Annotated in this window: 49 protein-coding genes and 2 pseudogenes; 33 read left to right on the forward strand and 18 right to left on the reverse strand. The window is 66.0% G+C overall.

All coding sequences use genetic code 11. The annotated features are described in order from the left end of the window. From QK291_RS17460 to QK291_RS17470, 3 genes are all read right to left on the reverse strand, one after another. On the reverse strand, positions 1–248 hold a 248-nt coding region (locus QK291_RS17460; protein ID WP_282384038.1), incomplete at its 3' end, for a helix-turn-helix domain-containing protein. Positions 249–621: 373 nt separating this feature from the next. Further along, entirely contained in the window at positions 622–2,127 is a 1,506-nt protein-coding gene (locus QK291_RS17465) for a polysaccharide biosynthesis tyrosine autokinase (RefSeq protein WP_282384039.1), read from the reverse strand. A 320-nt stretch (positions 2,128–2,447) separates the two neighbouring features. Continuing rightward, positions 2,448–2,912 carry an Lrp/AsnC family transcriptional regulator gene (locus QK291_RS17470; protein ID WP_282384040.1) on the reverse strand — a complete coding sequence of 155 codons (465 nt, stop codon included), beginning with the start codon at positions 2,910–2,912 and terminating at the stop codon, positions 2,448–2,450. Between the two features lie 159 nt (positions 2,913–3,071). Between QK291_RS17470 and pdhA the strand changes: the two genes are divergently transcribed. The 3 genes from pdhA to QK291_RS17485 are packed head-to-tail and all read left to right on the forward strand — an operon-like array spanning position 3,072 to position 6,885. After that, positions 3,072–4,322 carry a pyruvate dehydrogenase (acetyl-transferring) E1 component subunit alpha gene (pdhA, locus tag QK291_RS17475; RefSeq protein ID WP_282384041.1) on the forward strand — a complete coding sequence of 417 codons (1,251 nt, stop codon included), beginning with the start codon at positions 3,072–3,074 and terminating at the stop codon, positions 4,320–4,322. Beyond that, entirely contained in the window at positions 4,319–5,431 is a 1,113-nt protein-coding gene (locus tag QK291_RS17480) for an alpha-ketoacid dehydrogenase subunit beta (RefSeq protein ID WP_282384042.1), read from the forward strand. Before pdhA ends, QK291_RS17480 begins: the two co-directional genes overlap by 4 nt. 2 nt (positions 5,432–5,433) lie before the next feature. Beyond that, positions 5,434–6,885, forward strand: a complete 1,452-nt coding sequence (locus QK291_RS17485) for a dihydrolipoamide acetyltransferase family protein (protein WP_282384044.1) — start codon at positions 5,434–5,436, stop codon at positions 6,883–6,885. 961 nt (positions 6,886–7,846) lie between these two features. On the opposite strand, the gene QK291_RS17490 is transcribed toward QK291_RS17485, so the two are convergent. Beyond that, the gene (locus tag QK291_RS17490) at positions 7,847–8,467 is read right to left on the reverse strand and encodes a hypothetical protein (RefSeq protein WP_282384045.1); all 621 of its coding nucleotides are present in this window, start codon (positions 8,465–8,467) and stop codon (positions 7,847–7,849) included. A gap of 142 nt (positions 8,468–8,609) precedes the next feature. On the opposite strand from QK291_RS17490, the gene QK291_RS17495 reads away from it, so the two are divergent. Continuing rightward, a protein-coding gene (locus QK291_RS17495; protein WP_282384046.1) for an IS3 family transposase occupies positions 8,610–9,757 on the forward strand; the annotation gives its coding sequence in 2 pieces (ribosomal slippage) (positions 8,610–8,874 and positions 8,874–9,757; 1,149 coding nt in all). 310 nt (positions 9,758–10,067) lie between these two features. Continuing rightward, positions 10,068–11,360 (forward strand): acyltransferase, encoded by a 1,293-nt coding sequence (locus QK291_RS17500; protein ID WP_282384047.1) that lies wholly within the window; start codon positions 10,068–10,070, stop codon positions 11,358–11,360. On the opposite strand, the gene QK291_RS17505 is transcribed toward QK291_RS17500, so the two are convergent. Next, positions 11,339–12,355: an IS3 family transposase gene (locus QK291_RS17505; RefSeq protein WP_282384048.1), complete on the reverse strand. Its 1,017-nt coding sequence runs from the start codon at positions 12,353–12,355 to the stop codon at positions 11,339–11,341. The genes QK291_RS17500 and QK291_RS17505 overlap by 22 nt on opposite strands. Beyond that, positions 12,253–12,546 carry a transposase gene (locus QK291_RS17510; protein WP_282384049.1) on the reverse strand — a complete coding sequence of 98 codons (294 nt, stop codon included), beginning with the start codon at positions 12,544–12,546 and terminating at the stop codon, positions 12,253–12,255. The genes QK291_RS17505 and QK291_RS17510 overlap by 103 nt, the downstream gene beginning before the upstream one ends. Before the next feature lie 211 nt (positions 12,547–12,757). Between QK291_RS17510 and QK291_RS17515 the strand changes: the two genes are divergently transcribed. Both QK291_RS17515 and QK291_RS17520 read left to right on the forward strand, forming a co-directional pair. After that, positions 12,758–13,477: an SGNH hydrolase domain-containing protein gene (locus tag QK291_RS17515; protein ID WP_282384050.1), complete on the forward strand. Its 720-nt coding sequence runs from the start codon at positions 12,758–12,760 to the stop codon at positions 13,475–13,477. A gap of 135 nt (positions 13,478–13,612) precedes the next feature. Then, positions 13,613–13,789 carry a hypothetical protein gene (locus QK291_RS17520; protein ID WP_282384052.1) on the forward strand — a complete coding sequence of 59 codons (177 nt, stop codon included), beginning with the start codon at positions 13,613–13,615 and terminating at the stop codon, positions 13,787–13,789. 97 nt (positions 13,790–13,886) lie between these two features. On the opposite strand, the gene QK291_RS17525 is transcribed toward QK291_RS17520, so the two are convergent. After that, on the reverse strand, positions 13,887–15,011 hold the full coding sequence (locus QK291_RS17525; protein WP_282384054.1) for a GDSL-type esterase/lipase family protein: 1,125 nt from the start codon (positions 15,009–15,011) through the stop codon (positions 13,887–13,889). A gap of 307 nt (positions 15,012–15,318) precedes the next feature. On the opposite strand from QK291_RS17525, the gene QK291_RS17530 reads away from it, so the two are divergent. From QK291_RS17530 to QK291_RS17555, 6 genes are all read left to right on the forward strand, one after another. Beyond that, positions 15,319–16,311: an IS110 family transposase gene (locus tag QK291_RS17530; RefSeq protein ID WP_282384056.1), complete on the forward strand. Its 993-nt coding sequence runs from the start codon at positions 15,319–15,321 to the stop codon at positions 16,309–16,311. Then, positions 16,298–16,591 (forward strand): transposase, encoded by a 294-nt coding sequence (locus tag QK291_RS17535; protein WP_282384057.1) that lies wholly within the window; start codon positions 16,298–16,300, stop codon positions 16,589–16,591. Before QK291_RS17530 ends, QK291_RS17535 begins: the two co-directional genes overlap by 14 nt. A gap of 17 nt (positions 16,592–16,608) precedes the next feature. Continuing rightward, positions 16,609–17,505 (forward strand): IS3 family transposase, encoded by an 897-nt coding sequence (locus tag QK291_RS17540; RefSeq protein ID WP_282384095.1) that lies wholly within the window; start codon positions 16,609–16,611, stop codon positions 17,503–17,505. A gap of 439 nt (positions 17,506–17,944) precedes the next feature. Next, positions 17,945–18,760: an MBL fold metallo-hydrolase gene (locus QK291_RS17545; RefSeq protein WP_282384059.1), complete on the forward strand. Its 816-nt coding sequence runs from the start codon at positions 17,945–17,947 to the stop codon at positions 18,758–18,760. A gap of 685 nt (positions 18,761–19,445) precedes the next feature. Then, entirely contained in the window at positions 19,446–20,348 is a 903-nt protein-coding gene (locus QK291_RS19085; RefSeq protein WP_348994596.1) for a LysM peptidoglycan-binding domain-containing protein, read from the forward strand. A gap of 415 nt (positions 20,349–20,763) precedes the next feature. Then, entirely contained in the window at positions 20,764–21,810 is a 1,047-nt protein-coding gene (locus QK291_RS17555) for a MinD/ParA family protein (protein WP_282384061.1), read from the forward strand. A gap of 8 nt (positions 21,811–21,818) precedes the next feature. On the opposite strand, the gene QK291_RS17560 is transcribed toward QK291_RS17555, so the two are convergent. Then, positions 21,819–22,715, reverse strand: a complete 897-nt coding sequence (locus QK291_RS17560; protein ID WP_282384063.1) for a nucleotidyltransferase family protein — start codon at positions 22,713–22,715, stop codon at positions 21,819–21,821. Then, complete coding sequence (locus QK291_RS17565) at positions 22,715–23,014, reverse strand: PqqD family protein (protein ID WP_282384065.1); 300 nt, start codon at positions 23,012–23,014, stop codon at positions 22,715–22,717. The genes QK291_RS17560 and QK291_RS17565 overlap by 1 nt, the downstream gene beginning before the upstream one ends. 115 nt (positions 23,015–23,129) lie before the next feature. Between QK291_RS17565 and QK291_RS17570 the strand changes: the two genes are divergently transcribed. Further along, positions 23,130–23,864, forward strand: coding sequence for a GAF and ANTAR domain-containing protein (locus QK291_RS17570; protein WP_282384066.1), 735 nt, complete (start codon positions 23,130–23,132; stop codon positions 23,862–23,864). A gap of 38 nt (positions 23,865–23,902) precedes the next feature. On the opposite strand, the gene QK291_RS17575 is transcribed toward QK291_RS17570, so the two are convergent. After that, entirely contained in the window at positions 23,903–24,835 is a 933-nt protein-coding gene (locus QK291_RS17575; RefSeq protein WP_282384068.1) for a LysR family transcriptional regulator, read from the reverse strand. 106 nt (positions 24,836–24,941) lie between these two features. Between QK291_RS17575 and hisD the strand changes: the two genes are divergently transcribed. The 6 genes from hisD (at position 24,942) to QK291_RS17605 (ending at position 30,551) form a co-directional block, all read left to right on the forward strand. Next, positions 24,942–26,261 (forward strand): histidinol dehydrogenase, encoded by a 1,320-nt coding sequence (hisD, locus tag QK291_RS17580; RefSeq protein WP_282384069.1) that lies wholly within the window; start codon positions 24,942–24,944, stop codon positions 26,259–26,261. Positions 26,262–26,287: 26 nt separating this feature from the next. Continuing rightward, positions 26,288–27,100, forward strand: a complete 813-nt coding sequence (locus QK291_RS17585) for an ABC transporter substrate-binding protein (RefSeq protein WP_282384070.1) — start codon at positions 26,288–26,290, stop codon at positions 27,098–27,100. Between the two features lie 81 nt (positions 27,101–27,181). Beyond that, positions 27,182–27,835, forward strand: a complete 654-nt coding sequence (locus QK291_RS17590; protein WP_282384071.1) for an amino acid ABC transporter permease — start codon at positions 27,182–27,184, stop codon at positions 27,833–27,835. Next, complete coding sequence (locus QK291_RS17595; RefSeq protein WP_282384072.1) at positions 27,828–28,664, forward strand: amino acid ABC transporter ATP-binding protein; 837 nt, start codon at positions 27,828–27,830, stop codon at positions 28,662–28,664. The genes QK291_RS17590 and QK291_RS17595 overlap by 8 nt, the downstream gene beginning before the upstream one ends. A gap of 68 nt (positions 28,665–28,732) precedes the next feature. Then, positions 28,733–29,947, forward strand: a complete 1,215-nt coding sequence (locus tag QK291_RS17600) for an MFS transporter (protein WP_282384073.1) — start codon at positions 28,733–28,735, stop codon at positions 29,945–29,947. 253 nt (positions 29,948–30,200) lie between these two features. Continuing rightward, positions 30,201–30,551, forward strand: coding sequence for a cytoplasmic protein (locus QK291_RS17605; protein WP_282384075.1), 351 nt, complete (start codon positions 30,201–30,203; stop codon positions 30,549–30,551). On the opposite strand, the gene QK291_RS17610 is transcribed toward QK291_RS17605, so the two are convergent. Further along, positions 30,548–31,774: an aminotransferase class I/II-fold pyridoxal phosphate-dependent enzyme gene (locus QK291_RS17610; RefSeq protein ID WP_282384076.1), complete on the reverse strand. Its 1,227-nt coding sequence runs from the start codon at positions 31,772–31,774 to the stop codon at positions 30,548–30,550. The two genes, QK291_RS17605 and QK291_RS17610, sit on opposite strands and share 4 nt — an antisense overlap. Positions 31,775–32,046: 272 nt before the next feature. Between QK291_RS17610 and QK291_RS17615 the strand changes: the two genes are divergently transcribed. Next, positions 32,047–32,469: a DUF6855 family protein gene (locus QK291_RS17615; RefSeq protein ID WP_282384077.1), complete on the forward strand. Its 423-nt coding sequence runs from the start codon at positions 32,047–32,049 to the stop codon at positions 32,467–32,469. Positions 32,470–32,691: 222 nt separating this feature from the next. Further along, a complete protein-coding gene (locus QK291_RS17620; RefSeq protein ID WP_282384078.1) occupies positions 32,692–33,435 on the forward strand; it encodes an SGNH/GDSL hydrolase family protein in 744 nt (247 codons plus the stop codon). Between the two features lie 11 nt (positions 33,436–33,446). Here QK291_RS17620 and QK291_RS17625 read toward each other — a convergent pair whose 3' ends face one another. Continuing rightward, the gene (locus QK291_RS17625; protein WP_282384079.1) at positions 33,447–34,427 is read right to left on the reverse strand and encodes a phosphatase PAP2 family protein; all 981 of its coding nucleotides are present in this window, start codon (positions 34,425–34,427) and stop codon (positions 33,447–33,449) included. Positions 34,428–34,635: 208 nt separating this feature from the next. On the opposite strand from QK291_RS17625, the gene QK291_RS17630 reads away from it, so the two are divergent. From QK291_RS17630 to QK291_RS17660, 7 genes are all read left to right on the forward strand, one after another. Beyond that, positions 34,636–35,988, forward strand: a complete 1,353-nt coding sequence (locus QK291_RS17630) for a glycoside hydrolase family 32 protein (protein ID WP_282384080.1) — start codon at positions 34,636–34,638, stop codon at positions 35,986–35,988. 181 nt (positions 35,989–36,169) lie between these two features. Continuing rightward, on the forward strand, positions 36,170–36,634 hold the full coding sequence (locus QK291_RS17635; RefSeq protein ID WP_282384081.1) for a type II toxin-antitoxin system Phd/YefM family antitoxin: 465 nt from the start codon (positions 36,170–36,172) through the stop codon (positions 36,632–36,634). Then, a complete protein-coding gene (locus tag QK291_RS17640) occupies positions 36,631–36,969 on the forward strand; it encodes a hypothetical protein (protein ID WP_282384082.1) in 339 nt (112 codons plus the stop codon). The genes QK291_RS17635 and QK291_RS17640 overlap by 4 nt, the downstream gene beginning before the upstream one ends. A 204-nt stretch (positions 36,970–37,173) precedes the next feature. Continuing rightward, entirely contained in the window at positions 37,174–37,683 is a 510-nt protein-coding gene (locus tag QK291_RS17645) for a hypothetical protein (RefSeq protein ID WP_282384083.1), read from the forward strand. An 86-nt stretch (positions 37,684–37,769) separates the two neighbouring features. Next, complete coding sequence (locus QK291_RS17650; protein WP_282384096.1) at positions 37,770–38,501, forward strand: class E sortase; 732 nt, start codon at positions 37,770–37,772, stop codon at positions 38,499–38,501. A gap of 3 nt (positions 38,502–38,504) precedes the next feature. Next, positions 38,505–38,660, forward strand: coding sequence for a hypothetical protein (locus tag QK291_RS17655; protein WP_282384084.1), 156 nt, complete (start codon positions 38,505–38,507; stop codon positions 38,658–38,660). A 48-nt stretch (positions 38,661–38,708) separates the two neighbouring features. Then, positions 38,709–39,713, forward strand: coding sequence for an o-succinylbenzoate synthase (locus QK291_RS17660; protein WP_282384085.1), 1,005 nt, complete (start codon positions 38,709–38,711; stop codon positions 39,711–39,713). Here QK291_RS17660 and QK291_RS17665 read toward each other — a convergent pair. Together QK291_RS17665 and QK291_RS17670 are read right to left on the reverse strand one after the other, a co-directional pair. Continuing rightward, the gene (locus QK291_RS17665) at positions 39,710–41,461 is read right to left on the reverse strand and encodes a LamG-like jellyroll fold domain-containing protein (protein WP_282384086.1); all 1,752 of its coding nucleotides are present in this window, start codon (positions 41,459–41,461) and stop codon (positions 39,710–39,712) included. The genes QK291_RS17660 and QK291_RS17665 overlap by 4 nt on opposite strands. A gap of 4 nt (positions 41,462–41,465) precedes the next feature. Continuing rightward, complete coding sequence (locus tag QK291_RS17670) at positions 41,466–42,071, reverse strand: TasA family protein (RefSeq protein WP_282384087.1); 606 nt, start codon at positions 42,069–42,071, stop codon at positions 41,466–41,468. Between the two features lie 257 nt (positions 42,072–42,328). Here QK291_RS17670 and QK291_RS17675 point away from each other — a divergent pair, with 257 nt between their 5' ends. Next, positions 42,329–42,850, forward strand: a complete 522-nt coding sequence (locus tag QK291_RS17675) for a MarR family transcriptional regulator (RefSeq protein WP_282384088.1) — start codon at positions 42,329–42,331, stop codon at positions 42,848–42,850. A 141-nt stretch (positions 42,851–42,991) separates the two neighbouring features. Here the strand turns inward: QK291_RS17675 and QK291_RS17680 are convergent. Then, positions 42,992–43,645 (reverse strand): annotated as a pseudogene (locus QK291_RS17680) (haloacid dehalogenase type II); the annotation flags it as partial. A 30-nt stretch (positions 43,646–43,675) separates the two neighbouring features. Beyond that, positions 43,676–44,992, reverse strand: a complete 1,317-nt coding sequence (locus tag QK291_RS17685; protein WP_282384089.1) for a DUF2254 domain-containing protein — start codon at positions 44,990–44,992, stop codon at positions 43,676–43,678. A 291-nt stretch (positions 44,993–45,283) separates the two neighbouring features. On the opposite strand from QK291_RS17685, the gene QK291_RS17690 reads away from it, so the two are divergent. After that, complete coding sequence (locus QK291_RS17690) at positions 45,284–47,368, forward strand: PhoX family phosphatase (RefSeq protein ID WP_282384091.1); 2,085 nt, start codon at positions 45,284–45,286, stop codon at positions 47,366–47,368. A gap of 532 nt (positions 47,369–47,900) precedes the next feature. Here QK291_RS17690 and QK291_RS17695 read toward each other — a convergent pair. After that, positions 47,901–48,497: a helix-turn-helix domain-containing protein gene (locus tag QK291_RS17695; RefSeq protein WP_282384092.1), complete on the reverse strand. Its 597-nt coding sequence runs from the start codon at positions 48,495–48,497 to the stop codon at positions 47,901–47,903. A gap of 184 nt (positions 48,498–48,681) precedes the next feature. Between QK291_RS17695 and argS the strand changes: the two genes are divergently transcribed. Continuing rightward, entirely contained in the window at positions 48,682–50,460 is a 1,779-nt protein-coding gene (gene argS / locus QK291_RS17700; RefSeq protein ID WP_282384093.1) for an arginine--tRNA ligase, read from the forward strand. Continuing rightward, entirely contained in the window at positions 50,457–52,223 is a 1,767-nt protein-coding gene (gene menD, locus QK291_RS17705; RefSeq protein WP_282384094.1) for a 2-succinyl-5-enolpyruvyl-6-hydroxy-3-cyclohexene-1-carboxylic-acid synthase, read from the forward strand. Before argS ends, menD begins: the two co-directional genes overlap by 4 nt. A 360-nt stretch (positions 52,224–52,583) precedes the next feature. Here menD and QK291_RS17710 read toward each other — a convergent pair. After that, positions 52,584–52,724 (reverse strand): annotated as a pseudogene (locus QK291_RS17710) (type I methionyl aminopeptidase); the annotation flags it as partial. Positions 52,725–52,881 lie beyond the last annotated feature (157 nt).

Genomic DNA, 52,881 nt, shown 5'->3' on the forward strand with positions numbered 1-52,881 from the left:
ATCCGGGCTTCGAGCACCGGATTCCCATCGATCTTCCGGGCCTGCGCACGAGACCGCCGCTTCTCGGCCTTCACATCAGCGGTGACCGGCCGGTATCCCCGGGTCTTCGTGGAATTACGGCCACGCTCCCGCCACACTATGGTGTGATCCCGGCCAATATCGGCACCGATCCGCCGGTCCGTCCACCCCGCCTCGATGCCTACCGCAATATCCGCCCTGTCAGACATCGTCAACGCCGTGCGTCCCACCAGCAACTCCCACCGCTCAAACCAATGTTGTTGCTACGACGCTATGACACAGCCGGGTCCTCTTTTCCAAGTACGACTTGCACTGCAATGAACCTGCCTGAGTGTGGCCCTCGTTCTTTGAATCCACGTCGCGGGTGCCGCGCCTTGGCTGATCAACCGGCCGGCTCCGCGGCCACGTGGTTGACACGGTCATACCGTCAGGCCGCGCCGTTTCGGAGACTTCGCCAGGTTAGTGCTGTCCTGGAAGAAGGTGCGCGCTGCACTCCTCCGTGGTCGTGTTGACATCGCTAATTAGCGTGCGGGACAAGAACTCTGGCGCTTTTGGTTGTTAATGTTGGTTTAATGTGGGGTGGTCAATGCAAGATCACTGCGGCTAGCTATCAAGCCGATCCTTGGGAAATGAGCTTGCCGGCCGTTGTGTATCCGGCGTCAATGCATACTCATGATCCCGAACTAGCGACGGGTTGGGTGATCCTGATCCTGCCGCATCCTCAGTTCCTGACGACTCGAGAGTCGCAGGACCGGGGGCTGGTTCACTGCTGTAATAACTGTAAGCATACGAGTCCGGCCCCTTGCTGGGAAGCCGATTCAGGACCACTCCAAGGAGTTTGGCACCCACCATTTTCAGTCCGGCCAAGGATTTCTGCAAATCTTGGTGCTTGACTTTATGGGAGCCAACCACCAGCACCACGCCCCCAACATGCTGTGACAGGACGGCCGCATCTGTGACCGGGAGCAACGGCGGCGCATCGAGGATGACAGTGTCGAATGCCTGTTCCAATCTGTCGATGAGGTGATCCATCTCGACCGAACCAAGCATTTCACTGGGATTCGGTGGGATCTGGCCTGAGGTCAAAACGAACAGGTTGTCTTCTCCCCACGGCTGAAGTAGTTCGTTTACATCAGCTTCACCGACTAGTACAGTCGTAAGCCCCGCATTTCGATCGAGTCCCAGATACTCATGAACCATGGGTCGACGGAGATCCGCGTCCACGAGGCAAACGGTGCGTCCTGCCTGGGCCAGTGCGATTGCGAGGTTTATGGCTGTTGTGCTCTTTCCTTCGCCCGGCAATGAAGACGTAATCAGCACAGTCCTTGCCTGACCGGAGACGTTGGCGAATTGCAGGTTAGTGCGCAATTGCCGAAACGATTCGGCCCGTGGGCTCTGATGGGCCGCCTGCGTCAGCAAGGGCTTTCGGACGGCATCTTGGTCGAAAGAGATCCCGCCGAGAACTGCGGCGTCAGTGACGCTCCTCAAATCGGCTTCCCCTCTGATACTGAAGTCGAGAGTCGTTCTGAGCACCGCGGATGCAAGGCCCAACGCTAGTCCCACTGCAACGCCTAGTAACAAGTTCAAGCGCGTGTTAGGGGCAGACGGTGCCAGTGGTGCTTCTGCGGGAGTAATTATCGAGAGACTGACAGGCGAGGTCCCGCCGGTCTTCGGGCGTTCAAGCGAATCGACTGCTTTGATCAGACTATTGGCGACAGCTTCAGCGGTTGCGGCCGCCTTGGCAGGCGAGTTGTCCGCAACCGAGATATTGATCAAGACCGTGTTGAGGTCCGTGCTTGCCTTCACGTTCTTGGCGAGTTGATCGGCCGTAACAGTCAGGCCGAGCGAGTCAATAGCAGGCTGCAGCACGATGGGTGTCATGGCAGTCTTCACATACGACTGGACGCGTGCTTGGCTGAACGTGTTTCCCTGCTGCAATTCCTGAACTGAGCCAGAACTTTGAATTGCAACAAACAGCTGAGTTTCGGCTGTGTATGTTGGCTGAACCAAGACCGATATGGCACCACCGCCGAGGAGCCCTGTGAGAGTTGATGCGGAAATTAGAATCCAATTGCGGCGCGCAAGTCGCAGATAGTCGCGTAGGTCCAAAACCGGATCCCCCTGTGTCGATGGCTGGAGACCTGCCGAATGGCGCGCCACCAGAACGGCCTAATTCGTGCGTTCGAACTCATTGTATCGGCTGGTAGTCAGTCGATTTCACTGTCGTCGTGTTTGTGAGCCTGATCTCCAACCCGAAGCTAGTGTGGGGCGCTTAGTCGCTACGCCCGGTTCCCTGATCTCAGCGGCCGCCGAGCCTAGCGGACGGAGTACCGGAGCTGACTCGTCGTGCGGTAAAAATCCACGATTGGTGCACTTGAGGCTCCCGGCGCTCTTTGTGTGCAGCATCAACGAGCCGCTCCGGTGCCAACTCACCGCGTATCGAGATCCTCAAACACCAGAAACGTCTGGGTGTCCAGCACCCCGGGCATCGACTGCAGCTGGTCGAAGATCACCCGGCGCAGGTCGATGTTGTCCACGGCGCGCACCAGCAGGATGACGTCGAAGTCCCCGCCCACCAGGGCGATGTGGTGTACCTCGGGGATGGCGCGCAGCAGTTCGCGCAGCTCCCGCCAAGAATGCTGCCGGACCTTGAGGGTCACGTACGCCGAAGACTTGAGGCCAGCCTTGATCGGATCCACCAGTGCCGTGAACTTGGTCAAGACGCCCTCTCCGGTCAGCCGGGCGATTCGCGTGTAGGCGTGGGCGCGCGAGATGTGGACGTTCTCCGCGACCTGCGTGACGGACATACGCCCGTCCCGGGTCAGTTCCGCAATGATGTTGCGGTCCACATCATCTAGCGGCACCTCCGCTTGGTCTGTGTCGTCCTCTGCCATTCGTCCACAACCCCCGCCGGTAATCCAGCTCACACTTACGATTCGTCTTCCAGAATAGGACAAATCTATGGGCTTCTCCACGATTCTCATGACGGCTGGATACGAAACATCGTCCCGCGCCATACTTGGAACGAATAGTGGCTACAGAAGGACGGACCAATGACGATCTCGGCAGACCACACTGCGCAGCACCCGGCTCCCGAGGCCCAGACGCCAGGTGCCGCAGCACCCGGCCCTGCGCCGGAAGACGCCGCCAGCGAGGCGGTGCGCAAGTTCGGCATCACCGTCGAGGACTACATGCTGCCCGCGCGGCACCAGATCCAGATGGTGGGCCCGGACGGCACCCTGACCCCGCACACCGAGCAGGGCGCCCAGCCCGGCCACGAATACTCCCTCCCCGGCGACGATGAACTGCTGGCCGCCTACGAGCAGCTGGTCGTCGGGCGCCGCGTTAACGACCAGAACTCGGCCCTGGTCCGGCAGGGCCGCATGGCGGTCTACCCGTCCAGCCATGGCCAGGAGGCCTGCCAGGTCGCCGCCGCCCTCTGCCTGTCCGAGGGCGACTGGATGTTTCCCACCTACCGTGACTCCGTGGCCGTGATGGCCCGCGGCGTGGATCCCGTCCAGACCATGACGCTCTTCCGCGGCGACTGGCACGGCGGCTACGACCCTTCCCGACACAAGGTCGGCATCCAGTGCACCCCGCTGACCACCCAGCTGCTGCACGGCGTCGGCGTGGCCCACGCCGCCAAGCTGCGCGGCGAGGACACCGTCGTCCTGGCCATGTGCGGCGACGGCGCCACCAGCGAGGGCGACTTCCACGAGGCCCTGAACTTCGCGGCTGTGTTCCACCTGCCGGTCGTGTTCTTTGTCCAGAACAACCAGTACGCCATCTCCGTGCCGCTGGCTCACCAGTCCGTCGCGCCGTCGCTCGCCCACAAGGCCGTGGGCTACGGTATGGCCGGCGAACGCGTGGACGGCAACGACATCGTCGCTCTCCTCGCCGTGCTCGGACGTGCCGTTCGGCTCGCCCGGGAAGGCTCAGGCCCGCTGCTGGTGGAGGCCCACACCTACCGCATGCAGGCCCACACCAACGCCGACGACGCCACCCGGTACCGCCAGGACAGCGAAGTCGCCGAATGGGTGGCCAAGGACCCGCTGAGCCGGATGAAGACCTACATGACGGACCGCGGACTGCTCGACGACGACCGCGCCGCCGGGATCGCCGAGAAGGCCGAAGCCGTGGCGACGCAGCTCCGCGAAGGCCTGAGTGAAGAGGTCCCGGTGGAACCGCAGGACCTCTTCAAATACGTTTTCTCCACCCCTACACCCCAGCTGAAGGAACAGTCCGCCATGCTCGCCGACGAACTCGCCCGCGACGCTACTTCGAAGTCGGAGGTAGCTAAATGAGCCCCACCCTCACAACCTCGTCCGAGGCGAACGGCAACGTCAGCGCCGCCACCGCCCGCGCCGCAGCAACCGCTGCCGCCAAGGCCGAGCAAACCGGCCCGCAGACCATCACCCTCGCCAAAGCACTCAACACCGCCATGGCCGACGCCATGCACGCGGACCCCTCGGTCCTGGTCTTCGGCGAGGACGTGGGCATGCTTGGCGGCGTCTTCCGGATCACGGACGGGCTCACCAAGACCTTCGGCAAGAGCCGCTGCTTCGACACCCCGCTGGCCGAATCCGGCATCGTCGGCATGGCCGTGGGCATGGCCATGAACGGCATGCGCCCGGTCATCGAGATGCAGTTCGACGCCTTCGCTTACCCGGCCTTCGAACAAATCGTTAGCCACGTCGCCAAGATGCACAACCGCACCAAGGGCACCGTGAAACTGCCCATGGTTATCCGGGTGCCCTACGCCGGCGGGATCGGGGGAGTGGAGCACCACTGCGACTCCTCCGAGGCCTACTACGCCCACACCGCCGGGCTGAAGGTCTTCACCCCGGCCACCGTCGCCGACGGCTACCGGATGCTCCGCGAGGCCATCGACTCCGATGACCCCGTGATGTTCATGGAGCCCAAGAAGCTTTACTGGTCCAAGGACCAGGTGGACCTGGACGCGCTCCGCGCCGAACACGCCGAGAACACCGAACGCGGGACTTCCTCCGAGGGCCGGGCCGCCGTCGCCCGGCCCGGCACCGACGCGACGCTGATCGCCTACGGACCGTCCGTCCCGACGGCACTTGCCGCCGCTGCCGCGGCCGCCGAGGAGGGGCGCTCCCTTGAAGTGATCGACGTCCGCTCGCTCGTGCCGTTCGACGACGAGACCATCTGCGCCTCGGTCCGCAAGACCGGCCGCGCCGTGGTCATCGCCGAGGCCCACGGCTTCGCCTCCGTGGCCTCCGAGATCGTGGCCCGGGTCCAGGAACGCTGTTTCCACCACCTGGCCGCGCCGATCCGCCGCGTCACGGGATTCGATGTCCCGTACCCGGCGCCGAAGCTTGAGCACTACTACTTGCCCGGCGTGGACCGCATTCTCGACGCCGTTGACGACCTCCAGTGGGAAGACTGACCATGAGCGAACCCAAAGTATTCCTCCTCCCGGACCTCGGCGAGGGCCTCACCGAAGCCGAACTCGTGAACTGGCTCGTGGCCGTGGGCGATGAAATCCGCGTCGACCAGCCGATCGCCGAGGTCGAGACGGCCAAGTCCATGGTCGAGGTGCCCTCCCCGTACGCCGGCACCGTCGCCGTGCTGCACGGCGAGCCAGGCCAGACCCTCGACGTCGGCAAGCCGCTGATCTCGGTCACGCCTGTCGGTGCGGCGGCTGCGTCTGCCGCTGCCCCGGCGGCGGAGCCGGCTGGATCTGCTGAGATTGCCGCCGAGGTCTACCGCGAGGAAGAAAAGGCCGGGTCGGGGAACGTCCTGATCGGCTATGGCACGCCTGGTGGGCGCGGGGTTGCACGCAGGACCCGGCCCCGGAAATCTTCGGCCGGAACTGCCGTGGCCGAGCCGGTGGCCCAGGTGCCCGCAGCAGAGAAGGCTGCCGATGACCTGCTGCTGATGCGGACCCGGGTGCCCGGGAAGCTGGGAGCCGTTATTTCCCCGCTCGTCCGGCGGATGGCGCGCGACCATGGGGTTGATTTGGGCGAACTCCAGGGCTCCGGGACCAGCGGTCTCATCATGCGCCGCGATGTCGAGGCGGTTATCAAGCCCTCAACTGTCGAGCGCCCGGCGGTTTCGCCGGTCGAAGCTACTCCGGCATCAGTGGCTGCGACCACGGGAGACACCGACGTCCGCACCGGGCTGGGCATTACCGGGCGAACCGCCGTCCGGGGCGTCCGGAAGGCCGTCGCGGCGAACATGACGCGCAGCCGCTCGGAGATCCCGGAAGCTACCGTGTGGGTGGATGTGGACGCCACCGCCCTCGTGGAGATGCGTGCCGCCCTGAAGAAAGCGGACCCGGACCACACCCCGGGCCTGCTGGCGTTCATCGCGCGCTTCGTCACCGCCGGGCTCAAGAAGTTCCCGGAACTGAACACCCGGATCGTCACCACTGAGGACACCACCGGCGGCGCGTCCCAGGAGATCGTCGCCTTCGACGGCGTCAACCTCGGCTTCGCGGCCCAGACCGAGCGCGGCCTGATGGTGCCGTCGGTTCGCAACGCCGACAAACTCAGCGCCCGCGAACTAGACGCCGAAATCCGGCGGCTCACCACCGTGGTCCGGGAGGGCAAGGCCAGCCCCGCCGAACTCGGCAGCGGCACCTTCACGCTGAACAACTACGGCGTCTTCGGAGTGGACGGCTCCGCCGCGATCATCAACCACCCAGAGGTCGGAATCCTCGGCGTCGGACGCATCATCGACAAGCCTTGGGTAGTCAATGGCGAGCTCGCCGTCCGCAAGGTCACCGAGCTGACGCTGACCTTCGACCACCGCGTCTGCGACGGAGGAACCGCCGGCGGCTTCCTGCGCTACGTGGCCGACGCGATCGAGAACCCGGGGACGGCGCTGGCTGACATGTGAAAAGCGAGAAGTCGGCCTCGCGCCGAGCCGAATCACATTTGGCCTAATGATGATTGACGGGGGAGCCATTCTTGCCAAGCAGTCCATGGTGGCTCGTACGTCATTTGAATACGAATGTCGATGGGATTGGCGGACGTCGCGCCCCACGAGACCTGTCTCGGCCGCGCCGGGGCACTTAACCGGTCTTATTGGACGTATTCATTGCCGACCCGCATGAGTTCGGATTGAAGGACCCTCCCAGCCATGTGCTGCACTTCCGAGATCCAAAGGTCGTAGGGTTGCCCCTCGGGCGGGACCGTCAGTTGCGCATCGGCGTGCCAGGATTTAGTCCTTTGGATCTCATCGGACGGAACGAACCGTCCGTAGTGCGCTGTGGCATTACGCCTGGCGTACCAAGCGCGCACAAATTCGTAAAGGCTTTCTGCCGGCCGCACCGATGACCCTTCGTCGTAGTGACCGGGCGCGGAGAAGATTCTGTCTACTATCAACTGGTACACGCGAGGTGCGGCGCGGTCTGTGCGTTGTCCATGCGGCCAAACGCTTCCATCCAAGAGCGTAACCACTTGATCCGGGGCAACTCGCGCAATTGCGAGAGTCTCCATGGCGGACCAGAGCCTGAAGTACTTTGCGTCCTTCGACTGCTCGGCCACAGCTTCACCGAACAGATCGACACATAGCTTCAGGACTGGGTCGTTCTGCACAGCAGCGTGCTGGCTTAGAAGATCAGCCTGGTTTTCCCCCGATATGAACCCGCCCAGTAGGTTGCCACGGTAAGGCGGATGATCGAATCTGAACTTTGTTGTCACGGTGCCATCGGCTTGACGTTGAGCAATCCACGTGACTGTAGGCCGACCCCTAGCGCCTCGGTTGATCGCCATGACAGAGAGCAGGTCATCACGGGCCCTGGAGCTTGTTGCGTCCGCTTCTTCGATGTCAGCCGCGTAGACGGAGCCGCAGACGACTACCGCAACTGGGTGATCATGGGCGAACCGCTGCACCCAAATGGCGCCGCGTCAGACAAACCAAGCGCATCCAGTGTTTCCAGCATCAAACTACGCGCATCGAGGCCGCCAGGGCGGGTTTCTGTGCCGTAGATTCTGACGCCAGGAAGCTTCATCTCACTCTTAATCAAGAGGCCTTCCACCAGATGCACTATCTTGTGCTCTTTTGCGTTAGGCGCTTCGGGGTCACCCAGCGATACCTCGTATCGGCGCCTCAGCTTTTCTGTGACCTCGTCATACCGGAGATTGATCTCTGCAGACGACATCGGGACTGGATGCTCAGGATCCACGATGCTGATCATTGCTCGCTCGAGAACTTCCCTGTTCCCCGAATATTGCACAGCTCCCACGTAAATCAGGGTCTCTCCCACCACGGTGGGCATTGGAAAAGTTCCTCGAGCGGTTCCATCAGGGTCCATGACGAGCGGGTAGCTCCCCATCCAACGTTCTTCCACGGAGTCAAGGCCGTGTATCTCTGCGACTATTTCCGCTGCCGAAGCGGGCAGGTTCATCACAGTAAGTGTGAGCTCGTCGCCCGGGGAGAAGATCAAGGGATGAATGGTGCCGTGCGCTGTTGCCATCCCCAGATCCTATAAGGCACAGCGACTTCAGAAGCTAGCGGGTAGATCGCTTAGAGTCAGGGTGGTTGGGTCCCCAGATAGAAGTCCAGTGTCTGTGTGAGTTTCGTGTCCGAGAATGGACACAGGAGGAAATTCACGAATCATGGCACGCAGACACACCCCCGAGCAGGTCATCGCTAAGGTCCGGCAGGGACAGAAGATGCTCAACGACGGACGCCCGATGGTCGAGGTCATCAAGGAGCTTCAGGTCACCGAGGCGACCTGGTACCGGTGGCTGAATCAGTACGGGTCCGAGAAGACCGCCGAGTCATCCAAACGGACCAAGGAGTTGGAGAAGGAAAACGCCCGGCTCAAGCGGCTGCTGGCGGAGAAGGAACTCGCCATCGACATCCTGAACGAGGTCGCGCGGGGAAAATTCTGAGCCCCGAACCCCGCCGCCGCGCCGTGCGCATGGCGGTGGAGAAGTTCGGGGCATCTGAACGCTTCGCCTGCGCGCTTCTGGGCCAGAACCGGTCAGCGTTCCGCAAGAAGAAACCCGACATGGGCTTCGAGGAAGCGCAACTCCGAACGGAGCTGCGCGCCGTGGCGGTGAAGCATCCGGCGTGGGGCTGGCGGAAGGCCCGCTGGCACCTGCTGGCACAGCCCGAGTGGGACGGCGTGGCACTGAACAGGAAGCGGGTGCGCCGGCTCTGGCGCGACGAGGGGCTGACCTGCAAACCCAAGGCGCGGAAGAAGCGCCGCACCGGGCCCGGCGCCGGGGAGCAGAAGCGGCTCACAGCCGAGTACCCGATGCACGTGGTCAGTTTCGACTTCCAGTCCGACGTGACCTCCTGCGGCCGGCACATCCGGTTCTTCAACGTCATCGACGAATACACCCGCACCGCGCTGGCCATCATCCCCCGCCGGTCATTCAAAGCCGCCGACGTGGTCGCGGTGCTGGAGAACATCATCGCCGAAACCGGCACCGCCCCGGCCTACGTCCGGTGCGACAACGGGCCCGAGTTCACTGCTGAGGCACTGGTCAGCTGGTGCGACACCGCCGGGGTCGACACCGCATTCATCGACCCGGGATCACCCTGGCAGAACGGCTTCATCGAATCCTTCAACGCCCAATTCAGAAGGGAACAACTCTCCGGAGAAATCATGGACAGCATGGCCGAAGCCAAGTATTTGGCGGAGGAATGGAAAGCTATCTACAATCATGAACGGCCCCACGGATCCCTGGACGGTATGACGCCGAAGCGCTACTGGGAAAACTGGACGCAAGAGAACAAATTAGCTATCGCATAGACGCTGGACTGCTAACGGGGGCCCAACCAAGGGCACGACTTATGGGGAATCACTGAGCGCGTGCGCTCATTTCATTTCGGCTGCGTTCTTGGTTGCCGCGATCTTCGTCGCCTTGATGCGGCGTAACCTTGTGCCGCGGGCTATCACTTTTGCTGGCGTTCGGCATAATCATCGCCGCCGGGTCCTGGTTCTCCGGGCTTCCTCAGAGCGAGGACGACGACGACGAGCGGTGAAGCCATCAAGTAGTTGGGGGAGTGTCATCGCGCGCCGGTAGGATGTGCCTAGTCTTGAGTCTAAATATGGGGGAAGTATGGCCACGTCCACGCTCAAAAAAAGAAGCTCGATGGCGGTAGGCCTCAAGAAGCCCAACCTTCGGCGCGACATCCAAGGCTTGCGTGCCCTGGCTGTTCTGGCCGTTATTGCAGATCACCTATTCCACTGGCCCACAGGCGGCTTTGTTGGAGTTGATGTCTTCTTCGTGATCTCGGGCTTCCTGATTACTGGACTACTCCTGCGCGAGCATGAGAAGACCGGAACAATTTCTTTCAGGAGTTTCTACGAGCGGCGTATTAAGCGCATAATGCCGGCGGCGCTCCTTGTCCTTGTAGTCACCATGGCGGCGTCATACTTCCTCATCGGTCGTGGCAGGATCATGGATACCTTGTGGGACTCCGTGTGGGCGTTGTTCTTTGCAGCCAATTGGCGCTTCGCTGCCCAAGGAACCGACTATTTCCAGGAAGGTTTACCTCCGTCGCCAGTGCAACACTTCTGGTCGCTCGCAGTAGAAGAACAGTTTTACGTGGTCTGGCCGTGGCTGATGCTGGGCATCCTGGCGCTGGGGGTGCGTCGTTTCGGTTGGGGACCGGGCCAGAGGAGGGCTGCAGTAGCAGTTGCAATCGCCATCATCACGGTGCTTTCGTTCGCTTGGGCGATGTATGAAACCCTCGAAAATCCCACGGTCGCCTACTTCTCGACCGCTTCCAGGGCTTGGGAGCTGGGCATCGGTGCCCTGATCGCGGTTGTTCAACGGGGGCTTCACTTCCGGCACGCCGCCGTCCGCACTTCGCTGGGCTGGGTCGGGTTCTTGGGGATCCTGTATTCGCTGTTCGTGGTCCCCGCATCTGCCGGGTTCCCGGCTCCGTGGGCATTACTCCCCGTGCTTGCGACCGCGCTGGTGATCGTGGCCGGCGTCGGCGGGGATCAGGCCCGGCTGTGGCCCCTGACGAATCGCGGCAGTGCGTATGTAGGCGAGATTTCCTATTCGCTGTACCTCTGGCACTTCCCGGTGCTCGTTCTACTGGTCGCCGTGCTGCCTACGGACAATGTGCTCTACTACTTGGCTGCGCTTATCTTGACGGCGGCGTGCGCGTCCGCGTCCTACCATTGGCTTGAGAAGCCGGCGCGGAAGGCGCAGTGGTTCCCGGCAAAGAATCGACCCCTCCCCACAGACTCCCGCCTCGGCTGGCAGTATGTTGGTTTGGGGGCGCTTACGCTTGCGGCGGTCGTCGCCGTTGGGGCCGCGTTGACACCCGTGAAGTGCGCACGTCAAGTTTCTGAGACAGTTTCATCGTTGTTTTTCGGTTACGCGGCCAGGGGTTCCTGATCGCGGGTCTGGTGGGCGGTGAGGGCTGCGGCCGGGGTCCGGTGGCCCGCTCGGGCGTTGGGCCTTTTGCGGTTGTACCAGGACTCGATATAGTCCATGACCGAGGTTCGGGCGGCGAGCCGGCTGGTGAAGCTGTGGTGGTGGTAGAACTCGGTCTTCAGATGTGAGAAGAAATTCTCGGCGACGGCGTTATCCCAGCACACGCCGACCTTGCCCATGGATTGGGTGACGTTGTTCCCGGCGCACCAGCCCTGGAATTCGGCAGAGGTGTACTGGGTGCCGCGGTCCGAATGGAAGACCGCCCCGTCCACGTGCAGGTAGCCGTGATCGCGGGCCATGGCCAGCGCCCCGGTGCACAGCTCGGTGCGCATGTGCCGGTCCATGTTCCAGCCGATCACCATGCCGGTGCAGAGGTCGATCACGGTGGCCAGATACAGCCAGCCCTCGCCGGTCTTCAGGTACGTGATGTCCCCGCACAGCCGGGTGCCGGGCACATCCGAGGAGAAATCCCGCTTGCCGTTCTCATCGAGCATATGGTTCTCGATATGGGCGGTCTTCGCCTGCGGATCCTGCTCGGTGGTCTTCTTCCACGCCCGGGTCCGTACGGCCCGCAGGCCCTGCTCGCGCATGATGGCCCCGACGGTGGGTTGGGAAACGCTGATCCCGTCCTTCTTGAGCATCCGGGTCAGCTGATCCCTGCCGGCCTTGCCGGCGGCGTCCTTGAACTTCCCGGCCACAGCTTCCACCAGCGCCTGGTGCCGCACGGCCCGCGGGGACGGGCCCGCAGGGTTGCGCCACCGGTAGAACGAGGCCCGGGAGACCTTCAGGGCCCGGCATAGCCAGGCGACGGGATGGTTCGCCTTCTCCGCTTCGATGAACTCGTAGAAATCCTCTACCGTTGCTTCGCTGCAAAGAAGGCGCTGACTTTTCCCAGGAACTCGATTTCCTGCTTCAGCCTCGCGTTCTCGGCCAGCGCTCTCTGATGCTCTTCCCAAGGAACGGCTGCCTTCTCCCCGGCCGCGAACCGGTCAGGATGATCCTCCCGGTACTTGCGCACCCAGGTCCCCAAAGTGCCCTCGTTCACCCCGATATCCGTCGCCACCTGGGCGATCGGACGACCCGAGGAAATCACGAGCTCCACGGCGTCGTCCTTGTACTTCTGGCTATACCTCTTACGGTCGGTCATGCGAAGAAGGGCTCCTAACAAGCTGTCTCACAAAACCATACGGCCGCAGAAGCTTCCTGCCGAGGCTATTGCATTTACGCCCCTGCCCATTACTGGCACCACTGCGGCGGCTGTTCCCGCTGCGCAGAAATGCCTGGGTGCCGCGGCCATGGACGAGGCTCTGAAATGTCCACCGGCTGCTGGCGAAGCTGTATCTCCCGACCCGGGGAGCATGGCCAAAGATACCGCCGGCGCATTTGACTGCTGGATCGATCAGGGTAAACCGATGAAGGTCTGCTCCTATGGGGAAGCCAAAGAAGGAACCAAATCTGTCGCCCTCTTGGGCGATAGCCACGCGGCAATGCTCTTGCCCGGACTCCAGACGCAGTTGGCTGCCAACAACTGGAAGCTGGACAGCTACGTCGGGTGGGGCTGTCAGTGGATGGCGACTGGGACCGGAAGCGAATGCGACGGCGCCATGCAATCCATTCAAAATCGCCTCACAACTGGTCCGAAATACGACGTCGTTATTGTCAGCGGTGCCCGGCACAAAACAGCAACAGACAAGGCCTGGGTGTCAGAGATGTATGCCAAGGCATGGGCTCCGGTGGCCGAGCGCGGGACCAAGATCGTGGTCGTAGCGGACAACCCAAGCGTGACTGACGCGGCGCTTCAATGCGTAAGCCGCGTTGGGTTCTCAGTCAAGGACAATGATTGTGCCACATCGACCAGGGACGCTTTTGCTGTGGTCGACCCTCTTGTCAAGGCCGTGGACCAGGTCCCGGGTGCTGCTCTCGTTGATCTTCGTTCGTTCTTCTGCAATGACACAGAGTGCCCGGTAGTCATTGGAAACGTGATCGCCTACCGAGACACCGTTGGTCACATCACGGGGACCTTCAGTAAGACACTTGCTCCATACCTGGTCAGCTCAATCGTCGCTGCCACCGGCTGAGCGGATGTTGTTCCGGTCTTATGCTCTCGGCTGCGTACCTGGCGCTAGCATCTCACCTCGCGGCGCTTGGGAAGCACCTACAATTAGGGCAACTACTTCACTGGGGGAACCATTAACGCTAAGCAAAAGTTCGCTATGTACTCGGCCGTCATTCTGTTCGCCGCCGCGATGTTCTGCGCAGTCGAGTCCTGGGTGGGCCTCGCCGTGGCGTTCTTCGCCCTCGGCATCATCAGCGGCGTCGCAACCTGGGCGCTCGGCTTTGCTGTCCGGTCGGACGCCGCTGAGGAAGAGTGGATGAACGCTATCCGCTAGGCCGGTACGTCGCGGGTGAGGTTCCAGGCCGCGAGCTGCCCGACGTCGATAGTGCCGGCGCCCGACTGTGCCGTTACCTGCACGGTCAGCGAGGTCGTCAGCGGCGGGACGACACCTTCGATGTAGAACTGCCCGTTGGTGTGGTCGGAGCGCCAGCCGTACAGCGGGCACAGGCGGCGCAGTGTGGTCGATCCGTCGAACAGCAATTGGAGTTCGACGACGCCGGTTCCTGCTTCGAGGTTGAAGTTGAAGCGGCCCGTAAACGCGATGCGGTCCCCGACGCTGAACTTGGCAATTGCCACGCCGGTCTGGAGCCAGCGGGTAGATGCCCCGGTGAACGCGAGACGCTGAACTGAGCCCAGCCAGTTCGGTCCGTGACGATGGACGCGGTGGAGGTCGTCGCCGTACCGGAGAGGGTCCATGCGTCCGCTACGCCGTCCGCGTTGGTGTCCCCAATGAACATGCCGTTGGTCAGCAGGTTCGGTGTGGCGGCGTGCTGGGAGCTGGCGAAGGGGAGCGTGTAGGCGGGGAGTACCTTGTCCAGGACGGACGCGGCAAGCTCCGCCATTTTCTTAGCCCCGAGCGCCGACGTGTGGATACCGTCATCCTGCAAAGCCGCCTGATAGAAACCGGTAGTGGGGCTTACCAGGACGGAGTGGTAGTCGATCAGGTGCGCGCCGGTCTTGGATGCCAGCCGCTTGATGGCGACGTTCATCTTGTCGATCTGTGCCAGCAGCGTCGTGTCGTTGCGGGGCGGGATGGTGCCGATCAGGGCGATAGCGCCGATCTGGTGCGCCCGGTCGATCATGGTCGTGAGGTTGGCGACGGTCGTTGCCAGCGGCATTCCGACGTTGGTGGTGTCGTTGGTGCCGCCGAGAATGTGCACAATGCGGGGGTTGTAGGCGGTCACGTCCGTCTCGAACCGGGCGAGCATCTGCGTGGTCGTCTGCCCGCCGATACCGGAGTTCTGCGCGTACTGAAGCTTCCCGAGCCGGGAGCAAAGCTGGTTGAAGAACGAGCTTCCCCCGAGCCGGATACCGCCGACAGACTCAGGCAGCGGCGCCGATGTGCGTTCCGTGTGCGAGTCGCCGATTCCGACGATTGCCGCGCCGCCCAACCGTGACCGCCCATAGGTCGTGACGGCCTCGGCCTTGTCCAGCTTCGGCGTACCAAAGGTGGCAGAAAGTGCCGCAAGGACCGGTTGCCGCAAAATTACCACCATCCCGCTTTCGTCGGGTGAGTTTAATCGGATCTGAGATAGAGATTATCGAGGATAGCCACTGACCGCTGGTGGCACGCCGGCGCCGGATTGTTGACCCCGAAATCAGGGGCATGGCCGTACGCAACAGCACCAAGCTTACGCTCCCATCTAATAACTAGACGATATGAAGTGCGGTGGGCCGGTCCTGACGTAGGACTGGAACCTCGGGTTCAAAGAGTTTCGTGGGTTGCCGGTCCGGGTCTTTCCGCACGTAGGTGCGGGGGTGTGGACTGGCAGAGCCACATTTGAACGTTTGGAGGTTCCAGCCATGAATAAGCGTACTTACGTCGGTTTGGATGTCCATGCACGCAGCGTGAAGGGCTGCGCGATCGACCACGATACGGGTGAGATCCTCAGGCAGAGCCTGGCCGCCAACGATGCCGGGATCGCCGAATGGGTTTCCGGATTGCCGGGGCCGGTTCTCGTTGTCTATGAGGCAGGCCCAACCGGCTTCGGATTGGCCCGGCTACTGGCCAGTGCAGGGATCGAGTGCCTGGTTGCGGCACCCTCGAAGCTTCAGCGGCCGCCCGGAGACAGGGTGAAGACCGATGCCCGCGACGCCGAGCATCTGGCCCGGCTGGCTCTGCTCGGACAGATAACATCCGTGCGGGTTCCTGGCCATGCCGATGAAGCGGCCCGTGATCTGGTGCGTGCCCGCGAGGACGTCCGCGGGGACCTGATGAGGGCCAGGCATAGGATCTCGAAACTCCTGTTGCGCCATGGTCAGGTCTACTCCGGCGGTCATGCCTGGACCAACGCCCACCACACCTGGCTGCACCGGCAACACTTCGAAGACCCTGCCCTGCAGGCCGCCTGCGAGGCAGGACTGGAGACCGCGGAACTAACCCTGGACCTCAGGAACCGTTTGGATGCGAAGATCACGGCCCTGGCGGCAACCGATCGTTATGCGCCGGTGGTGCGGGCTCTGATGTGTCTGCGCGGAATCTCGGTGCTCACCGCCGTCGGCTTGGCAGTGGAAATCGGCGACTGGACCCGCTTCACCGGCAGCACCATCGGCGCCTATCTGGGGCTGGTCCCCTCCGAACATTCCTCCGGTGCTTCCCGGTCCCAAGGAGGCATCACCAAAACCGGGAACACCCACGCCCGCCGGCTGCTCGTCGAGGCCGCCTGGCACCACTGCCGCCCCTACAACAACGCCAGCCGCGACTTGCGCGCCCGTTGGGACGCAGCCGACGCGGTGCGGCCGTATGGTTTTGTGAGACAGCTTGATAGGAGCCCTTCTTCGCATGACCGACGGTAAGAGGTATAGCCAGAACTACAAGGACGACGCCGTGGAGCTCGTGATTTCCTCGGGCCGTCCGATCGCCCAGGTGGCACCGGATATCGGTGTGAACGAGGGCACTTTGGGGGCTTGGGTGCGCAAGTACCGTGAGGATCATCCTGATCGCTTCCTCACCGAAGAGAAGGCAGCGGTGCCTTGGGAAGAGCATCAGAGAGCGTTGGCGGAGAACGCGAAGCTGAAGCAGGAAATTGAGTTCCTGGGAAAAGTCAGCGCCTTCTTTGCAGCGAAGCAACGGTAGAGGATTTCTACGAGTTCATCGAAGCGGAGAAGGCGAACCATCCCGTCGCCTGGCTATGCCGGATCATGAGGGTCTCCAGGGCCTCGTTCTACCGATGGCGCACCCCGACGGGCCCGTCCCCGAGGGCCGTGCGGCACCAGGCGTTGGTGGAAGCTGTGGCCGGGATGTTTAAGGCCGCCGCCGGCAAGGCCGGCATGGACCAGTTGACCCGGATGCTCAACGAGGACGGGATCAGCGTTTCCCAACCCACCGTCGGGGCCATCATGCGCGAGCAGGGCCTGCGCGCCGTACGGACCCGGGCGTGGAAGAAGACCACCGAACAGGATCCGCAGGCGAAGACCGCCCATATCGAGAACCACATGCTCGACGAGAACGGCAAGCGCGACTTCTCCTCCGAGGTGCCAGGCACCCGGCTGTGCGGGGACATCACCTACCTCAAGACCGGCGAGGGCTGGCTGTATCTGGCCACCGTGATCGACCTGTGCACCGGCATGGTGATCGGATGGAACATGGACCGGCACATGCGCACCGAGCTCTGCACCGGCGCGCTGGCCATGGCCCGCGACCACGGCTACCTCCACGCGGACGGGGCGGTCTTCCATTCGGACCGCGGCACCCAGTACACCTCTGCCGAATTCCAGGGCTGGTGCGCCGGGAACAACGTCACCCAATCCATGGGCAAGGTCGGCGTGTGCTGGGATAACGCCGTCGCCGAGAATTTCTTCTCACATCTGAAGACCGAGTTCTACCACCACCACAGCTTCACCAGCCGGCTCGCCGCCCGCACCTCGGTCATGGACTATATCGAGTCCTGGTACAACCGCAAACGGCCCAACGCCCGAGCGGGCCACCGAACCCCGGCGGCAGCCCTCACCGCCCACCAGATCCGCGATCAGGAATCCCTGGCCGCGTAACCGAAATACAACGATGAAACTGTCTCAGAAACTTGACGTGCGCACTCGTCCTGCGGTAACCAACCCGCGCATATCAGTCTGACAGCGCACTCCGTCGATCACGACGCGCCAGCCCACCGGACCAAGCAGGGAACGGACACAAAAGAGCGGTCCAAGACAAGCCAGCCCTGGACCGCTCACCCCTGCCCTCTTGACAAGGAACGCCTACATATCAGGTGTGGGATGTGAGCCACCGGTGGCTTGCTGCGCTACGGCCCACACGTTCCAGACACGTAGGACGGTGTACTGGAGAAGACCAGAATGCGGCGAGCAACGCGCGGGAGGAAGACCTCCCCCGCGGGGCCAGCTTCCAGCATCCGGCCAGCTCCGGTGAGTACAATCGAGGGCAGAACATCGCACCAACAACACCGGAACAACACCGGAATACGGGAGATATTTCATGTCACGATGGCTCGAAGTTGGCCCGGACAACTACGTCCTGACCACCCAAGGTTCCCTGCTCAACACCGGCCTGGTCGTCGGCTCCGAACGCGCCCTGGTGATCGACACGGGCGGCGGGCCGAGGCAGGGACGCGAGATCCTCGACGCCGTGCGAGAAAAGACGCAGTTGCCCCTCGTCGTGGTCAACACCCATGCCCACTACGACCACTGCTTCGGCAACGCGGTGTTCGCCGCCGCGGGCGTCACCGAGTTCTGGGCGCACGAGAACTCCGCCGCCGAAATCGAAGAGAATGGCGACAGTCAACGCCGCGCCGTCGTCACCGATGAACCGGAAATGGGTGCAGGCGAGGGCGACAATGTGGAATTGGTGGTCCCGAACGCCATCGTGAAGGACCAGCCCGTCCTGATGGATCTCGGCGGCCAGTCCGTCACGCTCTTCTACCTCGGGCTCGGACACACCGACGGCGATCTATTGGTGGGCACGGCCACCACCCTCTTCGCCGGGGACCTGGTGGAGCAGGGCGCACACCCGTCCTTCGAGGATTCGTACCCCGAAGAATGGGCGGACGTCCTCCGGCATGTCTCGGCCCTCCGCCACCGGTATGAATTCTTGATTCCCGGGCACGGCGAGCCCTGCAGCGACCAGTTCGTCAAGACCATGGCCAACACGATGACCACGGCGGTGCGGCAGGCAACCCAGGCGACACGGGAGACCCCGGACGACGCCACCAAAGCCATCCCGATCCTGCCCTATGGGCCGGAGCAGTCCCGCTGGTTCATCAAGCGTCTGCAGGAGACCCGCGCGCACCACTGAGTCGCGGAGAGCTTGGGCGCGTCGGTGGACAACTTAGGTAACCCGTAAGTAACCTCGTGGTGGATCCGCAACCTAGGGTCCAATCCCGCTAGCGCTCAGCTCGCCCGGAGGATGGGGATCCCAAGGCGCGTCAATGATGACGCTGTTCCCAGGAGGTCTCACCTGTGACTCTGCCCGGTTATGTCTTAGCCCTGTGCATTCTGACGGGAAGCCTTGCGCTTCTCGCCACCATTTCGTACCTGATCCTTCGCCTCAAACGCAGACGGCAACTGTCCGTCCTTGAACGACAGGATTCCTAAGTCGTGCCATACATCGACATCAACCCCCACCGCAAACGGCCCAAATCGTGGGCCTACATAGGGCTTCTGCTCCTCGCTCTCGTGACGGTCGTCGTCGTCGTTCTGGCCCTGACACCCCGCTAGCAGCAGTGCCGCCAAGCCCGGCACATCAACCGCGTAGCCCGCTGAGCACCCACGTGGCCCGACCAAGAAACCCGGGTAGCGGGTACGCGTGTGAAAAGCGTTTCCGCTTCATACGCTCAGGCTAAGTCCGGAACTGCCCGGGATCTCATGCCGGGTTCGGGCGGCTGCCACCGCACCTTGACGTGTTTGCAGTCACCTTGAAGTCTTGAGCTCGGCTCAAGTCCAGGCCCGGTGGGCGCTGGTCATGAAGCGGGCTGATGCAGATGGTTCCGAACAAGTACGGTCTCCCGGGCAACCGCAGGACGACACACGCCTTCAAATCACTGATCACCGCGGGGCCTTTGCTGCTCGCCTGCGTTCTGGCGGCCTCCCTTGCGCTTCAACCGCCTGCAGGCGTTTCTCCGGCAACCAGCCCGAGCACTGCGCCACCGGGGACGTCGTCGCCGGGGACGTCGTCGCCGGGGACGTCGTCGCCGGCGGCGCAGGAGCCACCGTCCGAGCCCCCGGCTGTTCAAGTTGTAGCTTCTGAGCCTCCACCGGCGGCTCCCCTGGAGACGGGCGTCGGTGTAGCTTCTGAGCCTCCGCCGGCAGCTCCACCGGAGGCGCCCGGAGCCGATGCAGATTCCAACCAGTACCTCGTCGTTGCCGGAGACACGGTCGGTGCCATCGCGTCACGCTTCGGCATCAACGTCTACGACATGCTGGCAGCCAACGGGCTGGGCGTCTACACCCTTATCTACCCGGGCCAAACACTGAAGCTGTCAGGTCCCCCCGTTCCCGGGGTTGCCCCTGCGCCGACTCCAGCAGCCCCGGCGCTGACAGCGCCTGTCGCTCCCGTTGTGCGCACCATCTTCGTGGCGGGCGCGGGCGGCCAGGCCATGGTGGACCGGTGCATCGGCCCCATCCACTTCACGCCCACGGATGCCTATTCGCTGTTCATCACCGAACACGACTTCTGCGGAGGATGGGCGCGATTCTCGGGGGTCGGCGTCGGCGAAACCGTGGTCATCGCCGGCTACGGCACTTACACCGCAACCGGCCGCGGTCAGGTTGCCCAGGGGGCTACAACCGACGCCGTCTCTGCCGTCTTTGGGGGCTTCCCCCGGGCGATCCTGCAGACCTGCATTCCCGGCACGAACCGGATGCTGCTGATAGCGCTGAACTAGCCGGATCGATAAGTGCGGAGGCTTGCTTGTCCGCGTGCCCATGCGTCTGCGCCTAGAATTGCGGTTGAACTAATTCAAACGAGCACCGCAGCGGTATGCGCTGTGAGTCCCAGGGGGGACCAACATGCCCGATCCGGTGGACAACAACACAGCCAATGCTGCCGCGGAGGCAGAACAGCCCGAACTCCGGCGCCGGCGTGACCGCCGCCGCGGCGATGACTCCGACCCCCGGACAGGAACCATGCCTACCATCACGCCCGACGATGTCGACAGCCCGCCGGCGCGGACAGTACGCAGCGGCTCCTGGGCCGAGGCAGCAGCCGCGGCCGACGCACCTGCAGCGCCTAGCCGTGCTCCGCAGGACAGTTCTCCCATCACGTCGGTTCCACTGGATGCATCTACCGACAACTCGGGCGTGCTTTCTCCCTCGAGGGCGGCGGTGCCCGCCGCGCCCGACACCGCACCGTCCGTGCCGCCAATGCCGGTCCGGTCCAGCCGGTCCGGCAGCCGCGCAGCAGCCCTCGCCGCCCCCGCCCCGGATTTCATCAGCTCGCCCGGGCTCTTTGTCCGCGAGCAGAAGCCCCGCCCCGTCGGCGGTTTCCGCGGCGCCCTCTACAACATGACCGGCGGCGGGCTGAACCTGGGTCCGAGCGCCCGGCAGCGCGAAGAGGACGAACTGGCCCGGCGGATCTCCCGCCAGCTGCAGGGCAGCTACAACACCGCCGTGCTGAGCCTCAAGGGCGGCATCGGCAAGACCTCCACGACGGTGGGCGTCGGCCTGACCCTGGCGGAGTACCGCGGCGACCCGCCCTGTGCGATCGATGCGAACCCGGACTCCGGCGACCTCGTGGAGCGCGCCCTCGGCGAGGGCATCTATCAGCAGCAGAGCCCCCGCACCATCACGGACCTGCTCAGGAACGTCGACTCCATCGATTCGCTCACCGCCCTGGCCCGGTACATGCACCACGCCGGCCGGCTGCACCTGATCGCCGGCGAACAGGACCCCGAGGTCTCGGACTCGCTGACTGCCGAGGAATACCTGCGGATCCGCAAGCTCATCTCCGGCTATTACTCGGTGGCCCTGACCGACTGCGGGACCGGGGTCACGCACAACGCCATGAGCGGCATCCTGCAGTCCGCGGACAACCTCATCATCGCTGCGGGATACGCCGTCAGCGGCGCCAAGCGGGCCCGGAGTACCCTGCACTGGCTGGCCAGCCACGGTTACGAGGAGCTCGCCCGCAACGCGATCGTGGTCATCACGGACAAGGACGAGGTCTCCTCGCGGGTGGACAAGGACGCAATTGAGGACCACCTCTCCGGCATCTGCCGCCAGCTCATTGCTGTGCCGCACGACCGGGGTGTGGCGGACGGCGACCTGGTCACCCTGGACGTGCTCCGCCCGGAGACCCGTCGTGCCTACAAGGAAATAGCCGCTGCAATCGTGGACGGCTACGCCTAAACGGATCGCTAGCCCCGGCGTGAATCCCTGATCTTCCGGGCTGCTCCTGGAAGACCAGCAAGTCCGCGGTGCCAGCGCGAAACGTGGGCTCCAAGCAGCCCCGCGACAGAGTCGTCAATATCCGGGTCGCGCTGCCGCAAATACTGCCGTGAAGGAAATATCCCTCGAGCGAAGACCCGCGGCTTGGATCGCCAGGGACTTTCCATCAGTGCGATCAGTAAGGCAGTTCCGGGAACATGCGCGGACGTCCGGTAACGCCACTCGGCGCTAACTTCCTCATCCCTGGTTGGCAGACCGTCTGCGCCCAATTCTTCCAAGAGGGGCTGCAATGCGGATGTCGCTTTCAGCTCCACGCTGAGCTCCACGATGTCCCGGTGTAGGGTGGTATCCACCCGCTGAAGCAGCCCTGTGTACTCGCGCTGATGACGGGGATCGTCCATGGCCCGAAGGCTGTGCAGTGCCTGGAAAATTACAGCTGCGGGGACGGAAGGTACGGCAATGTTCCTTGCCGCCATGACTAAGTATTGCCGGTCGCGCCAGAGAGTGTCGAAGGCAATGTCGGGTGGGGCCTCCATCCCGGGGAACCTGCTGTGCACGTCGATGTCGCAGTTCCATTGTGGATGGTAAAGAGTGCGGGAGTGTAAGTACTGGCTAACAATTGCAAAGCCGGTTGGTCTTTCCTGCCAGCCTCTTCCGTGCAGGAGATTTAGCATTCTTTCGAGCTGTTCCGGACGGATCAGGACATCTACGTCCGCCGAGACATGGTTTTCGCGCAGCCCCATCAGGGTGGCGCCGGGGCCTTTGATGAACAGCACCGGGAGTCCGGCTGATGCTGCTACGAAGTCTACGAGGGCGGTGGCCAGGAGGACGGCTTCATTCTGGTGCAAAGTCTCTGCGACGTCCATTAACTTGCAGCTTCGCTGTCACGGGAAGCCAGCGCGATCATTCCGCTGCTGCTCAAATCATGGATCAACCCCATCACATCCCCGTGGATCACCCCGGCATCAGTGCCGTAGTCACGGGCAAGCTTTTCGATGAGCTCCGTCTCGGTCCTGATCCCATCCAAAGCGTTCCAGACGGACGCAGCCGTTCCCACGAGGAGGACCGGCACATCCTGCTCGAGGTGCAGCACGGCGACGCGGCCGCCGTCGGAACTGCGGACACAGGCAACGTTGGCACTGACGCGCCACACCTTTTCCGTCATGAGACCTCCCCCGACAACTAGAGACGCCGCACAGCATCACGCGGGGCCCGGAAAACTTCATGCTACCGCGCGGCAGGCAAGTTGTTTCGCGGCGGGGACCGACTTAGATTTAGGCATGACCAACAACGCCGGGGATGAAGCCGCCCTGCAACTGCAGGACCTCCTGATGGGAACTGAAAACGTCGAGGACTTCCTCGGCCAGCTCGCGGAATTCTCGGCGGCCACGCTCAGCTCCGCCGCCGGGGCCGAGATCGAATGCGGCGTGACGCTGCAGCGCCGGCGGAAGACCATGACCGTGGCGGGTAGCAGTCCCCGGGCCGTCATCCTGGACCGAATCGAGCAAAGCCTCGGCGAGGGCCCGTGTATCGAGGCCCTGCGGACACGCTCCGTGGTCCTGCTGGCCGACGTTCACACCGATCCGCGCTGGCCGGCCTACCAGCAGCAGCTCGCGGCCCAGAGCGTCCGCAGCACCCTGGGTGTGCCGCTGGCAATCGGCCCGGATGCGACCGCCGCCCTGAACTTCTTCGGCGCCGAGACCGATATGTTCACCGAGGAAATCATTGCCGAAGCCTCCGGATTTGCCGACCTCGCGGAACGTTCCCTCCGCCTGGCTGTCCGGATCGGCACGGCGCAGTCCCGGGCCGAGGACCTTCAGGCCGCCATGGAGCACCGCACCTCGATCGACCTGGCCTGCGGCGTCATCATGGCGCAGAACCGTTGCTCCCAGGAGGAAGCCATGGGCATCCTCACCAAGGTCTCCAGCAACCGGAACCAGAAGCTCCGCGACGTCGCCGCCGACGTGCTCCGGAACCTCACCGGCGGGGAAGTCCGCACGCACTTCGAGGCCTGAGTGCCCGGTCGGCGTCTAACGCCTCCCGCTGACGGGGTCTAGTGCAGAGTTGTGCGCCCGATGGCTTGTCCCGGGGCCACTTTAGACAGCAGGGTACGAGCGGCCATTTGGGCCATCTTCCGTGTCGCGGGTGACAGGTAGGAGCCCTCGCGCTGAATCAGCGCGATTGTGTCGTACAGAGGTTCCGCAAAGGGGACGGCGTGGATATTTCTCGGAAAGCCCGGCCCGCTCACGATCGCCTGCGGCACGAACGCACCAGCCGCCCCGGTGGCTACCAACCCCAGGGCGGTATCGACATGTTCCACCTCGATGGCCGCTTCGATTTTCAGCCCCTTGAGGCGGGCACGCTCCAAAATCTGCCGGCGGGTGGGGTCATGCCAGCCAGCGAACGCGTCGTAGAGCACAAGCTTTGACCCGGCAAGTTCCTCGATTGTCATGGGGCCCCGCGAAGGATCCCGGGTAGCGGACACGAAAAAGACCTCGTCCCGAAAAAGCGGCCTGACCTGAAGACCAGCTTCCGCCACCGGCAGCACAATCAGTCCGGCCTCAATTTCACCGGACGCCACTGACTCGGCCACGGTCACGGAGTTCAATCCCACCAGGCGCACCTTGACCTGGGGATACCGGCGGTGGAAGCGCTGCACCAGGTCGGCAAGGTCGTAGTGGGCTCCGTAGCGCAGAACGCCGAAGGTGCAGACGCCGCCTTCCAGCGACGACATGGACTTCAACGCTTCCACGCCGTTGTTGAACGAGTTAACGGACTGCAGTGCATGCACGTGCAGCTCAACAGCCGCCGTGGTGGGAATGAGCCGCCGCCCGCCGCGGGTGAAAAGGCTGTGCTTCAGTTCGTGTTCGAGCCGGCTGATGAGTTCAGAGACGGAGGCCTGGCTCGTTTCCAACTTTCGTGCCGCGGCCGTGAATGAACCGAGCTCGTAGGCCGCCAGGAAGGCGCGGAGTTGTGCGAGCGTCATCGTTTCTCCTAGAGATCAGAGGCCCCCTATGCACAGGGTAACCCTATATCTCACACTTGCTTAGGTCCCGTTGTGCGATGAGTCGGCGACCAGTAACCATTGGTCCATGCACCTCACCGAACGTGACATGGCTCACATCCCGGGAAAAGTCCTCACCCTGAAAAGCCCCGCCATTGAGGAAGTCCCGGCCCAGCGCCTTCCCGCAGTTGTGGCGGCGGTGTCCGCAATGCTCGGTGAGATCGAGACCAACGGAATGGACGCCGTCGTCAAGTACGCCCAGGAGCTGGACGGCTGGCAGGGCGGGAGCCTGGAGATCAGCCAGAAGGAACTGGCAAAGACCGGCGAAACCCTCTCCCCGGAACTGCGGGAGGCATTGATGGCCAGTGCCGAGCGGACCAGGCTGTTCGCCGTCGAGCAGCGCGAACACCTCACTGATTTCGAAGTTGAACTCATCCCGGGCGTCTTTACGGGACAAAAGTATGTTCCCGTGGCACGCGTCGGAGCTTATCTTCCATCCGGCCGTTTTCCGATTCTTGCCAGCGCTTTCATGACGGTGGGGGTCGCCAAGACCGCGGGCGTCCGCAACGTCCTGGCCTGCACTCCGCCAACCGGTTCGGGCGGTGGCAACCCCGCCGTGCTGTACGCCGCGTACCTGTCCGGCGTTGACAGGGCGTTCGCCCTCGGCGGGGTGCAGGCGATGGCCGCCATGGCCTTCGGGCTGCTGGGGGAGCAGCCGGCCGACATCCTGGTCGGGGCAGGAAACGCCTACGTCACAGAGGCCAAACGGCAACTCTTTGGACGTGCCGGCATAGACCTTCTGGCTGGCCCGTCCGAGGTCGCCGTGATCGCCGACGAATCCGCCGACGCCGAACTCGTGGCCGCTGATCTCCTCGGCCAGGCCGAGCACGGCCCGCAGTCGCCGGCGTCCCTGGTAACCACCTCCCGCGAGCTGGGGGAAGAGGTCATCCGGCACATCAACAAGCAGCTGCGGACGCTGGCCACCCGGGACATCGCCGGCCCGGCCTGGCGGGACTACGGCACCGTCTACGTTGCGGAGGACCGCGAAACGGCGGTACGGATCATGGACTTGCTGGCCCCGGAACATTTGGAAATCCAGACTTCGGACGACTCCTACTTCCACGAGAATTTGCAGAACTACGGCTCCATCTTCCTGGGACCGTGGTCAACGGTGGCCTACTCCGACAAGGGCTCCTCCGGCACGAACCATGTGCTGCCCACCGGAGGGGGCGCCCGCTCATCGGCGGGGCTCTCCGTCTCCCGGTTCCTCAAACCGCTCACCTTCCAGCGCGTCGAAAAGAGTGCAACTCCGCGTCTGGCGAATTACGTCTCCACGATCTCCGAGACCGAAGGAATGGCCGCCCATAAGGCCACCGCCACCCTGCGGCTCGACCGCTTCAACCGATAGAAATCCATCCCTAGAAAAGGCACCTCATGTTGAAAACAAGAATCCTCCGCAAGCGTTTCGCTGCATTGGTGCCCATGGGCGTTGCCGTGGCCCTCGCCATGACAGCCTGTGGCTCAGGGGGCGGCGGCACCGGCACCGGTGGCGGAGAGCAAAAGACGATCACCATCGCAACTTCCAACGATGCCCCCTTCTCCTTTACCGACCAGGCCACCGGCGAGCTCAAGGGCATCGACGGGGAGATGATTAACGCCATCGCCGAGGCGAAGGGCTGGAAGGTCAAGGTCTTCACCTCCGAGTTCGCGACCCTGATCGCGGCGCTCAACGCCAAGAAGGCGGACGCGATCGTGGATGCCATGTACATCACCGATGACCGGAAGAAGCAGATCAACTTCACCGACCCCTGGTACACCGAAGGCGAAGCGATGGTGGTTCCGGCGGATTCAACGCTGGCATCGCGCGACGACGTAAAAGGCAAGGTTCTCGGCGCGCAGACCGGCACGGTGTTCAAGGATCTCGTCGACAGCCTTGGCGGCAGCGAGGTCAAGCTGTTCGACTCCCAGGCCGCCCTGCTCGCGGCCGTGGAAAACAAGCAGGTTGATGCGGTCTTCACCGACAGCGCCGTGATCGGCTACAGCCTGGTCCAAAAGCCGAACCCCAAGCTGAAGCTCGTCTCACCCTACGAGCCTTTCTACCCGGGCATCATTGGAGCCGGCGTGCGCAAGGACGATACGCAGCTGCTGCAGGACCTGAACTCCGGGCTGGCGGACCTGAAGAAGACACCCAAGTACCTCGAGATCCTGAAGAAGTACGGGCTCGGCGAAGCCAACATGGCTGAATAGGTTCCAGATTCCTGCGGGGCCGGCAGGCCGCGCGACCGCACTGCCTGCCGGCCCCGCCCGACCCTCACTTAGGGATTCTCAGTGGACTTTATCCAAAACACCCTGGCCGTGTTCCCGGCGCTCCTGCAGGCCGTACCCGTCGTCGTCCAACTGGCGCTCGGCGCCATGGCAATTGCCCTCGTGTTGGGGCTGCTGGTTGCGCTGGCGCGCATCTCCTCGATCAAAATCCTCCGGGGCATCGCCACGTTATATCTGGAGGTCATCCGCGGCACTCCGCTGCTGGTGCAGCTGGTCTACATCTTCTTCGTGCTCCCCAGCATCGGTATCAGCATCGAACCTGTCCCGGCCGGCATCCTGGGCCTGGGCCTGAACTACGCCGCCTACCTGTCCGAGGTCTTCCGCTCCGCAATCCTCTCCGTGGAGCACGGCCAGACCGAAGCCGCGTTGTCCCTGGGCTACACGCCCAGCAAGACCCTGTGGAAGGTGGTTATTCCCCAGTCCTTCGTGGTTTCCATGGGGCCGATCGGCAACTACTTCATCGCCATGATCAAGGACACGGCACTGACTTCCGTGATTGCCGTGACCGAGATCCTGAAGACTGCCAACATCCTCAACAGCCAGACATTCCAGACCACCGCGATCTATACCGCAGCGGCTATTCTCTATCTGATCATCAGCCTCCCACTCTCGCGCGTTGTGGTTGTGCTTGAACGAAAGGCACGGGCCAGTGGCTGACGAGACCATTATTGACGTCCGCGACGTACACAAAACCTTCGTCTCCGACACGAAGCCGACCCTGGGGCAGAGGCTTACCGGCAAGCCGCACGTGCAGAAGAGGGTGGAAGTGCTCAAAGGCGTGGACCTGGTGGTCCACCGCGGCGAAACCATTGCCATCCTGGGCTCCAGTGGGTCCGGCAAAAGCACCCTGCTGCGCTGCATCAACAAGCTGGAGACCATCGATGCCGGGCGCATCTACGTCAACGGCCACCTGATCGGCTACGAGGAACGCGACGGGGAACTGATCGCTGAGAAAGCGTCCGTCACTGCCCAGAAACGGACCGATATTGGCTTCGTCTTCCAGCACTTCAATCTGTTCCTGAACAAGACGGCGCTGGGGAACGTTATGGCGCCGCTGCGCGACGTCAAGAAGCTGTCCGCGGCCGAAGCCAGGGATGTCGCCTTGCCCAACCTCGAAATGGTGGGGCTGGGGGACAAAATCGACAATTACCCCAGCAAGCTCTCCGGAGGCCAGAAACAGCGGGTGGCCATCGCCAGGGCGCTGGCCATGAACCCCAGTGTCATGCTCTTCGATGAGCCGACGTCGGCATTGGATCCGGAGCTTGTGGGCGAGGTCCTCGCGGTCATCAAGAAAATTGCCCAGCAGGGAACCACCATGGTGATCGTGACCCACGAGATGCAGTTCGCCCGGGACATCGCAGACCGCATCGTCGTCATGGACCAGGGGGTGATTGTGGAAGAGGGGCCGCCCAGCCGGATTTTCACTGCACCGCAGCATCCGAAGACGCGGGCGCTGCTGAGCCGCTCGGGTATCCTGCCGGCGTAGATGTCCTGATTGGCGGGCGCTTAGAGGCCTGAGCGCCCGGGCGCCCCACCCGCCCTAGGATGAAGGGGATGAGCACCACACAGACCGCGCCGTTCAGCCTCCGCAGCATCGCCGTCCCCGCGTTCGGGCCGGCGCTGCTGTTCAGCATCGGCGAGGGCGCCATCCTGCCCGTGGTGGCATTGTCCGCCCGCGGCCTCGGCGCCTCGGTGGCCGTCGCCGCGCTGGTGGTCACGCTGATCGGCCTGGGCTCCTGGTTCTTCAACCTGCCCGCCTCGCTCATCACCCTGAAGTTCGGCGAACGCTGGGCGATCGTGGGCGCCGCGGCCGCCAGCGCCGTCGCCCTCGCCGCCGCAGCCCTGGCCCCCCTGCTGCCCAACGGGCTCTGGCTGCTCGCCGCCGCGATGCTCGTGGTCGGCATGGCCGCGAGCGTCTTTAGCCTGGCCCGGCAGAAGTACCTGACCGAGGCGGTGCCGGTGATCCTCCGGGCCCGGGCCCTGTCCACGCTCGGCGGCGTCAACCGGATCGGCATCTTCATCGGACCCTTCATCGGCGCCGCCGTGATGCAGTTCGCCGGCATCACCGGCGCCTACTGGGTGGGCGTCGTCGCCATGGCGGCCGCCGCAGCCCTGTCGGTGACCATCCCTGACCTCGTGGCCAAGCCCGCCCCGGACGACGGCGTCCCGGTCCCGCAGGCGACGCTGCGCAGCGTCGCCGTCTCCCACGCCGGGGTGTTCCTGTCCGTGGGGATGGGGGTGCTGTTGCTCAGTGCGCTGCGCGCGTCCCGGCAGGTGGTGATCCCGCTCTGGGCCGAGCACCTCGGGATGGATGCGACGCAGGCCTCGCTGATCTACGGGCTCTCCGGGGCCATCGACATGCTGGTGTTCTACCCGGCCGGCAAGCTGATGGACCGCAAGGGCCGGCAGTGGGTGGCCATCCCCTCGACCCTGATCATGGGCACGGCCATGCTGCTGATCCCGCTCAGCACCGGCTTCGTGGGGCTGCTGCTCGCGGCGCTGCTGATCGGCTTCGGCAACGGCATCAGCTCGGGCCTGAACATGACCCTGGGCGCCGACTTCTCGCCCGACAACGGCCGGGGCCAGTTCCTGGGCATCTGGCGGTTCATGGCCGACGCCGGGGCCACCGGCGGCCCGGTGCTGCTCTCCGCCGTGACCGCCGTGGCCTCCCTCGGGGCGGGCGTGGCCGCCACCGGCGTGCTCGGCTTCGCCGCCGCCCTCGTCTTCGCCATCACCATCCCGCGGCTGAAGCACCGGCGCAACTACTGAGGGGTCCGGTACCCGCCGTCCGATCCGCCTCACGACGCACGCCGCGTCCCGGTCCACGCCCCCGATCAGGCCCGGAGTGAGCGCGTACTGGAAGGGCGTGCCGTCGCAGGTGCCGCTGGCGGAACTGCCGCCGTCGAAATCCCCGCAATCGAAATCCCCGCAGTCGAAACGTTGGGTGGCCGCTCAGGCAGATCCCGGCAGGACAGAAAACTGCTCTCTGGCGCTGTGCAGCGTGGCGGCGTAGATTCCGGCCATGGCAAAGGACCCTGTTGAGACGAATCCGGAGCATTACCGGGTGGTATTTGAGAACGATCGGGTGCGTGTGCTCGAGTACACGGACAGCCCCGGTCACATGACGACGGAGCACCATCATCCCGACAGTGTGATGATCACAGCCAGCGCCTTCCGGCGCCGGCTTTCCTCAAACGGGAAGACCGTTGAGGTGGAGTTGCCGACAGGCGTGGCCCGGTGGATGCCGGAGCAGGACCATTCCGGAGAGAATATCGGAGAGACGGACACCCACACGTTTTTTGTTGAGCTTAAGGAAGACGCTCCCGGTTCGTCCCGCGAACCCGTTGTTCATTTGGGGCCCGACGAACCCTAGAACACGCCGCCCGAGCGTTCGATTGCCGCGGCGAAGACCGGCAGCGCCCGCTGGAGCATGTCCTCGGAAGCGGTGAGGGAGATCCGGAAATAGCCCGGCGTCTCGAACAGGGTGCCCGGCAGCACAAACACGTCCTGGTCCGCGAGGGCGGCGGTGAACTGCTCGTCGTCGTCGGCCGGGGTGCGGACGAACAGGTAGAACGCCCCCTCCGGCCGTGTCACCTGGTACCCCATGCCGGTCAGCGCCTCCACCATCAGGTCGCGTTTGCGCTGCAGCTGCCCGACGTCGATCGAGAACTGCTCCAGCCGCGGCAGCGCATACTGCAGCAGGGCGTTGGGGTAGATCCAGCCCAGCGCCATCTGCAGGGCGCTGATCGCCTCCCGCAGCGGGCCGCGGTCCGGCATGGTGGGCGGCAGCGCCAGGTAGCCGATCCGCTGCCCGGGCGCGAGATGGGTCTTGCCGTACGAGTAGGCCAGAAGCGTGTACGGATAGTATTCCGCGGGGCTGTGGAACCGGGCGCCGTCGTACACGATCCGGTTGTACGGCTCGTCGGAGAGCAGGTAGACCCGCCGCCCGTTGCTGCGCGAGGCACCCTCCAGCATGGCCGCCAGGTCCTTCAGCAGTGCGGGCGGGTAGATCCGGCCGGTCGGATTGTTGGGCGTGTTGACGATCACCACCCGGGTCCGCGGGGTGATGGCCGCCCCCAGTGCCGCCAGGTCGACGTCGAACGTCTCCGCGTCGCAGCGGATCTTGACCGGCACCAGCCCGGCCTCGAGCACCAGCGGCTCGTAGAAGAACCACGGCGGGAGGGTGAAGATGACCTCGTCGCCGGGGTCGGCGACGGCCTTCAGCGCCAGCGGAATCGCGGTGAAGCCGCCCGTGGTGAGGTGGATGTCCGCCGGCTCGAAGGGCATCCCGAGCAGGCGCTGCAGGGACGCCGCCGCCGCGGCCTGCGCCTCCGGTTCGTTGGTCTTGTAGGCGAACCAGCGCTCGTTCCGGGGCGTCAGCGCGTCCGCGAGGGCCTCGACGTAGGCGGCCTGGGGCATCTGGTGCGGGTTGCCCAGGGCGAGGTCGCAGATCCCCGGCACGTGCTGGCGCCGGGCGTAGACGGAGTCGCGGAGGAAGGTGTTGATCCGCTGCTGCGACGGGACGAACGCGAGGGTGGCGGCGCGCCGTGAAACGTTCGATGAAGCGCTCCGTGAAACCGGAGAATCAGTGCTCATGACAGTCCCTCGAGACGTGGCGGCGTGGCGTTCTGGACGGATGGGCCAACGCGCTGCTGGGCCAGTGGCTGGGCGGGACTAATTCTGGCCCCCGGCGGGCCGGATGTAAACGGGGTTTGGGTTGGCGTGATTTGTGCGCGGCCCTCAGGTAGCGACCGCTGAATCCGAGAAGGTCCGGGGGCGCTTTGCCCTCTGACTTTCGACTGTGGGATCCCTTCGGCTCCCTCACTATGCTGTAGACGACAGAACCGAGAGCGCGAGGAAGGCCCGACATGGCGCAAGGCACGAAGGAAGACCCCTGGAACCTGCTGACCCCTCCCGGGACGTCCGAGTACAGCGTGTACCGCGACGAGGAGGCCGACCCGCCAGCGCTCGTGTGCCAGGTCGGATCCACCACGCTGAAGTACCACCTCCGCGCCGTCGAGGACCTGCACCAGTGGCTCCTGGAACAGGGCGGCTGGGTGCCTCTTGGCGCCGCCGACGAGAAGAAGCCCGCCGCCGAGGGCACCGTGGAGGCCTGGGGGAGGGACCCCTCGAACCCGGTCCACGGCTGGTACGGGCTCCGCAGCGGCTACCGGGGCCGGTTCGGGATGTACCTGCCGCCGCTGCTGGAGGCGCTGGGCCTGGCCGAACTCACCCACGAGAAGCGGAACAACAGCATCCGCGCGATCAGCACCGCTGACGCCGCCGAGTAGCAGCGGCCGCCGTCGGGCAGCCGCTGGAGGGCGCAGCGGGTGTCGCCCAGCGGGATCGCCGCGGCGAAGGTAGCCATGGTTTACGCGAGCCCACGCCATCCAAAAGGGCTGCCGCTCCGGCGGGTGACTCTGCAGGGCACCTAGTCCGTCTTACGAACGCCATAGAATGAGCAGGTTGACTTAGGCGTAGGTGGGAGACGAATGGCTGAGAAGCGTTTCAGGATGAGTAGCAACGCCTGGCAACTTGTCGGGCTGGCGGTGCTGGCTGTCATCACTTTCGGCGTCGTCGCGTTAGCCCTCGTCCCGCAGAGTGGACCGACGGCAGATACCCGCCCCGCCGCCACAGCGGCCGTGACGCCGACCGTGACTGAGCCTCCGGCCCCGAAACCCACCGTCGCCTTCATTGGTGACTCGTATTCGGCGGGGACGGGGGCCACGTTGCCGGAGAACCGCTGGACGTCCGTGCTGAGCCGGGACCGAGGCTGGACGGAAAGTAACTTTGCCCGCGGCGGTTCGGGGTACGTCACCTCTGTAAGCCGCAACGCGCGGGCCGCGTGCGGGCTCGACTACTGCGAGAGCTACCTGGAAATGGTCCCCCAAATCATTGCGGCGAAGCCTGACATGGTGATCGTTTCCGGCGGCAGCAATGACCGGGGTTTGTCCCGCCTGGTTGCGGCGAACGTGGAGAGTGTTTTCGCTGAGTTGCGCAAGGGCCTCCCGGATGCGGAGATCATAGCTATCAATCCGATCTGGGTTGATGGGGAACGACCGTCCGGTGCGGGTGTGTTTGGCCAGGCCGTGGCTGATGCTGCGACGGCCGCGGGCTGCAAGTCCATTGACATCGGCCAGCCCTACCAGGGCAGGCCGGACCTCATTGCCGATGACGCAGCGCACCCCAATGACGCCGGTCACGCTGAACTTGCCGCCGTCACCGCCGCGGCGCTGAAAGCTGCCGGAATAAGCTAGGCCGTCTGACGTCAGCGGCGGGGCGCGTTCCGGCGTCGGGCCGCATGCCCGAACAGCCACACGCCGGCGACCGTCGCGAGGTAACCCGCGATCACGATCAGCGCCGTCCCGGCCCAGAAATAGTGCGTAGTGCTGCCCGCCAGGCCCGTGCCGGCGGCGACGCTGAGCAGCGAATAGGCGGCCACGGCGGCTGCGGCGAGCCCAGGCAGCAGCATCAGCGCCAGCCACAGCCGGGACGACGCCCAGTGCTTCCCGTAGCCGTCCCAGACGTTCCAGCGCGGGCCCCGGCGGATGATCAGCCAGCCCGCCGGGAGCATAAACACGGCCACGACGAGGAAGGCCGCAACAACGTCGGCGGGCCGGTGCCACTGGTTGATCAGCGTTGACACGCCGGTGGCGACGGCGAAGCTGCCGCCCAGGAAACCGGCGAGCGGACGCCAGCGCGGGGAGACCATCAGGAACACCGCCGCCGCGGCCGAGGCCGCCAGGGTGGTGTGGCCGGAGGGCAGTGAGTTCAGCTCGAGTGTCTCGATCCCTCGGTAGGGCCGGACCGGGACGATGTCCTTGAGGATCTGGGTGGCGATGTTGGCGCCCACGCAGGCCGCCACGGCGATCCCGGCCGCGGTCCAGCGCCGCTTCAGCACGGTGACGACCAGGACAACCACGCTGGCGATGAGCAGGGACAGCGCGGGCAGCGAGTCGAGGAGCTTGTTGGCGGCCTTGCCGGCGGTGCCGTGGATTTCGACGGCCTCCACGAGGGCCGATTCGTCGATGAACTGGCCCGTGGTGGTGCGAACGAAAAAGAAGTAGGTCCCGGCCAGCGCCGCCATGCTGACCAGGGTGGCGAGCAGGAACAGGAACCCGGTGCCCCGGCCCGGGCGTCCTTCGGGCTCCGCGGGGGCGCTGGTGCGCGTGCCCGCAGCGCGCGGGGACGGCGGCTGCGGGTACTCCGGAGCCGGCTGCATCGTGGGGTGTTCCTGCCGAAAATTCATCGATCTCAGGGTCCCACAGAACCCTGCGAACTTTCTGAAGGGCCACCTCCGGGCAGATCAGGGCGGATCAGGCCGCCTCCGGCCGCCGCCGGGCAGATCAGGGCGGATGCTGGGAGCGCATCCGCCCTGATCTGCCCGGCGGGGAGCGCATTCGCCCTGATCTGCCCGGCGGGCTGCCCTGCGCCCGGCGCGCGAGTAGTGTTTGGCCATGGACACCGCGGCGCAGCATCCGGACCCAGCCTTCCCCCGCTTCCACCCGCGCCCCGCGCAGGGCTGGATCAACGATCCCAACGGCCTGAGCTATGCGGACGGCCGCTACCACGTGTTCTTCCAGTACAACCCGGACTCGGCCCGGCACCAGGGCATCTGCTGGGGGCACCTGAGTTCCCCCGACCTGGTCCGCTGGGACGAGGAACCGGTGGCGCTCCGGCCCCAGCCCGGCGGCCCGGACGCGCTGGGCTGCTGGTCCGGTGTGGTGGCCGACGACGGCGGCGTCCCCACCGCTGTCTATTCCGGCGTCGACACCGTGGGCGGGCACTCCCGCGTGGTCCTGGCCCGGACCGATGCAGCCCTGCGCGCTTGGACCCAGGAGGGTCACGTCGCGGCCGAGATCCCCCCGGATCCGCACGTCACCGCCGTCCGCGACCCGTTCCTGTTCACCTTCCAGGGCCGCCGCTTCGCAGTGCAGGGCGCCGGGCTCGCGTCCGGCCACGCCGCCGTGCTGCTCTACAGCGTGGAGGACCTGCGCGACTGGCGTTACGAGGGGATCTGGTTCAGCTCGGAGGACCCGCTCGCGGCCCTGCACCTGCCCGCGGAGATCTGGGAGTGCCCGCAGCTGGTCCGGGTCCCGGATTCTTCCGGTGCGGAGACCTGGGTGCTGATGGCCTCGCTCTGGCTCGGTACGGACGATCACGAGCACCCCAACGGCGTCGGCTACCTGCTGGGCTCGCTGGCCGCGAACGGCAGCGGGCTGCCGGTGTTCATGCCGTCGTCGGGCGGGAAAGCGGACCTGGGGCGGGAGTTCTACGCCCCGCAGCTCCTCGCGCTGCCGGACCGGGCGCTGCTCTGGGGCTGGTCCGGTGAGGCGGAGGACTCCGAGGACCGTCCCGGGCGCAGCCAGGCCGAGATCGACGACGCCGGCTGGGCCGGGATACTGACCTTCCCGCGCCAGCTGTCCGTGCACGGCGGCGTTCTCGCCGTCGCGCCCGCCCCCGAACTGCACGCCTACCGCGGCGTCCGGCTGCACCATGGCGCCGCGGGCACGTTCGGTGTTCCGCCGGCGTCGGAGGTCCGGGTGGCCGGGGGAGAGGGCACGCTGAAGCTGGTCCTCGTCGCGGCGGGGCAGCGGCGGACCGTGTTCGCCGACACCGTGGCCGGCGGCGATGAGCTGCGGATCTTTATCGACGCCTCGATCGTGGAGGTCTACCGGCACGGCTCGGTGCCTACGACCCTGCGCGCCTATCCCGGCGCGGGCGAGGATTGGCAGCTCGAGCTGCCGCACGGCGCCGCGGCGGATGTCTGGGGGCTGCGGGAACCGGCGCGTGCGGGAAAGTTCCTGTAGGTAAACTTGCCACCCTGGCTCAGGCTCCCAGGAGGAAACCGGCCGTCTTGTGGGCGACGACGTTTGTCCTGTGAGGAAACAGAGCAGTCCTGCGGCTCAATTGCCCGACCACCTTTCCTTGGCCGGACAGACCATGCAGCCGCGTGTTGACAGTTCAGAACTTGTTCTGAACACTGGGGTTATGTCTCAGGCAACGATCTCCCGTACCGCGCAGTCGTCAGAGTTGTCCCGAAATTCGGCCGCCGTGTTCAGAGCAGCCGAAGAGGGCCCGGTCACGATTACCCGCCGGGACGGCGAGCCGCTCACTCTGCTGACGACCAGCGAGTTCGATCGTGAACATGAAGGCATGGAACTGGCCGCGCACCTTGTGACTGCCTCGCTGGGGGACCCGCAGGTTCCTTTCACTGAGAGGCTCCGCGGGCCCTTCCCGTGGATGGCCTTCCTGAGCGACGCAGACCAGGAAGCTTTCGCGCGGGAGATCGTCGCTATCATCCGCGCCTGTGCCTCAGTGTCGCGGTTTGATAAGGCCTTGATTACTCTCCACGCTTGGCGGTCCACGGCGGAGGCCATCAGTGCCGGCTACACCCCGGATGACCAGCTGGACTGGATTGAACCCACCGTGGTCGCCGACCCGCGCACTGCATGAGCCCGAAACGGTCAGGCGTTCCGCGCCCCCTCAAAAAGGCTGAGTTCGAAATCCAGTTCGGCACCAGCCAGGCCCAGAAAGGCTGGCAGGATCTGCTGGCCACCAAGCTCAACTCCGTCGTCGACGCGTGGGACTTCCTCACCAAGACACCACTGGACGAGTCGGAGAAGAATCACAGGCTCAAGGGTGAGCTGGCGAGAGTCACCCACAAGGGCGGCACGTTCGACCGCTGGCAGCTGGAGCTCCCCGGCGGCGCCCGCATTTGGTTCTACGTCGACGGCCAGTCCATCTGCCTGGTCAATGTTTACACGAACCACCCGAACGCTACGAAGTAGCCAAAGAATGCCGGACATGCCCCACCCGTGGATCCAGGAGTGGACATGCTTCCAACATGCCCACTCCTGGGCCTGCGAACCGGGCATGTGCCCCGCGTTGGCCGGGCCGCGGGAGGGCGCGCCCAGTCCTCCGGCGCCCGGGCGGGACCGGAGCGGCACGTCACCGGCGGTGGGGCGAGAGCCCCGGTATGCGAGGATGTTCCGGTGACTTCCTCTGCCCCCGCCCCGGTCCGCAGCACCCGCGGCCGCCGGCACGTGGGGCTGGTCGCCCTGGTTCTCCCCTTCGTGATCGGGATGGCGGCGTGTTCGGCCCCTGAACCCACGGTCACCCCCGGCTCGGTCTGGCCACCCGGCTCGGCTGGCAGCACTACGGCCCCGGCTGGACAGCCAACTGCCGCCGCCTCCCCGTCTGGTGCCGCTCCCTCCGCCGTGTCCCAGTCCGTAAGCGCAGCGCTGCAGGCACTGGTGGCTTCCTCGCCCCAGCCCAGCACGGCGCAGGTCCGCGAGAGCCTGGCCGCGGCGGGGTTCGCCCCGGCCGCCGTCGAAGTGTCCGCGGCCCGGACCCCCACCGGACTGGCCGCGGACGCCGTCGAGGTCGGGGTCCTGGGCGGGAACGAATGTGTGATGGCGCAGCTCCGGTCCGGAACTGTGGCAACGTCAGTCTTGCCGGTTCTTCCGAACGGGCGATGCTTCATTGGCACCGTCCAGCGGTAATCAACAGGAGTGGCATGTCGAACGTACTGAACCGCCGCGCCGCCGTCGCGCAGGAAAAACGCCGCACGCGCCCGCGGCGCTCGCTGATGGTTGTCCAGGTAATCGGCGAGCTGCTGATCACCCTCGGCGTGATTGCCGTGCTGTTCGTCGCCTGGCAGCTGTGGTGGACCAACGTTGAAGCGGACGCCGCCCAGGGGGCTGCCGTGAAGCAGTTCGTCCAGGAGCACCAGGCGCCCCTCCCTGATCCGTCTGCCGCTGATTCCCCCGCCGCCCCGGCGGACCCGGCGGACCCCGCGGCCACGCCGGTCGGCAAGGCGCCGGCCCACGGAACGGCCATCGGGGTCATCTACATTCCCCGCTTCGGCGCCGACTACAGCCGCCCGATCATCGAGGGCACCAGCAGCGACGTCATCGACACCCTGGGCCTGGGCCGCTACGCGGGCACGGCGATGCCCGGCGCCGTCGGGAACTTCGTCATGGCAGGCCACCGCCAGACCCACGGCGCGGTCCTGGACAACATCCACACCCTCGTGCCCGGGGACAAAATCTACGTCCAGACCGCCGACGGCTTCTACACCTACGTCTTCCGGAACCAGGAGATCGTCCTGCCGGACCGGACCGACGTGACTTTGCCGGTGCCGACCCAGCCCGGGGCGGTGCCGGAGCAGCGGCTCCTGACCCTGACCAGCTGCAATCCGCTCTTCGGCTCCGAGGAGCGCATCATCGCCTACTCGGCCTTCGAATCCTGGCAGCCGCTCAGCGCCGGGCCCCCGGCGCCCATCGCCCAACAGCTCGCCGCACTGCAGGGGAAAGGCTAGACCATGTACCTTTGGCTGTTTCAGCACCTCCCCGGGCCGCTCTGGCTGCGGATCCTGCTCTCGGCCGCCCTCCTGGCTGGGGCGCTGTTCCTGCTGGCCGAGTTCGTCTTCCCCTGGCTGGCCGACCTCACCCACCTGACCGACTCGACGGTCGGCTGACCGGTGCCTGCGAGCCCGCCCCTGCCGCCGTCGTCCCAGCCCGGGTCCGTGCAGCTCCCCGAGCTGGAGGTACTCCTCGCCGGCGCGCACGTGGTGAGCCTGCCGATGCGGGTGAAGTTCCGCGGCATCCTCCAGCGCGAGGCACTGCTGCTGGACGGCCCGCGGGGCTGGGGCGAGTTCTGCCCCTTCCCGGAGTACGGCGACCGGGAAGCCTCCCGCTGGCTCGCCGCCGCGGTCGAGGCCGGCTGGCAGGGCTTTCCGGCGCCGGTCCGTCAGCTGATTCCGGTCAACGCCACCATCCCCGCCGTCGCCGCGGACCGGGTCCCGGAGATCCTGGCCCGCTTCGGCCGGGTCGACGCCGTCAAAATCAAGGTCGCCGAGCCCGGGCAGTCCCTCGACGACGACGCCGCCCGGGTCGCCGCGGTCCGCGCGGCGCTCCCTGACGCCGCGATCCGGGTGGACGCGAACGGCGGCTGGGACGTCCCTACCGCCGTCGCGGCACTGACCCGGCTGGCCGGCGTCGGGCTCGAATACGCCGAACAGCCCGTGCCGGACATCGCCGGCCTCGCCGAGGTCCGCCGCCGGCTGCGCGCCGCCGGGGTCCCGGTGCTGATCGCCGCGGACGAGAGCGTGCGCAAGGAGGACGACCCGCTCAAGGTGGCCCGCGCCGGCGCGGCGGACCTGATCGTGGTGAAGGTTGCACCGCTCGGGGGAGTGCGGCGCGCCCTGGAGATCGTGGCGCAGGCCGGGCTCCCCGCCGTCGTCAGCTCCGCGCTGGACACCTCCGTGGGGATCCGCGCCGGGCTGGCGCTCGCCGCCGCGCTCCCGGACCTGCCCTACGCCTGCGGGCTGGGGACCGTGTCGCTGCTCGCCGCCGACGTCACCCGGGACTCCCTGGTGCCCGACGACGGCGCCATCCGGGTCCGCGACGTGGCCGCCGATCCGGGGCTGCTGGCCGAACACGCGGCCGCGCCGGAGCGCCGCGAGTGGTGGCTGGAGCGCCTGCGCCGGGTCCACGCGGTGCTGGCCGCCGGTCAGGAACCGCGGAACTAGGACCCGCGGATCTCGCTCTTCGTGGCGGTGAAGTGGGCTGCCACCTGGCCAGCGGTGAGCGCTGCGGGGTAGACGGCGGCGTTGTCGACGGTGCCGGCGAAGACCGGGCTGCCGGAGACGCCGGGCCAGCTGTTGGTGCCCAGGGCGTCATACCCGACGCGCCAGTAGCCGCTGATATCGGCCCCTGCTGTGACGGCGTTCTCGCTGACGAGGACGCCGTCGACGTAGAGTCTCATGCCCGCCGTGGACGTTCCATAGGGGTACATGGTCGCTGTGGCCTGGTGCCAGATGCCGTCGTTGTAGCCCGGGGCGCTGGTGATGGCAGTGGCCTTGAAGTTGGTGCTGTTGCCGGGGTTGGGGGCGGCGCCAAACGCGATTGTCCCGTTGCTGGTCATGTACAGGTGGCGGTCCGAGACGACGGAATCTCCGGTCTGCGCGTTTCCGAATCCGATCAGTCGTCCGCCGGCGGTGGACCCTGCAGGGGCCTTGAACCAGATTTCCGCGGTGAAGATGTCCGGGGCGGACACCGCCCCGGCACCGAGGCCGTTGCTCGCGCTGACGTACCCTGCGGGCGAACCGCCCAGTTTCAGCGCGGGGCTGGGGTTCGTTCGGCAGGACCCCGGCTCCCGGAGGGTCGCCCTGCTCAGGGTGCCGTAGCGCTGCGACGCGTTCTGGGCGCCGGACGCGTTCTCGGCCGTCAGCCCGGAGCTCTCGTTGAAGCGGTAGAAGAAGGTGGGGGAATCCGCCGGGGTGGTGAGTACCGGGCAGGGGTAGCTGGCCAGCGCCGAAAAGCTGCTGGCCCCGGTGGGCGCGGAAACTGAGAAGCCCGCGTGTGCCGTCGCGGTGATCATTTGTGAGGCCAGGACCGGAATCGCGGCCAGAGCCAGCAGTGCCGACACGGTCCGGGTCTTGCGGGCCGCCGCTCTGGCTGTTGCACGGGTGCGGGTGCGGGCGCGGCTCGTTCGGCGGGTGCGGGGGGCGCCAGTGCGGCCTGTGCTGCGGGCGCCGGGCCGACGGGTGCGGCTTTCATGCGGGGTCCCAGGCTGTCCCGGTGCCGAACCGGGTGTGCTGGAGCCGCCGGGGGAGGTGGGGGCGCCTGGAGCGGAGGCGGCCGCCACGAGCAGGGCTGACGCTCCGACTAACACCGCGGCCAGGTTGCCCCAGTTCTTCTCCATGAACCAGACCACGGGAAGCCCCGCGAAAGGCACCCGCAGGACCGCAACGCCGTGAACGGCCGCCGGCGTCACCGGCGAGGAATCATTGTCCGAGTTCGCGTCGCCGCGCAGGATGAGGCCGCCGTCGGAAGCGGCCTCGACGTACCGGTGCAGCCGCAGCCTGCCGGCATGGTCCGGGTCATCGACCAGGAGAATCTGGCCAAGGGCTGCCGTGCCGGTGGGGATGGGACGGGCAACGATGATGTCGCCGGCGTAGATGCGGGGCACCATGGAATTGGTGACCACCGTGGTGGTCTGCCAGCCCATGGCGAGGGGAAGAACGGCCCAGACCAGGAGGCCAAGGACGGCGAACAGGATGGCCCGGGCCAGCACTGACACGGTCAGCCGGAACAGATCCAGGCCCGCGATGACGTGGCTGCCGTCGTCCCCTGCCGTTGCGGTTCGGGGCGGGGTGGTCGTGACGGAGGGGACGCCGTCGTCGGGCAGTCCCGCGGACGCGCCCGCGGACGGGTCGCCGGCCGGGCGTCCGGGGCGATGCCCCGACGCCGCGGTTGGCAGACTCGACTCAGGCATCAAATTAGCTGTTCTGGGCTTCCCAGGTGAAGACGACGTTCGCGGTACCGCCCTGGGCGCTGTCCGGTGCGGTCGAGCTCAGGGTGTAGGCGATTTTGTATGTGCGGGCCACAGGCGCTGCAGTCGTGGCGCCGGCCGGTGCCCATGTGCCCACGCCGTTGGCGAACGTCGACTTGGTGCCGAAGCTCGCAAGGGTGAGTTCGGAAGTGTCCGCCGGGGTGACGCTCGGCTGGAAGCCCTGGCAGTCGGCTGTTCCGCCGGTGCCTTCAGTGATGACCAGATTGATGAAGGGGCTGAGGTCGTTGGTGACCGCCGTGTTGAAATCCTTGGCGTACAGCTTCACCGCGGAGGCAAGCGAGCCAGTGGAAGTGACCGTGACGCACTTAGCCCCGGTCTGCCCGGGCTTGAGGTTCTCTGCCTTGAACACCGCACTGCCGGCGTTGTTGACCAGCTTGACCGTACCGGCTGCCCAGTTGTTCCCGGCGTCGACGGTCTGGCTGCTGAAGGCGGAGTAGGACGCCTGGGATACCGCGAGGCCGCTCACCAGGAGTGCTGCGGGGACGACGGACCATTTGACCCATTTGGCCGTACGTGCGGAAATCTGTGCCATGAAATGCTCCTGGGGAGGAAGGGGACTGCGCCCCTGCTGAGACCTAACAAGCTCCCTGAGCGGAGCCTGCAGTTATGAAGTTACACATATTTATCTTGTTTAACAAGTTACTTGTTTTAAGAGTGGCTTACTTTAAGAGATATAGGGGGTGTCGAGGCATCGCCAGACGTGGCGGCCGGTCAAATGTTTGATAGTAAAGTAGATGAAAAGGCGGCGAAAAAACCCGTGGAAATCAGCTTTGGAGCGGAAGATTCGTTATGGCAACCCCTGGACCCCGGCACGTCGACGAGCTGGAGAAGACCACCCCTATGGAGGGCCCGAATGCGACCCGCCAAGCCGGGCTGGTCCGGATCGTGCAGGGCCTGCGGCGCGTTGACACCGGGACCTACGCCCTCCGCATCCGGTTGGCCGAGAAGCTGGGGATCGGGACCATCGACATCAACGCGATGGCATTCGTGGGCGAGGTGGACGGCCTCACCCCCAAGGACCTCGGCAAGGCCCTGAACATCACCACCGGCTCGGTCACGGCCATGGTGGACCGTCTGGAATCCAAGGGATTTATGGTACGCAAGCCCAACCCCACGGACCGGCGCAGCGTGCTGCTGCACCTGAGCCCGGAGGGGACCGAAGCGATGCAGTGGGCCAACGACCACTTCGCCGCGGCCGCCGGTGCCCTGCTCGAGGACTCGTCCGCGGAGAGCGTTGTCGACATCGCTGAATTCCTCGAGGGCATCGGCGAGCGGCTGATGGCTGCCGCCACGGACCCCGAAGACGGCTAAAGGGCGCTCCGATGGCGGCCTGCCAGGCTCCGGGGTACTGTCCTGGTCAGTGCGCTGCCGCCAGGGCCCGGGAAGTTCGGTCAGAGCCGTGACGGTGAATTCAGGAGCCTCAAAGTAGCCCGGGTAGCTACCCCCGACCCTGTTGAGCCACGCTGTCCGCAGCCCGGCACGAGCGGCCCCGTGGATGTCCCAGGGATGCACAGCCACCAACAGCATTTCGGCCGGCTCGGCCCCGGAAGCGGCGACGGCGTATTCATAGGCGGCCCGGGCAGGCTTCCAGATGGGCGCGTCTTCGACCGAAAGCAGCGACTCAAACGCCTCCCGGATGCCGGCCTCGCTGAACAGCTTCCCGGCGATCCGGGCCGAGCCGTTGCTGAGCGTCATCAGCCGGAACCCTGCGGCCCCGAGGGCCCTGATCCCCTCGGGGACATCCGGATGTAGACCGAGGCCGTTCATACCGTCCATGACATGGTCGACCGCCGCGTCGAGAGGGCGGTTTAGCTCCGCCCCTGTCAGAAGTCCCCGGAGCGCGTCGGCTCCGATGGCGGAGAACGATCCGTTGTCGCCACTGGCTGCCAGAGCGAAGCCGTCACGCAGCAGCGTGGAGAACCAGAGCTTGGCCAGTTCAGCGGGCGCCCCGACCTCGCTGAAGCGTTCCCCCATGGGCGACATATCTGACAGCGTTTCATTGACATCAAAGACAATGACTGAGGTGGCGGTGGTCATGGTTTCTCCTCGTGATCGTGGGTCCGTCTTCAGAGCGGGTCTGCCGCCTTCCAGGAAGGCGGCAGTCATCGAAGGGGCAAGCGTTAAGTGCGGCGCCGGCTACAACGCCTCGGTGAGATCCAGGAGGCGCTGGCGTTCGGCGCCGGTGTAGGCGCATGCCTCGATGGCTTCACGCATCCGGGCCAATTGAACCAGCACCTCGCCGCGGTGCTCCTCCCGTTCGTCCCGCCAGGAGAGCTCCCGGAGCAGGACAAGTAGTCTTTCGGCGACGGCCGGATCACCGGCCCCGTAGTGCCGAGACTGCGCCAGCGCAAGATCCAGGAAGTCCCCGAACCGGGGCTGGGCCAGAATGACTCTGACCTCGTCGGCGTTGTCCGTGAGCACTTCCGGTCCGGGGCTTCTGTCGGCAAGCCGGCACAACAGGTCGGAGAGGTGGCCGATCACGTGCACCGCGGTGGTCGGATCGTTGATGCCGGGGGAGAGGGCGCGTGCCGCGACGTCCGACAGCTGACGGAAACCGAAGCCGACGTCCTGGACCTTGGTGCGTTCAAAGCCCGTGTCGACCATCACGTTGATCTGTTCCCGCAACTGCTCCGCGGATTCCGGGCTGAAGGCGGTCCGGGGAGGCAGCGGCCACACGGTCGCAAAAGGAACTCCCTCCACCAGGGAACTTCCGGGCTCGCGGTCTATCCGGATCACGGCGTCTGCCTCCAGGGCGGCCCGCAGGAGGGCGTTCTTGTTGTACCCGGTGAGGAATCCGGAGCGCGAGCGACGGATGTCCATACTGCCGGCGCCGGTGGCTGGTACCGGCTGCCGGGCTGGCCGGCGGGCCGGGAATACGCGGTCCATCGTTGCCCGGGTTTCGGCGTTAACCTTGCGCATCATGGTCTCGACGCGGATCTCACGGGTCAAGTGGGCAAGGAAGAGAACGAGTCCCAAGATGCTGGCGATCGTCAGGGCGTAGGCCACGGTGACGGAAATTTCAGGGACGAAGGAGGGGCTCTGGCTGGTTTCTGTCCGGACGCTGCGCAGAACAGTCAAGGCGAAGGCGAAGGTGGCCAGGAACAACGCCAGGGTCGTGTGGACGAACCTGTCGCTGGCGAAGGTGCGCAGCAGCCGCGGCGAAAACTGGCTGCTGGCGAGCTGGAGGGTTACCACGGTGAGGGAAAAGGTCAGCGATGTGACCGTGATCAGGGATCCCGCGACGGTCTGCAGCACGGCCCGGGCTGCCTCTGGGCCGCCTCCAAAGAGCAGGGCGGCAACGCCCTGCGGCAGCCGGCCGTCTAAGGCGGCGTCGAGCGCCGGCAGGGCAATACCGAGGACGACTGCGAGGACCACGGACACGGCAGGCAACGGCCAAAGCTGTGTCTGCAGTGCGTCCTTGACCTGCGCTGCGCGGCCATCGATCATGAACATCCCCGTTCGTTACCGTGTGGTTCCAGCATTGCCGTTCCGCTGCCCCGTTACCCGCAGGCCGCGCGGGAGTGGTCTCCTTTCTAGCACAGGGCCGGGCGTTAGCGACGGGAGCGACCTCAGGAATGCTGCGGGCGGCCGCTACGCGGAAGTTCACGGCTGTCTTGCCCGTGGCCCCGGCGGGTTTCGGGGCGATGCCGGGAGTTCACCTCAACTTCATCTGAGAGTCGGCTCCGCGTAGTCCGCGGCTGGAACGGTGGGAAGGCCCCTACTCCACCCGTGGAAGGTCTCTTCATGTCTGTCTCCTCCGGACGCAAATTCTCCCTGCTCCCGATGCTCGGCCACACCAAAGGCAAGCGAAGCGCCGTCACCTGCGCGCTTAAGTGCGACAACGCCTGCAGCGGCGAGGTCTGCAACACCAGCTCGAACAGCTACTTCCGCGACATCGCCTCCGCGACCATGTCCCGCCGCGCCGCCCTGGGCTTCGGCGCCGCCGGTGCCCTCGCCGTCGCGTTCGGCGGCGCCCTGGCCTCGCCCGAGGCCGCAGTGGCCGGCGGCCCCGGGCTGTCCCCGGCAGCCAAGAACGGCTACGGGGCGTCCAAGCTCAAGTTCACCGCGATCGCTCCGGTGGATGCCGCCGTCGACGCCTTCACGGTTCCGGCAGGCTTCACCTGGCAGCCCGTGATCCGCTGGGGTGACCCGATCTTCGCCGACGCCCCGGAGTTCGACCTCGGCAACCAGACCGCTGCTGCCCAGGCGCGGCAGTTCGGCTACAACAACGACTACACGGACATCCTTGAGATCCCCGGCAGCAAGGGCCGCCGCGCGGTGCTCTTCGCGAACCACGAATACACCAACGAGGCCATCATGTTCCCGGCCACGATGCCCGCCGCCGACGTCCGGAAGGTCGCCGCCGCCGCGCACGGGCTCACCGTCGTCGAGCTGGAGCGCAAGAACAAGAACACGCCGTGGAACTACGTCAAGGGCGCCGGGCTGAACCGCCGTTACCTCAACAACACCGCCTACGAGCTCACCGGCCCGGTGGCCGGCTCGCCGCTGGTCCGCTCGACGGCAGACCCCACCGGCCGCACCATCCTCGGCACGCTGGGGAACTGCTCGGGCGGCACCACGCCCTGGGGCACCATCCTCTCCGGCGAGGAGAACTTCAACGGGTACTTCGTCGCCCCCGGCCTCTCGGACAAGGACAAGCGCTACGGGCTCACCAGCAAGCCCACGGCGCGGCAGTGGGAACTCGACGACCCGCGCTTCGACACCCGCACCCCGGGGTACGAGAACGAGGCCAACCGCTTCGGCTGGATCGTGGAGGTCGACCCCTTCGACCCGACGTCGACCCCGAAGAAGCACTCCGCGCTGGGCCGCTTCAAGCACGAGGGCGCCAACGTGATCGTGGCCGAGTCCGGGCACGTGGTGGCCTACTCAGGCGACGACGAGCGCTTCGACTACCTCTACAAGTTCGTCTCGAAGGACAAGTACATCGAGGGGGACCGGAAGCACAACATGACCCTGCTCTCCGCCGGCGACCTCTACGTGGCCCGCTTCACCGGCAACTCCCCGGCCGCCGAGATCACCGGCACGGGCACTGTCCCGGCCGACGGCGGCTTCGACGGCACCGGGGAATGGCTGCCGCTCGTCGTCGGCGGGAAGTCCATGGTGCCCGGGATGCCGTCCGTCGAGGAGGTGCTGGTGTACACGCGGCTGGCCGCGGACAAGGTGGGCCCGACCAAGATGGACCGCTGCGAGGACGTCCAGCCCAGCCTGCACACCGGCAAGGTCTACGTCGCCTGCACCAACAACTCGGACCGCGGCAAGATCGGCAAGGAAGGCGCCACCGAGGTCAACCCCCGCAACGCCAACCGCGACGGCCACATCGTTGAAATCACCGAGACCGGCGACCAGACCTCCACGAAGTTCACCTGGAACCTGCTGATGGTCTGCGGCGATCCCTCCACCGGGGACGTGACCTACTTCTCCGGGTTCCCGGCGGACCAGGTCTCGCCCATCTCCTGCCCGGACAACCTCGCGTTCGACTCGGTCGGCAACCTCTGGATCTCCACGGACGGCGCACCTTCCGGCATCGGCAAGGCCGACGGGCTGTTCAAGGTCACCCTCGACGGCGCCGAGCGCGGCCGGGTGGAGCAGTTCCTGGCCGTCCCGCGCGACGGCGAAACCTGCGGGCCGATCATCCGCGACGAGGAACGCACCGTGTTCGTCTCCGTGCAGCACCCGGGCGAGGACGGCACCTTCGACGCGCAGCTGTCCTTCTTCCCGGACTACGTCCCGGCAGGCACGACGCCGGCCCGGGGCAAGGCCCGTGCCCCGCGCCCCTCAGTGGTCCAGGTCTTCCGCACCGACGCCTGACCCCTTCAACCACCACACCGCACCCACCACCTCCACCTCCACTACAAAGCAACGCGGGGTCAGATCCGGCCCGTGTTGGGGCCCTTGATGGGCGCGATCTGACCCCGCGTTGCTTCAGGGCACTTCGCTCCCGCAGGCTTGGCGCGTTTCGGCCCGACGTTCCCGCTCGTTGGCGGGTTTCGGAGTTACGCTCCCGCGGTTTGTCGGGGCGACGGCCGTCCGGGGCTGCTTTGAGACCCCAATGGGCACTTTCCGGCCAGTTGACGGCGCGCCCGCGGTCAAAGTGCCCCCGGACGGTTGGGTGTCACGGGGTCACTGGCGGCAGCGCGGTGCAGGGGGAGTTTAGGGCCCACACGCAGCGGCACGAGAGGCGGGTTCGGGCTTCGCCGAACAGGTCCAAGACCGCGTCTGCCGGACGACCGTGGCAAAACCTCGTCTTCGCATTCATCGACAATGCGGCCGGGACCGCGGGAGTTTACTGCCAGCGGCCAGGCAGTGGCGCGTTTTCCTCCGAGGCCGTCTTCGACCAGGATCAGTTTCCGGTGGCGCCTTCAGGGGTTTGGTGTTCCGTAACGAAGGGCCCGAGCAAGGTCCTGAGGTGGGAGTGGACCCGGTCCAGAGATTGCCCGGGTTCGAGCATGCGGGTGCCGGCGTGGACGACGGAGTTGATCATCTCTGCCAGCAACTCCGGGTCCGCAACCCCGAGCTCGGTGAGCGTCTTGATGAGCGTTCCTGGAGCTGGCGGTGCATCCGGGTGGCTTGCCAGTCGAGTTCGGCGCCCGGGGCCAGCGCGGCCAACGCCGCCCCAACGGCGTGAGCTCCTTCGGCCACGAGGTTCACGTTGGCCGTGGCGTAGGCCAGGACGCGATCGGCTTTGGCGGGGCGGCGGCCATGGCGGATGTGACTCGGTCCAGCGCGGGAAGATGTCGCTCACCAGAGCCTGGAATAGGTCCTGTCGGGAGTCGAAGTACTGGTCGACGCTGGGCCTTGAGAGTCCGGCCCGCTCGGCCACGTCGGCCATGGTCGGCCCTTCGGAGGTCTCCTGCAGGAGTTCGTGGGCAGCGTCCAGCAGTGCGCGCTCCTGTGCGGCGCGGTGCTCCGCGACGGTGGCGGCAGTGATTCTGGGCATTGCGGGATCCTTTGACGCTGGCTGACGTACGCACCAAGCGCGCTGGCAGCGACGGGCGGTGGGCAGCGACAGGCGGATCGGCCGCCAGAGGTACGGGAGCGTTTGCTGATCCGCCACCACCGCTGAGGGAGCGTCCGGGTGCGGGGGAACTGATAATTTGAACAGTGTGAATAATCCGGCCGAAATGGTTGTCCCCAGAGTCCAGGCAGCAATTGCCAGCGCGTTCGGCGAAGAGTACCGCGAGACCGATCCGGTGGTCCGGCCCTCGCAGTTCGCGGACATCCAGATCAACGCCGCCATGGCGCTGGCCAAGAAGGTCGGCATGGCGCCGAGGGACGCCGCCGCCCGGATCGTCGAGGCCCTGGACCTGGACGGGATCTGCACCGCGGCCGAGATCTCCGGACCGGGCTTCATCAACCTCACCTTCGACGGGACCTGGATCGAGGAGCTGCTCAACGCCGCGTCTCCCGGCGCCCCGGCCGTGCCGGCAGCGGTGGCCCAGCGCGTCGTCGTCGACTATTCCTCCCCGAACGTCGCCAAGGAAATGCACGTCGGGCACCTGCGTACCACGGTGGTGGGCGACAGCCTCGTGAAGGTCTTCGAGGCGCTGGGCGACACCGTGATCCGGCAGAACCACATCGGCGACTGGGGCACCCCGTTCGGCATGCTGATCGAGCACTGGCTGGAGATCGGCGAGGATTCCCCGGCGGCGGCGCTGCTGGTCGATGACCCCAGCGCGTTCTACCAGGCGGCCCGGGCCAAGTTCGACGCCTCCGCCACCGACGCGGACGGCTCCGCCACCGACGCGGACGGCTTCGCCACCCGCGCGCGGCAGCGCGTGGTCGCGCTCCAGGGCGGCGACGCGGAGACCTTCGCCGTCTGGCAGCGGCTCGTGGCGCAGTCCAAGCGCTACTTCAACGCCATCTATTCGATGCTGGGCATCAGCCTCACCGATGACCACATCGCCGGGGAAAGCTCCTACGACGCGCATCTGGCACAGCTGTGCCAGGAACTCGAGGAACGCGGCATCGCCCGGATCAGCGACGGCGCCCTGTGCACCTTCCCGGCCGGCTTCACAGGCCGCGACGGTGAGCCGATGCCGCTGATCATCCGCAAGTCCGACGGCGGCTACGGCTACGGCACCACGGACCTCGCCACCATCCGGTACCGGGTCCGCGAGCTCGAGGCCAACCGCGTCCTCTACGTCGTGGGCGCGCCGCAGAACATGCACCTGCGCATGGTCATGGCCACGGCCCGCGACGCCGGCTGGCTGCCGGACACGGTGGAGGCCGTGCACGTGCAGATCGGCAACGTGCTGGGGGAGGACGGGAAGATCCTGAAGTCCCGCTCCGGCGCCCCGGTCAAGCTGATGGCCCTGCTGGAGGAAGCCGTGGACCGCGCCCGCACCGTGATTGACGCCAGCCGGCCCGAGCTCACAGCGGAAGAACGCGCCGTGACCGCCCGGCAGGTGGGCATCGGCGCGGTCAAGTACGCCGACCTCTCCGTGGGCCACGACACCGAGTACGTCTTTGACTTCGACCGGATGCTGGCCCTGAGCGGCAACACCGGGCCCTATGTGCAGTACGCGGCCGCCCGGATCCGCTCGATTCTGCGCAAGGCCGGTGTGCTGGAGCGGTACACCGCGCTGGACTTTGCCGACAGCGACGGCGGCAGGCCGGCGACGCCGATCGCCGTCGTCGAACCCGCCGAACGGGCCCTGGCCCTGCACCTGCTCGAGTACGGCGCGACCCTGCACAAGGTGCGCGAGGCGCTGGAGCCGCACCGGCTGTGCACCTACCTGTTCGAACTCGCCCAGCTGTTCACGTCCTTCTATGACCAGTGCCCCGTGCTGAAGTCCGAGGATTCAGTCCGGGAATCGCGGCTTGCCCTGTGCGCCCTGGTGCTGCGCCGGCTGTCCGAGGGCCTGGACCTGCTCGGCATCGAGACCCCGGAGAACATGTGAGTTCGGAGGAGCTGAGCGCACTCGATGCTGCGCGTATCGCGGTCGCGGCCCTGCTTCTTGAGGGCGTGCGGTACGTGGTGGTGGCGCCGGGCTCGCGCTCCGCGCCGATGGCCTACGCACTGGCCGAGGCCGACGCCGCCGGACGGGTCGAACTGCTGGTCCGGATTGATGAGCGCGACGCCGGCTTCACCGCCCTGGGCCTGGGCCTCGCTACGGGGGCGCCCGCGGCCGTGCTGACCACCTCCGGGACCGCCGTCGGCAATCTCCTGCCGGCGGTGATGGAGGCCAACCACGCCGCTGTCCCGCTCGTGGTAATCTCCGCCGACCGCCCCGAGGAACTCCGCGGGACCGGCGCCAACCAGACCACGGCGCAGCTGGACCTGTTCGGCGAGCATGTCCGTTTCGCCGCCGACGTGCCCGCCGGCAGTGACCCGCGACGCGCCGTGGAGACCGCGCTCAGCGCCGCCACCGGGGCCTTTGAGGACACCCCGCCCGGGCCCGTGCAGCTCAATCTGGCCTTCCGCGACCCGCTCGTTCCCGCGCCCGGCGACGGGCTGCCGCCCGAGTCCGGCCGCCGCGTGTACCGCGCGCCCCGCGGCCCGCTGGCCCTCGATTTCCCGCCAGCCTCGGCCGGCCTGCCGGAGCGGCGCACCGTGGTGCTGGCCGGGCACGACGCCGGGCCGGTCGCCGAGGCGTTCGCCCGCGCCCATGGCGTGCCGCTGCTGGCCGAGCCGTCCTCCAACGCCCGGTTCGGGCCCAACGCGGTGGGACCGTACCGGATTGTCCTGGATGCGTTCGGCCCGGACTCCGCGCAGCCGATCGAGCGCGTGGTGCTCTTCGGCCGGCCCACCCTCTCCCGGCCGGTGAGCGCCCTGCTGGCCCGCGCCGACGTCCCCTCCGCCCTGTACCAGCCGGTGCCGGTGGCCTGGTACGAGCCCGGCCGCCGCACCGAACTCCCCCTGGACAACCTGGGCGACCTGGCGGACTTCGCCGGCCGCGGCTCCGCGGCGTGGCTGGATGCCTGGCTCCTGGCCGGGGCCGCCGCGCAGCACGCGGTGGACGTGGTGCTGGCGGGGCCTGGAGTTGGGGCTGGGGCTGGGGCTGCGACCGGGGCCGCGGCTGGGACCGCGGCCGCCGGGCCCGCGGCGACCGGTCCCGCCGTCGGCGCCCTGGTCTGGGAACATACGCGCGGGCAGCTGGTGCTCGGTTCCTCCAACGGCATCCGCGACGTCGACCTCGCCGGCGCGCCCGCCCCGGAGCCGGCCGCCGTCGTCTTCGCCAACCGCGGCCTGTCCGGCATCGACGGGACCCTCGCCACGGCCACCGGCATCGCCCTGGCCGGGGGGCAGGAAACCACGGTGCTGCTGGGCGACGTCACCTTCCTGCACGATGCCGGCGGGCTGCTGCTCGGCGCCGGGGAACAGGAGCCCCATCTGCGCATCGTGGTCCTCAACGACGCCGGCGGGGCCATCTTCGGGCTGCTGGAGCACGGCGAGGTCGAGGCCGCGGGCCGCTACGGCACCGCCGTCGAACGCCTCTTCGGCACCCCGCACAGTGTGGACCTTGGGGCGCTCGCGGCGGCGTACGGCGTCGCGCACCGCTCGGTCAGCACGACGGCGGAGCTGGCCGCGGCGCTGGCGGAGCCGTGGTCGGGCCGCAGCATCATCGAGGTCCACACGGACCGGCGCGGGCTGCGTGAACTGCACGTCCGCATCAGGTCCGCCGTGGCCTCCGCGGTGGCCGGAGTCCTCGCCTCGCAGTAGCCTAGGCGGGCAGTGGCCCGCCCGTTTCCGCTGCGCTTTCGGACGGGGCGGCCTGGATCCGCGGTGCGTCTGTCCGAAACCGCCGCGTATGCGCTGCTGTGCCGCCGCTGCCTGCATGGTGGGGGAGTGCCGTGCCTCAGCTGTGGATGAGGTGGCTCCAGTCCGGCCGAGGCCGTACTGGCTGACGTGCCCGGAGTGACGGCGGTTGGAGTAGTGGATGGCGAACACCGTGTTGCTAAGGTCCAGATCGCGGGCCTCGGCGATCATCGGCCACTAGCCGCTCAAGCCCATCCTCCCGGAAGTCCCTGCCCTCCACCATCCAGCCTCCGTAATGCATGGCGGCCGAGCGGTGCGCGAAGGTCAGATCGTGAGGATTACAGGTCCGTCGTCCGTGATCGCTACGGTGTGCTCGCTGTGCGCGGTTCGAGTTCCTGTTGCATTTCGGTGTGTCCAGCCGTCCGGGTCGGTGACGAGGTCGGCGGTGCCCGCCATGACCCAGGGCCTTCTTGGTCTTTGTTTGTGGTTGTGTAACGGGTTGGTGTCGGTTCCGGGGTGACCCATCCGGGGCGGGGGGTGTTCCCGAAGTACTCCTGACAGACCAAACCGGACCCGCTGGAAAACGTGTCAGGCCGTGTTTTTACGGCCGCGGGACCGGGAA

The sequence above is a fragment of the Arthrobacter sp. AL12 genome (genome assembly GCF_029960645.1).
Lineage (GTDB): Bacteria > Actinomycetota > Actinomycetes > Actinomycetales > Micrococcaceae > Arthrobacter.

Coding starts and splice junctions, on each gene's coding strand:
- QK291_RS17525 (WP_282384054.1), bottom strand. CDS start 15,011: ATGGTGGTAATTTTGCGGCAACCGGTCCTTGCGGCACTTTCTGCCACC.
- QK291_RS17535 (WP_282384057.1), top strand. CDS start 16,298: ATGACCGACGGTAAGAGGTATAGCCAGAACTACAAGGACGACGCCGTG.
- QK291_RS17625 (WP_282384079.1), bottom strand. CDS start 34,427: ATGAATTTTCGGCAGGAACACCCCACGATGCAGCCGGCTCCGGAGTAC.
- QK291_RS17480 (WP_282384042.1), top strand. CDS start 4,319: ATGAGCCCCACCCTCACAACCTCGTCCGAGGCGAACGGCAACGTCAGC.
- QK291_RS17615 (WP_282384077.1), top strand. CDS start 32,047: ATGGCGCAAGGCACGAAGGAAGACCCCTGGAACCTGCTGACCCCTCCC.
- QK291_RS17635 (WP_282384081.1), top strand. CDS start 36,170: ATGTCTCAGGCAACGATCTCCCGTACCGCGCAGTCGTCAGAGTTGTCC.
- QK291_RS17585 (WP_282384070.1), top strand. CDS start 26,288: ATGTTGAAAACAAGAATCCTCCGCAAGCGTTTCGCTGCATTGGTGCCC.
- QK291_RS17675 (WP_282384088.1), top strand. CDS start 42,329: ATGGCAACCCCTGGACCCCGGCACGTCGACGAGCTGGAGAAGACCACC.
- QK291_RS17570 (WP_282384066.1), top strand. CDS start 23,130: ATGACCAACAACGCCGGGGATGAAGCCGCCCTGCAACTGCAGGACCTC.
- QK291_RS17485 (WP_282384044.1), top strand. CDS start 5,434: ATGAGCGAACCCAAAGTATTCCTCCTCCCGGACCTCGGCGAGGGCCTC.
- QK291_RS17610 (WP_282384076.1), bottom strand. CDS start 31,774: ATGAGCACTGATTCTCCGGTTTCACGGAGCGCTTCATCGAACGTTTCA.
- QK291_RS17665 (WP_282384086.1), bottom strand. CDS start 41,461: ATGCCTGAGTCGAGTCTGCCAACCGCGGCGTCGGGGCATCGCCCCGGA.
- QK291_RS19085 (WP_348994596.1), top strand. CDS start 19,446: ATGGTTCCGAACAAGTACGGTCTCCCGGGCAACCGCAGGACGACACAC.
- QK291_RS17490 (WP_282384045.1), bottom strand. CDS start 8,467: ATGGCAACAGCGCACGGCACCATTCATCCCTTGATCTTCTCCCCGGGC.
- QK291_RS17530 (WP_282384056.1), top strand. CDS start 15,319: ATGAATAAGCGTACTTACGTCGGTTTGGATGTCCATGCACGCAGCGTG.
- QK291_RS17575 (WP_282384068.1), bottom strand. CDS start 24,835: ATGACGCTCGCACAACTCCGCGCCTTCCTGGCGGCCTACGAGCTCGGT.
- QK291_RS17695 (WP_282384092.1), bottom strand. CDS start 48,497: ATGCCCAGAATCACTGCCGCCACCGTCGCGGAGCACCGCGCCGCACAG.
- QK291_RS17500 (WP_282384047.1), top strand. CDS start 10,068: ATGGCCACGTCCACGCTCAAAAAAAGAAGCTCGATGGCGGTAGGCCTC.
- pdhA (WP_282384041.1), top strand. CDS start 3,072: ATGACGATCTCGGCAGACCACACTGCGCAGCACCCGGCTCCCGAGGCC.
- QK291_RS17640 (WP_282384082.1), top strand. CDS start 36,631: ATGAGCCCGAAACGGTCAGGCGTTCCGCGCCCCCTCAAAAAGGCTGAG.
- QK291_RS17630 (WP_282384080.1), top strand. CDS start 34,636: ATGGACACCGCGGCGCAGCATCCGGACCCAGCCTTCCCCCGCTTCCAC.
- QK291_RS17515 (WP_282384050.1), top strand. CDS start 12,758: ATGGCCAAAGATACCGCCGGCGCATTTGACTGCTGGATCGATCAGGGT.
- QK291_RS17600 (WP_282384073.1), top strand. CDS start 28,733: ATGAGCACCACACAGACCGCGCCGTTCAGCCTCCGCAGCATCGCCGTC.
- QK291_RS17510 (WP_282384049.1), bottom strand. CDS start 12,546: ATGACCGACCGTAAGAGGTATAGCCAGAAGTACAAGGACGACGCCGTG.
- QK291_RS17620 (WP_282384078.1), top strand. CDS start 32,692: ATGAGTAGCAACGCCTGGCAACTTGTCGGGCTGGCGGTGCTGGCTGTC.
- QK291_RS17565 (WP_282384065.1), bottom strand. CDS start 23,014: ATGACGGAAAAGGTGTGGCGCGTCAGTGCCAACGTTGCCTGTGTCCGC.
- QK291_RS17685 (WP_282384089.1), bottom strand. CDS start 44,992: ATGTTCATGATCGATGGCCGCGCAGCGCAGGTCAAGGACGCACTGCAG.
- QK291_RS17670 (WP_282384087.1), bottom strand. CDS start 42,071: ATGGCACAGATTTCCGCACGTACGGCCAAATGGGTCAAATGGTCCGTC.
- QK291_RS17690 (WP_282384091.1), top strand. CDS start 45,284: ATGTCTGTCTCCTCCGGACGCAAATTCTCCCTGCTCCCGATGCTCGGC.
- hisD (WP_282384069.1), top strand. CDS start 24,942: ATGCACCTCACCGAACGTGACATGGCTCACATCCCGGGAAAAGTCCTC.
- QK291_RS17655 (WP_282384084.1), top strand. CDS start 38,505: ATGTACCTTTGGCTGTTTCAGCACCTCCCCGGGCCGCTCTGGCTGCGG.
- QK291_RS17470 (WP_282384040.1), bottom strand. CDS start 2,912: ATGGCAGAGGACGACACAGACCAAGCGGAGGTGCCGCTAGATGATGTG.
- QK291_RS17560 (WP_282384063.1), bottom strand. CDS start 22,715: ATGGACGTCGCAGAGACTTTGCACCAGAATGAAGCCGTCCTCCTGGCC.
- QK291_RS17605 (WP_282384075.1), top strand. CDS start 30,201: ATGGCAAAGGACCCTGTTGAGACGAATCCGGAGCATTACCGGGTGGTA.
- argS (WP_282384093.1), top strand. CDS start 48,682: ATGGTTGTCCCCAGAGTCCAGGCAGCAATTGCCAGCGCGTTCGGCGAA.
- QK291_RS17545 (WP_282384059.1), top strand. CDS start 17,945: ATGTCACGATGGCTCGAAGTTGGCCCGGACAACTACGTCCTGACCACC.
- QK291_RS17520 (WP_282384052.1), top strand. CDS start 13,613: ATGTACTCGGCCGTCATTCTGTTCGCCGCCGCGATGTTCTGCGCAGTC.
- QK291_RS17650 (WP_282384096.1), top strand. CDS start 37,770: ATGGTTGTCCAGGTAATCGGCGAGCTGCTGATCACCCTCGGCGTGATT.